This window comes from Pseudomonas sp. GM74, assembly GCF_000282455.1.
Taxonomy (GTDB): Bacteria; Pseudomonadota; Gammaproteobacteria; order Pseudomonadales; family Pseudomonadaceae; genus Aquipseudomonas.
Map to the genome: position 1 here is coordinate 1 of NZ_AKJG01000056.1, position 41,023 is coordinate 41,023.

At 61.1% G+C, this 41,023-nt stretch carries 36 protein-coding genes; 16 read left to right on the top strand and 20 right to left on the bottom strand.

Annotation, left to right across the window (positions count from 1 at the left end; genetic code table 11):
- Nucleotides 1-38 precede the first annotated feature (38 nt).
- The 4 genes from PMI34_RS14385 to PMI34_RS14370 form a co-directional block, all read right to left on the bottom strand.
- Nucleotides 39-1,256 carry a mandelate racemase/muconate lactonizing enzyme family protein gene (locus tag PMI34_RS14385; RefSeq protein WP_007995183.1) on the bottom strand — a complete coding sequence of 406 codons (1,218 nt, stop codon included), beginning with the start codon at nt 1,254-1,256 and terminating at the stop codon, nt 39-41.
- A gap of 1 nt (nt 1,257) precedes the next feature.
- Entirely contained in the window at nt 1,258-2,592 is a 1,335-nt protein-coding gene (locus PMI34_RS14380) for an MFS transporter (protein WP_008049947.1), read from the bottom strand.
- A 192-nt stretch (nt 2,593-2,784) separates the two neighbouring features.
- Complete coding sequence (aldA, locus tag PMI34_RS14375) at nt 2,785-4,209, bottom strand: aldehyde dehydrogenase (RefSeq protein WP_008049948.1); 1,425 nt, start codon at nt 4,207-4,209, stop codon at nt 2,785-2,787.
- A 232-nt stretch (nt 4,210-4,441) separates the two neighbouring features.
- Nucleotides 4,442-5,374: a LysR substrate-binding domain-containing protein gene (locus PMI34_RS14370; RefSeq protein ID WP_008049949.1), complete on the bottom strand. Its 933-nt coding sequence runs from the start codon at nt 5,372-5,374 to the stop codon at nt 4,442-4,444.
- 371 nt (nt 5,375-5,745) lie between these two features.
- Between PMI34_RS14370 and PMI34_RS14365 the strand changes: the two genes are divergently transcribed.
- The 6 genes from PMI34_RS14365 (at nt 5,746) to PMI34_RS14340 (ending at nt 13,272) form a co-directional block, all read left to right on the top strand.
- On the top strand, nt 5,746-7,389 hold the full coding sequence (locus PMI34_RS14365) for an ABC transporter substrate-binding protein (RefSeq protein WP_008049950.1): 1,644 nt from the start codon (nt 5,746-5,748) through the stop codon (nt 7,387-7,389).
- A 76-nt stretch (nt 7,390-7,465) separates the two neighbouring features.
- A complete protein-coding gene (locus PMI34_RS14360; protein ID WP_008049951.1) occupies nt 7,466-8,419 on the top strand; it encodes an ABC transporter permease in 954 nt (317 codons plus the stop codon).
- Nucleotides 8,416-9,252, top strand: coding sequence for an ABC transporter permease (locus tag PMI34_RS14355; RefSeq protein ID WP_008049953.1), 837 nt, complete (start codon nt 8,416-8,418; stop codon nt 9,250-9,252). The genes PMI34_RS14360 and PMI34_RS14355 overlap by 4 nt, the downstream gene beginning before the upstream one ends.
- A gap of 2 nt (nt 9,253-9,254) precedes the next feature.
- On the top strand, nt 9,255-10,904 hold the full coding sequence (locus tag PMI34_RS14350; RefSeq protein ID WP_008049955.1) for a dipeptide ABC transporter ATP-binding protein: 1,650 nt from the start codon (nt 9,255-9,257) through the stop codon (nt 10,902-10,904).
- A 128-nt stretch (nt 10,905-11,032) separates the two neighbouring features.
- Nucleotides 11,033-12,181, top strand: a complete 1,149-nt coding sequence (locus PMI34_RS14345) for a hypothetical protein (RefSeq protein ID WP_032829656.1) — start codon at nt 11,033-11,035, stop codon at nt 12,179-12,181.
- 215 nt (nt 12,182-12,396) lie between these two features.
- Entirely contained in the window at nt 12,397-13,272 is an 876-nt protein-coding gene (locus tag PMI34_RS14340; protein WP_008049958.1) for a LysR substrate-binding domain-containing protein, read from the top strand.
- Between the two features lie 122 nt (nt 13,273-13,394).
- Here PMI34_RS14340 and PMI34_RS14335 read toward each other — a convergent pair whose 3' ends face one another.
- The 6 genes from PMI34_RS14335 to PMI34_RS14310 all read right to left on the bottom strand — a co-directional run bounded on the left by PMI34_RS14335 (nt 13,395) and on the right by PMI34_RS14310 (nt 18,527).
- A complete protein-coding gene (locus PMI34_RS14335) occupies nt 13,395-14,843 on the bottom strand; it encodes an NAD-dependent succinate-semialdehyde dehydrogenase (protein WP_008049960.1) in 1,449 nt (482 codons plus the stop codon).
- On the bottom strand, nt 14,840-15,874 hold the full coding sequence (locus PMI34_RS14330) for an aldo/keto reductase (RefSeq protein ID WP_008049962.1): 1,035 nt from the start codon (nt 15,872-15,874) through the stop codon (nt 14,840-14,842). The genes PMI34_RS14335 and PMI34_RS14330 overlap by 4 nt, the downstream gene beginning before the upstream one ends.
- A 10-nt stretch (nt 15,875-15,884) precedes the next feature.
- A complete protein-coding gene (gene fae / locus PMI34_RS14325; RefSeq protein ID WP_007984954.1) occupies nt 15,885-16,397 on the bottom strand; it encodes a formaldehyde-activating enzyme in 513 nt (170 codons plus the stop codon).
- 386 nt (nt 16,398-16,783) lie between these two features.
- Complete coding sequence (locus PMI34_RS14320) at nt 16,784-17,074, bottom strand: pentapeptide MXKDX repeat protein (RefSeq protein ID WP_008049964.1); 291 nt, start codon at nt 17,072-17,074, stop codon at nt 16,784-16,786.
- Nucleotides 17,075-17,127: 53 nt separating this feature from the next.
- Nucleotides 17,128-17,913, bottom strand: a complete 786-nt coding sequence (locus tag PMI34_RS14315) for a molybdopterin-dependent oxidoreductase (RefSeq protein WP_008049967.1) — start codon at nt 17,911-17,913, stop codon at nt 17,128-17,130.
- Nucleotides 17,910-18,527 carry a cytochrome b/b6 domain-containing protein gene (locus PMI34_RS14310; protein WP_008049968.1) on the bottom strand — a complete coding sequence of 206 codons (618 nt, stop codon included), beginning with the start codon at nt 18,525-18,527 and terminating at the stop codon, nt 17,910-17,912. Before PMI34_RS14310 ends, PMI34_RS14315 begins: the two co-directional genes overlap by 4 nt.
- A gap of 192 nt (nt 18,528-18,719) precedes the next feature.
- On the opposite strand from PMI34_RS14310, the gene PMI34_RS14305 reads away from it, so the two are divergent.
- Complete coding sequence (locus tag PMI34_RS14305; protein ID WP_032829657.1) at nt 18,720-19,655, top strand: class I SAM-dependent methyltransferase; 936 nt, start codon at nt 18,720-18,722, stop codon at nt 19,653-19,655.
- Nucleotides 19,656-19,776: 121 nt separating this feature from the next.
- On the opposite strand, the gene PMI34_RS14300 is transcribed toward PMI34_RS14305, so the two are convergent.
- Nucleotides 19,777-20,550: a helix-turn-helix transcriptional regulator gene (locus PMI34_RS14300; protein ID WP_008049972.1), complete on the bottom strand. Its 774-nt coding sequence runs from the start codon at nt 20,548-20,550 to the stop codon at nt 19,777-19,779.
- Between the two features lie 110 nt (nt 20,551-20,660).
- Between PMI34_RS14300 and PMI34_RS14295 the strand changes: the two genes are divergently transcribed.
- Both PMI34_RS14295 and PMI34_RS14290 read left to right on the top strand, forming a co-directional pair.
- Nucleotides 20,661-21,764 (top strand): extracellular solute-binding protein, encoded by a 1,104-nt coding sequence (locus PMI34_RS14295; protein WP_008049973.1) that lies wholly within the window; start codon nt 20,661-20,663, stop codon nt 21,762-21,764.
- A 183-nt stretch (nt 21,765-21,947) separates the two neighbouring features.
- Nucleotides 21,948-23,069 (top strand): DmpA family aminopeptidase, encoded by a 1,122-nt coding sequence (locus tag PMI34_RS14290; protein WP_008049974.1) that lies wholly within the window; start codon nt 21,948-21,950, stop codon nt 23,067-23,069.
- Nucleotides 23,070-23,091: 22 nt separating this feature from the next.
- On the opposite strand, the gene PMI34_RS14285 is transcribed toward PMI34_RS14290, so the two are convergent.
- A complete protein-coding gene (locus PMI34_RS14285; protein WP_008049976.1) occupies nt 23,092-23,700 on the bottom strand; it encodes an NAD(P)H-dependent oxidoreductase in 609 nt (202 codons plus the stop codon).
- 85 nt (nt 23,701-23,785) lie between these two features.
- Between PMI34_RS14285 and PMI34_RS14280 the strand changes: the two genes are divergently transcribed.
- Nucleotides 23,786-24,412: a TetR/AcrR family transcriptional regulator gene (locus tag PMI34_RS14280; protein ID WP_032829659.1), complete on the top strand. Its 627-nt coding sequence runs from the start codon at nt 23,786-23,788 to the stop codon at nt 24,410-24,412.
- A 241-nt stretch (nt 24,413-24,653) separates the two neighbouring features.
- Here PMI34_RS14280 and PMI34_RS14275 read toward each other — a convergent pair whose 3' ends face one another.
- Nucleotides 24,654-25,271: a TetR/AcrR family transcriptional regulator gene (locus PMI34_RS14275; protein ID WP_008049980.1), complete on the bottom strand. Its 618-nt coding sequence runs from the start codon at nt 25,269-25,271 to the stop codon at nt 24,654-24,656.
- Between the two features lie 166 nt (nt 25,272-25,437).
- Between PMI34_RS14275 and PMI34_RS14270 the strand changes: the two genes are divergently transcribed.
- On the top strand, nt 25,438-25,878 hold the full coding sequence (locus PMI34_RS14270; protein ID WP_008049982.1) for a hotdog fold domain-containing protein: 441 nt from the start codon (nt 25,438-25,440) through the stop codon (nt 25,876-25,878).
- Between the two features lie 154 nt (nt 25,879-26,032).
- On the opposite strand, the gene PMI34_RS14265 is transcribed toward PMI34_RS14270, so the two are convergent.
- On the bottom strand, nt 26,033-26,755 hold the full coding sequence (locus tag PMI34_RS14265) for a GNAT family N-acetyltransferase (protein ID WP_008049984.1): 723 nt from the start codon (nt 26,753-26,755) through the stop codon (nt 26,033-26,035).
- 486 nt (nt 26,756-27,241) lie between these two features.
- On the opposite strand from PMI34_RS14265, the gene PMI34_RS14260 reads away from it, so the two are divergent.
- Nucleotides 27,242-30,631, top strand: a complete 3,390-nt coding sequence (locus PMI34_RS14260; RefSeq protein WP_008049986.1) for an Ig-like domain-containing protein — start codon at nt 27,242-27,244, stop codon at nt 30,629-30,631.
- A 121-nt stretch (nt 30,632-30,752) separates the two neighbouring features.
- Here the strand turns inward: PMI34_RS14260 and PMI34_RS14255 are convergent, their stop codons facing one another.
- From PMI34_RS14255 to PMI34_RS14245, 3 genes are all read right to left on the bottom strand, one after another.
- Entirely contained in the window at nt 30,753-31,322 is a 570-nt protein-coding gene (locus tag PMI34_RS14255; RefSeq protein WP_008049989.1) for a YceI family protein, read from the bottom strand.
- A 135-nt stretch (nt 31,323-31,457) separates the two neighbouring features.
- Nucleotides 31,458-32,129, bottom strand: coding sequence for a phosphoribosyltransferase (locus PMI34_RS14250; protein WP_008049990.1), 672 nt, complete (start codon nt 32,127-32,129; stop codon nt 31,458-31,460).
- Nucleotides 32,130-32,324: 195 nt separating this feature from the next.
- A complete protein-coding gene (locus tag PMI34_RS14245) occupies nt 32,325-33,683 on the bottom strand; it encodes an MATE family efflux transporter (protein WP_008049991.1) in 1,359 nt (452 codons plus the stop codon).
- A gap of 185 nt (nt 33,684-33,868) precedes the next feature.
- Between PMI34_RS14245 and PMI34_RS28785 the strand changes: the two genes are divergently transcribed.
- Entirely contained in the window at nt 33,869-34,045 is a 177-nt protein-coding gene (locus PMI34_RS28785) for a hypothetical protein (RefSeq protein WP_008049992.1), read from the top strand.
- A 272-nt stretch (nt 34,046-34,317) separates the two neighbouring features.
- Here PMI34_RS28785 and PMI34_RS28790 read toward each other — a convergent pair whose 3' ends face one another.
- Nucleotides 34,318-34,647 carry a hypothetical protein gene (locus PMI34_RS28790; RefSeq protein ID WP_157222725.1) on the bottom strand — a complete coding sequence of 110 codons (330 nt, stop codon included), beginning with the start codon at nt 34,645-34,647 and terminating at the stop codon, nt 34,318-34,320.
- A gap of 97 nt (nt 34,648-34,744) precedes the next feature.
- On the opposite strand from PMI34_RS28790, the gene msrA reads away from it, so the two are divergent.
- Complete coding sequence (gene msrA / locus PMI34_RS14240; protein ID WP_008049994.1) at nt 34,745-35,251, top strand: peptide-methionine (S)-S-oxide reductase MsrA; 507 nt, start codon at nt 34,745-34,747, stop codon at nt 35,249-35,251.
- Nucleotides 35,252-35,286: 35 nt separating this feature from the next.
- Here msrA and PMI34_RS14235 read toward each other — a convergent pair whose 3' ends face one another.
- Nucleotides 35,287-35,523 carry a DUF1059 domain-containing protein gene (locus PMI34_RS14235; RefSeq protein ID WP_008049996.1) on the bottom strand — a complete coding sequence of 79 codons (237 nt, stop codon included), beginning with the start codon at nt 35,521-35,523 and terminating at the stop codon, nt 35,287-35,289.
- A 466-nt stretch (nt 35,524-35,989) separates the two neighbouring features.
- Between PMI34_RS14235 and PMI34_RS14230 the strand changes: the two genes are divergently transcribed.
- Nucleotides 35,990-36,532, top strand: a complete 543-nt coding sequence (locus PMI34_RS14230) for a hypothetical protein (protein ID WP_008049997.1) — start codon at nt 35,990-35,992, stop codon at nt 36,530-36,532.
- Between the two features lie 267 nt (nt 36,533-36,799).
- Here the strand turns inward: PMI34_RS14230 and PMI34_RS14225 are convergent, their stop codons facing one another.
- Nucleotides 36,800-37,435, bottom strand: coding sequence for a hypothetical protein (locus PMI34_RS14225; protein WP_032829664.1), 636 nt, complete (start codon nt 37,433-37,435; stop codon nt 36,800-36,802).
- Nucleotides 37,436-37,992: 557 nt separating this feature from the next.
- On the opposite strand from PMI34_RS14225, the gene PMI34_RS14220 reads away from it, so the two are divergent.
- Nucleotides 37,993-41,023 (top strand): Ig-like domain-containing protein (locus PMI34_RS14220; protein ID WP_238538784.1); only part of this gene is annotated, 3,031 nt, incomplete at its 3' end.

Consider the following 41,023-nt stretch of genomic DNA (forward strand, 5'->3'; position numbering starts at 1 on the left):
CTGCGGCAGCTCCTACAGGGGGATTGCGCCCTCTCCCGTCAGCCCCTGGCCGGCGATGTGTCTTTGACGTCAGCCGGGGTCGGCGCCATTTGCAGGTGCAGGCGTGAACCGGTGTACGGCGAATGCTTGCGCACCACATCCATGTTCAGCTCCACGCCAAGGCCCGGCTCGGTGGACGGGATGATGTAGCCGTCCTCCCACTGCAAGGGTTTGGTCAGGACTTCGGCATGGAAACCGCCCCAGGTCATGATGCTTTCCTGGATCAGGAAGTTCGGTGTGCACGTCGCCAGCTGGAAACTCGCCGCCGCGCCAATCGGACCGTTGTAGAGGTGCGGGGCGATCTGCGCGTAATACGCCTCGGCCATGCTCGCGATCTTCTTCGCTTCCAGCAGGCCACCGCAGCGGGCGACGTTCATTTGCAGGATCGACGCGCCGCCGGCCTGCAACAACTTGAAGAATTCGTACTTGGTGGTCAGGCGTTCACCGGTGGCAATCGGGATGCTGGTCTTGGCCGCGACTTGCGCCATCGCGTCTTCCTGGCCTGGCGGCACCGGCTCTTCGAACCACAGCGGGTCGTACTTCTCCAGGCGCTTGGCCAGGCGGATCGCCGAGGACGGCACCATTTGCCCGTGGGTGCCGAACAGCAAATCGCACTTGTCACCCACCGCTTCGCGGATCTTGCGACAGAAGGTCTCGCAGCGCTCCAGCACTTCCAGGGAAATCTGGTGACCGGAATACGCGGTGTACGGGCCTGCCGGGTCGAACTTCACGGCGGTGAAGCCTTTGTTCATGTTCTCGATGGCGCACTCGGCGGCCAGGTCCGGGTCGTCGTAGTCGTACTCACCCTTGCTGTTGACCGGGTACAGGTAGGTGTAGGAACGCAGCTTTTCGTGGACCTTGCCGCCGAGCAACTCGTACACCGGTTTGTTCGCTGCCTTGCCAATGATGTCCCAGCAGGCCATCTCCAGGCCGCTGACCACGCCCATCATGGTCAGGTCCGGACGCTGGGTGAAGCCACTCGAATAAGCCTGGCGGAAAAAACGTTCGATGTGGTGCGGGTCCTGGTTCAGCAGGTAGCGTTCGAACACGTCTTCGATGATCGGCACCATGGCCTTGGGGCCAAAGGTCGCGGCGTAGATTTCACCGACGCCTTCGATGCCGCAGTCGGTCTTGAGCTTGACAAAAAGCCAGTACATCCCGCCGATGTGCGGTGGTGGAACGGCAACGATATGGGTTTCAAGGGCGACGATTTTCATCTCAGGCACCTGTCTTGTTCAAAGTTGGCTTGTTCAAAGAGTGACGATTGATCCGTGCGCGCAGTGTCAGGGCTGCCAGGGTCCCGAGCAGGCCGACGAACGCGATGTAGCCGAAATACAGCTTGTAGCCAAAGGCACCGGGGAAATGCTCGGTGAGGTAGCCATTGATCAAGGGAATGAAGGCATCCGGCAGGTAACCCACCACCGAGACGATGCCGATGGCCAGGCCGGTGATGCGCAGCGGGATGTTGCAGGTATCGAGAATCGCCCAGTACAGCCCGCGAATGGCGTAGGTCATCAGGCCAATGAAAATCACCGTACCGATCAGCAGGCCCAGGTTGTTGAGGGCCGGGAACACGATCAGGCCGATCATCGCCAGGGACGCGAGGAACAACGCGACGACCAGTACCGAAATGTTGGAGAACTTGTCACCCAACCAACCGCCACCGATACCGCCGATGGGGCGCATCCACAACTTGATGGTAGTGATGGTGCCGGCCATGACCGCGGTCATGCCGCCACCTTGCAAGTAATCGGAGAAACTGTAGGTGGCCCAGAAGATGTGGTAACCGCAGAACACAATGGCGGTAACCAGCCACAGTTCAGGGATTTTCACCAGGGTGGCCAGGTCGCTGAGCAGATTGAACTTGCCCTTCTCCACCGCCGCCGTGTCTTCCATCGACTTCGGATCCTTGATCAGCACCAGCACACAACCGATGGCGATACAGGTGAAGGCATAGAGGTAAACCACGTGCTTGAAGCCTTCGGCCGCCGACTCGCCACGGGTTTCGGTGGCGAAGGCGAACAGGCCCAGGGCAACCGTCGCCAGCAAGGCTTCCACCAGACCGCGACCGCCGTCGAGGATGCCGAAGAAGCGGCCTTGCTCGGAGTGATGGGCAATCATCTTCACCCGCTTGAGCACCGAGGCCCAGAAGGTCAAACCGGTGGTCAGGCCCCAGCAACCGAAGATGATCATCAGGCCGGTCATCGACGGCGCGGTGGAGTACCACAGGCCCAGGGCGCCGGTAGCCACCAGCGAGAAGAAAATCAGAAAGCGTGGGGCGATGCGATCCGCCAGCCAGCCGCTGGGCAGATACGACAACAGGAAGATCGTGCCCAGCATCGAGTACAGATATCCCAGTTCACTGTGGTTGATCTGGAACACTTCGAGCATGGTGGTCTGGTAGACCTGGCGCAGGTACAGGATCGGGTAGATCGCACCGGCGGCGAGCACCAACAGCATCAGTTGGAAATAACGACTTCCCTTGTCACTTTGACTTTTTGAACCCGCGTTCGAACCCTGAACAGCGGCAGCAGTGGATGCTTGCTTGGACATCGAGTAGACCTCTGGCGCCCGGTGGTCCGGGCGCTCGAATAATTGTTTTTATATATCTCGGGTGTACTCAGGCCAATGTGGGAGCGGGCTTGCTCGCGAAAGCGGTGGATCAGTCGGCATTGATGGAGGCTGACACTCTGCATTCGCGAGCAAGCCCGCTCCCACATAAGCGAGAGGGGTGCTCCGGGTAAATCAATACTTCATCACCACCAGACGGGTCTGGGTGAATTCAAGCATGCCGTGCTTGCCGTCATCACCGCCCAGGCCCGAGCGTTTCCAACCGGCATGGAAGCCCTGGTACGGGTCGGCCGGGGTGCGATTGACGTACAACTCACCGGCCTCGATGGCGTTGGCGACTTTCTGTGCGGTGCGGTAGTTCTCGGTGTAGAGCACCGACGACAGGCCGAACTGGTGGTCGTTGGCCATGGCCAGCGCTTCGTCGATGTCGCGGTACTTGAGCACCGGCAGCACCGGGCCGAAGATTTCTTCCTGGATGATTTCCATGTCCTGACGGCAGCCGCTGAGCAGGGTCGGCGGATAGAAATGGCCCTTGCCTTCAGGCAGCACGCCGCCGGTTTCCAGCACCGCACCGTCGGCAATGGCGCGCTCGACCATGGCGTGGATGTTCTGCTGCGAACTGGCGTTGACCAGTGGCCCCATCAGGCTGACATCGGTGGCGCGGTCGCCGAATTTCACCGCACTGATTTTCTCTTTCAGCAGGCCGAGGAATTTGTCGTAGACGCTTTCCTGCACATAGACCCGCTCCACCGCCGTACACAACTGGCCGCAGTGGGTGGTCTTGGAAGCGACGATGGCACTGGCGGCGGCTTCGAGGTCGGCATCGGCCTCGATGATCGCCGGGGTCTTGCCGCCCAGTTCCAGGGACGGCTTGGCGATATTGGCCTTGCAGTAATCGAGCACGATGCGCCCGGCATTGACGCTGCCGGTCAGGGTGATCAGGCCCACGGCTTTATGGGTGCAGACCACGGCGGCGGTGCCGTGGTCCATGGTCAGAATGTTCACCACGCCCGCCGGCAGACCGGATTGCTGCACAGCCTTGGCGATTTCGAAGGCCGAGGTCGGCGTGTTGTTGCTCGGGCGCACCACCACTGTGTTGCCGGCGATCAGCGCCGGGGCGATCTTGCGCAGCAGGGTGTAGACCGGGTAGTTGAACGGAATCAGGCACGCGACCACGCCAATCGGCTCGCGGTGCAGGAACAGGTTTTCGTTCGGGGAGTCGCTGGGAATGATCTCGCCTTCGATACGACGCGCCCATTCAGCGTGATAGCGGGTGATCTGCGCCGCGTAACGGGCTTCGTTGCTGGCGTCGGCCACGCTCTTGCCGGATTCGGCGGCGAGGGCCTCACCGATGTTGACCGCGCGGGCCTCGAGAGCATCAGCAAAGGCACGCAGGTAATCGGCGCGTTCAATGCTGGTGAGCTTGCCCCATACTTTTTGTGCCGCCTGGGCCGCTTCGACCGCCGCCGTGGCTTCATCGGCCGTGGCCGCCGAGACGTGGCCTACCAGCGCTTCGGTCGCGGGGTTGTAGACCGCGATCAGCGCATCGCTGACCGGTTCAATGAAGTGGCCGTTAACAAAATTTCGCTCGAGTCGCATGTGAATCGCCCATCGTTGTTTTTTTCAATACCGCCAGTCTTGTCATGCAGACCGGGTAGAACAAACGATTTATTGAGCGGTGAAACATTCGAAAAATGCAGGTTACCCCGAAAACGATGCAACCCCCTGTGGGAGCGGGCTTGCTCGCGAAAGCGGTGGATCAGTGACAGCGTTGGTGTCTGACACTACGCCTTCGCGAGCAAGCCCGCTCCCACAAGGGGTTCAGCGGTGACTAGACAGCAGCGGTAGAGGGCTCCAACTGCCTTTGCGCCAACCAGACTTCCTCTTGCAGCCACTGGCTGAAGACCTGCAATTGCGGCATCTCGGTCTGCTCCGGCCGGGTCACCAGCCAGTAGGATTGATGCCCGTCGACGTGCACATTCAGCACCTGGGTCAACTGCCCGCTGGCCAGTTCCGAGGCAACCATGTGCCAGTCGGCAATGGTGATCCCCAGGCCATCGGTGGCGGCCTGGATCGCTAGGTCCAGCAGGTCGAATTCATAACCGCCCTGGGTGTCGACACCACTGATGCGCGCCGCGTCCAGCCAGTGTTTCCAGGTCAGGTAGCGCTGGTCTTCCCGGGCCAGCACATGCAGCAGCGTCAGCCGATTGAGGTCCAGGCCCTGCTCGCTCCACTCCCGCGCATACAGGGACGGCGCGCACACCGCGATATGCCGCTCCTGTATCAACAGCGAACTGTCCAGCCCGTCCCATTCGCCATCGCCGAAACGGATCGCACAATCCAGTGTGCTGGTCTCCGCCAAGCTGTCCTGCAAGCGCGTGGTGATGCTCAATTCCAGCTCCGGATGCTGCTCACGCAAGCGCCCCAGTCGCGGCATCAACCAGCGGCTGGTGAAGGTCGGTGGCGCGTTGATGTGCAGACGGTTGGAATGAGTTTTCTGCTGGATGCTGCGCACCGTCAGCTCGATCTTGTCGAACGACTGGTGCAGCGCCCGCAACAGCACCCGGCCGGCGCTGGTCAGGTCGAGGTGATGATGCCGCCGCTCCAGCAGGCTCTCGCCCAGTTGCTCTTCGAGCTGACGCACCTGGCGGCTGACCGCGCTCTGGGTGACATTGAGCAATTCGGCGGCCCGGGTGAAGCTGCCGGTGCTGCCGGCCACTTCGAAGGCTTTGAGGGCATTCAGGCCGGGCATTTTACGTTTCATGAAAAGGCACTCGTGGAAAGCTGACCAGGTAATAAGCATCCCACGCCACGTAGGAAATTTCCTGAGTAACATGCGATTTTGTGTTGTGCAGGACAATTCAGACATCACCGCGCACTGCTTTTCTGTGGGAGCGGGCTTGCTCGCGAAAGCGGTGTGTCAGTCAACATTGATGTATCTGGCACACCGCTTTCGCGAGCAAGCCCGCTCCCACAGGAGTCGCGTCCAGCCTGTCTATATCAGGCGCTGGCACCGCCCTGCGCCAGTAACATGCATTTATCGAACGTTTAACCGATGAAATTATCGTTTGTCGTTCTTTGCCCCCCTGACAAAACTGCGGCCATCTCGAATAAAAACAACATGAGAGCTGCCCCATGCCCCATCTCGACGAGTTAAAGACTCTGGACGGCGCCCTGCCGCATCCAGCGGTAAACGACCTTTGCACCCAGGTCAAAAGCGGCGAGATCAATCGCCGGCAATTCCTGCGCACCGCCGCCCTGCTGGGCGTCACCGTGGCCAGCGCCAGCACCTTTATCGGTTCGGCGCTGCTCAGTGATTCGGCATTCGCCGCCGAGGACCAGCCACCGCGCCAGGGCGGCAGCCTGCGTTTTGCCTGCGCCATCCAGGAAATCCAGGACCCGATGCTGATCACCTGGATCGAAGCGTCGAACCTGCTGCGCAATTCCCTGGAGTTCCTGACCTGGGTCGATGCCGAGAACATCACTCACCCGTACCTGGCCGAGAGTTGGAGCCCGTCCGCAGACCTCAAGGTCTGGACCTTCAACCTGCGCCAGGGTGTCAAGTGGAGCAACGGCGACGAGTTCACCTCGGATGACGTCGAGCACAACATCAATCGCTGGATCGCCGCCGATTCCAAGTCGGTCAACCGAACCGCGTTCCAGGACATCGCAGCTTTCGAAAAAACCGGCCCGTACCAATTCCGCCTGGTGCTCAAGCGCCCGATCCTGGCCGTCCCGGAAATGCTCAGCGCCTTCACCTGCACCCTCGTTCACCGCAGCTTCAAGGCCGGCGACGACTGGACCAAAAACCCGATCGGCACCGGCCCGTTCAAGCTGGTTTCATTCGCGGTCAACAAGCAAGCCACCTTCGCCAAACGCGCGGACTACTGGCGCAAACCGGCCAACCTCGACGAACTGCGCTACGTCGACATGGGCACCGACATTTCCACCCATCTGGCAGCGTTGCAGGCCGGTCAAGTGGACGTGCTGTACCGCGTCACCGTCGCCGAACTGGACCTGGCCAAACGCTTGCCGGGTGCCCAATTGCTCAGCTGCAAGTCGGCGCAAACCGTGGTCATGCGCATGGCCTGCGACCAGAAACCGTTTACCGATGTGCGCATCCGCAAAGCCGTGGTGCTGTGTGCCGATAACGCGCAAATGCTGAAGATCGCCTATCGCGGCATGGGCACCCTCGGTGAAGACCACCACGTCGCCCCCTCCCACCCGGAATACTCGCCGCTGCCCAAGCGCGAGCGGGATGTCGCCGGGGCGAAAAAGCTGTTGGCCGAAGCCGGTTACCCCAACGGCATCGACATCGACCTGATCGTCGGCAACACCCAAGGCCGCTACGAACAGGACTGCGCGCAAATCCTGCAACAGAACTGCCTGGAAGCCGGTATCCGCATCAACCTCAAAGTCATCCCGGCCACCCAGTACTGGCCGATCTGGGACAAAGCAGCGTTCAGCCTGACCTATTGGGCGCACCGCCCGCTGGGCGTGATGTCCCTGGAGCTGGCCTATCGCAGCGGCGCCGCCTGGAACGAAAGCCACTACAGCGACCCGGCGTTCGACGCCGCGCTGGACAAGGCCATGGGCATCATCGATCCGAAACAACGCGCCCTGGCGATGCAGGACGTCGAGCGCATCCTGCAGGACGCCGCCGTGATGGTGCAGCCGTTCTGGGGTGACAAGTTCACCGCCACCAGCAAGAAGGTCCAGGGCTTCAAGGTTCACCCTTCGGACTTCTACCCAATGGATGAAATCTGGTTGAGCGCCTGACGCGCAGCCCCACATGTGCCCGCCCACCGACCGGTGCGGCGGGCCGGCATCCCTTGATTAGCCGGAGCCTGCAAGCATGGCTGAATTTCTGTTACGCAAATTGATGGCGTTGATCGCAACCCTGTTGTCGGTGTCGCTGATCGTGTTCGTCGCCCTGGAACTGAACATCGAGGACGTGGCGATCAACGTCCTCGGCCCCTACTCCGCCGCCGACCAGCGCGCCGCGTGGCTGGTGGAACATGGCTACAACCAGCCGTTCCTGTGGCGCTACCTGGTGTGGCTGAAGGATTTCGTCAGCGGCGACTGGGGCACTTCGGTGCACTTTCGTGAGCCTGTGATCAATCTGTTGCTGCCCAACCTCGGGCAAACCCTGATCCTTGCCGGGCTGGCTTTGCTGGTGATGGTGCCGGTGGCCCTGACCCTGGGCATTCTGGCGGGCATTCGCCAGGGCTCACTCGTCGACCGCCTGGTGTCGTTCCTGTCGATCGTCACCACCTCGATTCCGGACTTCGCCAGCGCGGTGTTCGTCTCGGCGATCTTCGTCTTCTGGCTCAACTGGCTGCCGGGCGTGAGCAGCATGAGCGAAGGTTTCAACGCCGCCGAACTGGGCCTGCCGCTGATGGTCCTGTGCCTGTTCGGCATCGGCTATCTGGCGCGCATCACCCGCGCCTCGATGGTCGAAGTGATGCAGGCGCCGTACATCCGCACCGCTCGCCTCAAGGGTGCGTCGACTTCGCGCATCGTCCTGCGCCATGCCCTGCGCAATGTGCTGATCGCACCGATCACGGTGATCATGCTGTACATCCCGTGGCTGCTGTCGAACGTGATCGTGGTCGAGGTGTTCTTCGCCTACAAAGGCTTCGGCTCGCTGCTGTACACCGCCTCGCTGAACCACGACGTGTACCTGATCGAAGCCTGCGCCATGATCAGTGGTGCAGTGGTTGGCGCGACCAAAATCTTTTCCGACCTGGCCTACACCTGGCTCAACCCGCGCATCACCTTGCGCAGTCTTGGCGGAGGTGGCCAATGAGCTTCCTGCAATCGTTCAAACATCCTTTAGCCCTGCTCGGCCTGCTGTTGGTGGGTGGCTGGGTGCTGATAGCCGCGTTTGCGCCGTGGCTGGCACCCCATGATCCGCTGGCAAGCTTTTCCCCGCTGCTCACGCCGATGACCGCTGACCCCGGCGGCCAGAGCTTCCTGCTGGGCACCGACATGATTGGCCGGGACATTCTTTCGCGGCTGGTCTGGGGCACCCGTACCGTGCTGTTCTGGTCGATCCTCGCCACCCTGACCGCGTTTGCCGTGGGCATCGCCATGGGCCTGTGTGCCGGCTACTTCAATGGCAAGGTCGACGCTTTCCTGTCTTATGTCGCCGACACCGTGCTGTCGTTCCCTGTGCTGGTGCTGTACATCGTGATCATCATCGCCCTCGGTGCTTCGGCGCTGAACATTCTGATAGCAGTGACCTTCACCAGCGCCCCGGCGATCTTTCGCATCATGCGCGCCCTGACCATCGACATCCGTTCCCGGGACTACGTGCTCAGCGCCATCACCCAGGGCGAAGGCTCGTTGCGCATCATGCTGGTGGAAATCCTGCCCAACTGCGGCGGGCCGCTGATCGTCGATTTCTGCCTGCGCATCGGCTACACCGCGATCATGATCGGCGCCCTCGGTTTCCTCGGCCTCGGCCTGCCACCGCCGACTCCGGATTGGGGCGGCATGATCAACGAAGGCCGCAGCATGGCCATCGCCTTCCCGCACCTGGTGATCTTCCCGTGCATTGCCATCTCCACCCTGATGCTGGGCCTGAGCCTGTTGGCGGACGGTCTGGACGAACACGCCCAGAAAGGCGCAAGGAGCTGAGCATGAGCAACCCACAGAACCTGCAACAAGTGCTGCGCGTGGAGAACCTCTCCATTGAACTGCCGGCCGGCGCCGACCGCAGCCACGCCGTACACGGCATCAGCCTGGATGTGCGCAAGGGTGAAATCCTCTGCGTGATCGGCGAGTCCGGCTCGGGTAAATCCGTGCTCTCGGCGGCGATCATGGGCGACTACGCCAAAGGCCTGCGCCACAGCGCAGGGGTGATCGATTTTCTCGGCGACGACATCTGCCGCATGCCGGACGATGCCTTGCGTCAGCTGCGCGGCAATCGCATCGCCATGATCTTCCAGGAACCCATGGCGGCATTGAACCCGGCGATCCGCATCGGCCAGCAAGTCGAAGAAATCTTCGACATTCATGCACCGCAAATGCCTGCCGCCGAGCGCCGCGAACGCATGCTCGCTCTGCTCGACTCGACCCATTTGCCCGACCCGCCACGGATCGCCAACAGCTTTCCCCACCAGCTCTCCGGTGGCCAATGCCAGCGTGTGGTAATTGCCATGGCGTTGGCGATGAACCCGGACCTGCTGATCGCCGACGAACCGACCACGGCGCTGGACGTCACCACCCAGGCGCAAGTGCTGAAACTGGTGCGCGAACTGCGCGGGCGCGGCCAGCACGGGATTCTGTTCATCACCCACGACTTCGGAGTGGTCGCGGAGATCGCCGACCGTATCGCAGTGATGGAAGGTGGACGACTGGTGGAAATCGGTGAGCGCGACCAGGTGCTCAATGCCCCTACGCACCCGTACACCCGCAAATTGATCGCGGCGGTGCCGGCGTTGCACCCGGAATTGCACGTACCCAGCGCCGACGGCGAACTGGCGTTGCGCATCGAGCATTTGAACAAGACCTACAACGTCGGTGGTCGCTCGGTGGCGGCGCTGCGGGATGTCTCGCTGCAATTGCCACGGGGCAAGACCCTGGCCATCGTCGGCGAGTCCGGCTCGGGCAAGAGCACGCTGGTCAAGGCGGCGATTCGTCTGGTGGACAGCGACAGCGGTCACGTCTGGGTCGGTGACACCGATTTCCTGGCCTTGCGCGGCGCGGAGCTGGCGGCCAATCGGCGGCGCATCCAGATGATTTTCCAGGACCCTTATGGCTCGCTCAATCCACGCCACCGGGTCGGCGACATCATTGCTCGCGCGGCGCAGTTGCGTGGTTTGTCGGCCAAGGATGCCTGGGCTGAGGCCGGTGATTTGCTTGAGCAGGTCGGGCTCAAGCGCGACGCGCTCAAGCGCAAGCCCCGGCAGTTTTCCGGAGGCCAGCGCCAGCGTATCGGTATCGCCCGTGCATTGGCGATGCGCCCGCAAGTGCTGATCGCCGACGAAAGCGTTTCGGCCCTCGATGTCTCGGTGCAAAAGCAGGTGCTGGAGTTGCTCGCCGAACTGCAACAACGATTGAACCTGAGCATCCTGTTCATCACCCACGACCTGCGGGTGGCGGCGCAGATCAGCGACTACATCGCGGTGATGCGTCAGGGCGAAGTCGTCGAGTACGGCACTGCCGAACAGGTGCTGTTGCGACCGCACAACAGCTACACCCAGACGCTGCTGGCGGCGGCCCCCGGCGCTTCGGCGATACCGGCCAGCCCTGTCGACGGCCCTGCGTTGAGACTGATCCGCCCCTAGGCCATCGGCCCGGAAAACCCTTTCCCCCACGCTGCAGCATTCGCTGCGGCCGGGGTTGCTGTTGCCAACAAAAATCAAAAAACGGGAGTAAGACTTTGCGCACACCTACCCTTCGCGCTATCCATTACATGGCCTTGATACCGGTGCTTGGCGCCCTGGCAGCACCGGCCATGGCGGTCCAGGTCACCGACAACCTCGACCTCGGCGGCGCCGTCCGTGCCCGCTGGGACTACGACCCGGATCGCGACATTCAGAAGTTCGGCCTCGACACCGTGTTTCTCAGCGCCAAGTACAACTCCGACACCTGGATCGGTGAAGCCCAGTACCGTTTCTACGGTCGCTCCTACCCCTACCAGTACACCAAAAACTACGGCGACATCCAGTTCGCCAAGTACGCGTGGGCCGGCTACAAGTTCAACCCCGACCAGCAGGTGCAAGTGGGCCTGAACTCGGTGCCGTTCGGTTTGCAGCCGTACTTCGGCAGCACCTTCTACGAAACCCTGGGCAACGTCATCGGCCTGGAAGATTTGCAACAGGTCGGCGCCAAGTACATCCAGCAAAGCGGTGACTGGAACGTCCAGGCCGGTTACTACCTGCGTCCGGCGTGGCAAGGCAAGGGCACCAGCAACGGCGTCACCTACTCCAGCGTGGTGTCGCAAGCCGATAGCTATGTGGCCGACGGCAGCGACAACCAGGAACGCAACACCGTGGTGTTGCGGGTGGCCAAGGCGCTGGACCTGGGGCCGTGGAAATCCGAGGTCGGCCTGTCCGGCCTGACGTCGAGCATTCAGAACAGGGACACCGATAATGACGGCCGGCGCAATGCCGTGGCCGTGCACTACCTGGGCAAGAACGGCCCTTGGGGCGTGCAGTTGCAGGCGGCGCGGCAGCAGATGTCACCGCGCAACCCCGGCACCGATGAGCTGGTGACCCTCGGTGGTTACGACGGCACCTACAACGTCGCCAGCCGCGGCAACCTGTACGTGGCGGACGTCAGCTATGACGTGGCCGGCAAGTACCTGTTCGACCAGGTCAGCGGGGTCAAGCTCTACGCCAACTACAGCGCCTTCGACAAATCCGCCGATGATTTCAAGACCTCCCAACGGATGATCCTCGGCACCTCGTTCGCGGTCAGCAAATTGTGGGTCTACACCGAATGGCTGTTCGGCAAGAACGATCCGTACATTGGCGGCAGCAGCTATACCCAGAGCCTTGGGGCGGGTGGGACTGATCAGTGGGAGAATCAGTTGTACGTGAACATCGGGTATTACTTCTGATCCGGGATTTGTAGCGTCTGCAAGGACGCTTTCGCGAGCAAGCCCGCTCCCACAGGTTCAGTGGTGATCCCTGTGGGAGCGGGCTTGCTCGCGAAGAGGCCAGCCGAAACAACACTTGCTTCAGCGCCTTGCTGATAGTCATATAGGCTCCACCGAACGACTGAAAACAAACCTGCCCCACGCAACACCGGCAGCCGGTGCGGAGCCCTTCTTACATGCGTCAACTGCCCTCGCTCAATATGCTGCGCGTCTTCGAAGAGGTCGCGCGGCATCGCAGTTTCAGCCAGGCAGCCCTGGAGCTGAACGTCACCCAGGGCGCCGTCAGCCGGCAGATCAAACAGCTTGAAGACTACCTCGGCGTCGCGCTGTTCGTCCGCACGCCCCAGGGCCTGACCCTGACCGAAACCGGCACCGCCCTCTCGCCGCATCTGGCGCAAGCCTTCGACCATATCGAACGCGCCCTGCAAGCAGTACGCGTGCCCAATCTGCGCCAGCGCCTGCGCATTGTCGCGCCGCCCACCTGGGCGACACGCTGGCTGTCGGCGCACCTGCGAGCGTTCGTTCAGCGCTATCCCGACATCAGCCTCAGCGTGACCAACCAGATGGGCCACGAGGGTCTTGCGGAAATCGACTGCCACATCCGCTTCGGCCTCGAGGCCGCCAGCCATTGCAACAGCCGCTTGCTGGTGATGGAGCGGCACATTGCCGTGGCCAGCCCGGAACTGTTCAGCGACGGCGAGCCGCCGGACCTGCGGCGATTTCCATTGCTGCACATCCTGCACGACGGCAAACGCCTGAAGGTCTGGGAGAACTGGCTGGCAGCCATGGGCCGGGACGACATCGATGCCGGGCAAGGGCTGGAGTTCAGCACCCTGGACCAGGTGATCCACACCGCACTGGCGGGCGGTGGGCTGGCAGTGATCGACCGGCAGATGATCGAAAAGGAACTGGCCAATGGCAGCCTGCTGCCGATCACCCCGGTGGAAGTGGTCGGGCCCTATGGCTATTGGCTGGATGTGGCGAATGACAAGCAGGGCTTGTCGAAGGTGCGGTTGTTTACCGAGTGGTTGGGACTGGTCAGCAATCCCTGATACACCAACATCCCCCTTGTGGGAGCGGACTTGCTCGCGAAAGCGGTGTGTCAGACAGCACAAATGTCGACTGACACTCCCTCTTCGCGAGCAAGCCCGCTCCCACAGGGTTTGGGGTGGGGTTAGAGACCACCCATCAACAGGTATTTGATTTCCAGGTAGTCATCCAGACCGTACTTCGAACCCTCGCGACCCAGGCCCGATTCCTTGATGCCGCCGAACGGCGCCACTTCCGTGGAAATGATTCCTTCGTTGATCCCGACCATGCCGGCTTCCAGGCCTTCGGCCATGCGCCAGACGCGGCCGATGTCGCGGCTGTAGAAGTAGGCGGACAAACCGAATGGTGTGTCGTTGGCCTTTTGCAGCACCTCGGCTTCATCCTTGAAACGGAAGCAGGCAGCCACCGGTCCGAAGGTTTCATCCTGGGCGATCAGCATGTCGCTGCTGGCTTCGGCAAGAATCGTCGGCTCGTAGAACGTACCGCCCAGGGCATGACGACGACCGCCGCACAGGACCTTGGCGCCCTTCTCCACCGCATCGCTCACGTGCAGCTCGACCTTGGCCAGTGCGGCGCCGTTGATCAGCGGGCCCTGTTCGGTTTCACCGTCCAACGCACTGCCGACGCGCATCGCTGCAACCGCTTCGGCGAGTTTGCCGGTGAAGGCCTCGTACACGCCGTCCTGAATGAAGAAGCGGTTCACACAGACACAGGTTTGCCCGGTATTGCGGAACTTCGAGGCCATCGCGCCTTTGACCGCTGCATCCAGATCGGCGTCGTCGAACACAATGAACGGCGCGTTGCCGCCCAGTTCCAGCGAGACCTTTTTCAAGGTGTCGGCGGCCTGGCGCATCAGCAATTTGCCGGTGCGGGTCGAGCCGGTGAACGACAGCTTGCGCACAACGCTGGACGCTTGCAGCGCACCGCCAATCGCCACGGCATCCCCGGAGACGATGTTGAACACACCGGCCGGAATCCCGGCCTGCTCGGCCAGCACCGCCAGCGCGAAGGCCGACAGCGGGGTTTCTTCCGACGGTTTGAGGATCATCGTGCAACCGGCGGCCAGCGCCGGGCCGACCTTGCGAGTGACCATGGCCAGCGGGAAGTTCCACGGCGTGATCGCCGCGACCACACCGATGGCCTCCTTGGTGACGATGATCCGTGCATCGGCCTTGTGACTCGGGATCACATCGCCATAGGCACGCTTGGCTTCTTCGGCGAACCACTCCAGGAAGCTCGCGGCATACACCACTTCGCCCATGGCCTCAGCCAACGGCTTGCCTTGTTCGCGACTCAGCAGCGTGGCCAGATCCTTCTGGTTGCTCAACATCAGTTCGCTCCAGCGCTTGAGGCGTTGGCTGCGTTCCTTGGCAGTCAGCTTGCGCCACGCCGGCAATGCACGGTTGGCGGCTTCGATGGCCAAATCAGTCTCTTCAGCACCGGCCTTTTGCACCTCGGCGATCAGCTCGCCGTTGGCCGGGTTCAGCACCGGATAAGTCGCACCGCCGCCGGCCCCCCCACCGCTTAACCATTGCCCGTCGATGAAATTGCCGTGGCGGATCAAAGTACTCATGCCACGGCCTCGGTCAGGTTGAAGCGATCCAGGCCCGGACGCGCAGTGCGCAGGATACGTTTGCCGGCGGTGTAATCGTTGATCACGTCGCACGGCGTGTAGTTGCGTTCCAGCTCGTGCAGCTCTTCGGCGTCGAGTCTGGTTTCCAGGGCCGCCAGGGCACTGTCGAACTGTTCGGTGGTGTCGGCGCCGACCAGCATGCAATCCACGCCCGGATGGTTGGCCACCCACGCCTGGGCAATCTGCGCGTTGGACACGCCACGGGCACGGGCGACACGTTGCACCGAATGGGCGATTTCGAACGAGGCTTCGTCGCTGTACATCTGCTGGGTGAAGAAGTCGGTCTGGTTGCGGGTCGACTGCGCGTCACCGGTCAGCAGGCCGCGAGCCAACGGGCTGAACACCGAGACACCGAGTCCCTGATCACGACAGAACGGGATCATCTCGCGCTCTTCTTCACGGTAGGCGCAGTTCAGTTGCAGCTGCATGTTGATCGGCTTGACCCAGCCATTGCGCTCGCAAGCCATGAGGATTTTTGCCAGTTGCCCGGTGAGCATGGTCGACACGCCGATGTAGCGAGCCTTGCCGGAACGCACGATGTCGTTCATCGCGCTCATGGTTTCTTCGACCGGGGTGTTGACGTCGAAGTAGTGCAACATGAAGACGTCGACGTAATCCATGTCCAGGCGTTTGAGCGAGGCGTCGATGCTGTCCATGATGTGCTTGCGCGAGTGACCGCTGGCGTTGATGCCGCTGCGGGTGCCGTAGCCGACCTTGGTGGTGATCACCAGGTCTTCACGACGGGCCAAGCGCTTGACGATACGCCCCACCACTTCCTCGCCTGTGCCTGCGGAATAGAAGTCCGCCAGGTCGATGAAGTTCACGCCGTTGTCCAGGGCGTGCCTGACGATCGGCTCGCTTTTCTTCTCATCGAAGATCCACGGTTTCCAGTCCGGGGTGCCCATGTTCATGGTGCCCAGGCACAGGCGGGAGACTTCGAGGCCGGAGTTGCCCAAACGAATGTATTGCATGGCGAGGACCTCAGGCTTTTGGCGTGTAGAAAGGGTTGCTGATGTGATCGACCACATCCTTGAGCTGCGCGGTTTCCGGTTTGCCGGTCAGGGCGGCGCGGATCGCGGTGCGGCAGGCGTTGTAGTTGTTCAGGTACACGGCGTCGAGGTCGTCGCAGGCCGGGTTGACCCAGTTGGCCGTCACGATGGCCCACTCGTCCTCGGCTTCCGGCGGCAGGGTGCCGTCGAGCAGCGCTTCCAGAACCGCCTTGGCGATACCGGCCTGGGACGCGCCCCAGGTGGCATTGCCGTGCAGGTCGCTACCGATCGCGGCCTTGTTCACATACAGGGTCATCGGCTTGACCGGGATGTTCGGCTGGGCGATCACCATGAACGGGCAATGACCCTGGCTTGGCGACGCCAGGCTGTTGGCGAACGCTTGCCCTGCCGGGCCGTTGCGCGGGCCGATCAGGATGTTGATGTGCGCGGCGTTCACGCCCGGGCCTTCGAAACCTTCACCGATGTACAGGTCGAGTTCTTTCATGATCATTACTCTAGGGGACGCAGAGGGATGTGTTTGGGTGTTCAGCAGCGCACGCAAGCACGGGGCCTGGCGTGGCAGATGTTCGGGTTCGAAGAGCGCAGCAGGACGCTGGCGAAGACGCGGCAGTGATGATGAGTCATGGTTGCAAACGCTCTTTTTTGTTGTTGATGAGCTGGTTTGCGATTTTTTAACACTGGGGGTTGGCGGGGCTGTAACCATTAAAAGTCATGAGGGTATGACCTCAAGTCATACCCCCTGAAGACCTGCACGAAAACCTGTGGGAGCGGGCTTGCCCGCGAAGGCGGCAGCCCAGTCAACATTGATAGCGACTGACACTACGTCTTCGCGGGCAAGCCCGCTCCCACAGGGTCCGAGGTTGCTTGGGATTACTGCGACATGGCGTCCTTTTTCATCGCATCTTTGCTCATGGCGTCCTTGGACATGGAGTCGCCTTTTTTCATCGCGTCCTTGGACATCGCATCGCCTTTTTTCATGGCGTCCCTGGACATCGAATCGGTCTTCTTCATCGCATCTTTCTTCATCGCATCCTTGGACATGGCGTCCTTGGACATCGAATCCTTGCTCATGCTGTCATTACTCATCGTGTCGGCTGCGAACACAGAGGCCGCACCAACGGCCAGGCACATGGACAGAACAACAGTGGTCAACTTTTTCATGATGAATCTCCTTGGAGCACGGGTTTGTGGACGGTGAATGTTTGGGACGTTCATCAGCTGCCACCGAACCAGTTGTAGCCCTGGTCTTCCCAGTAGCCGCCGCTGTAGGTGTTGCTGACGAAAATCGCCTGAATGTGTTTGGGGTTCTTGTAGCCAAGCTTGGTGGGCATGCGCAGCTTCATCGGGAAGCCGTATTCGCGCGGCAGCACCGCGCCGTCATAAGTCAGCGCCAGCAGGGTTTGCGCATGCAGTGCGGTGGCCATGTCGATGCTGGTGTAGTAGTCATCGACGCATTTGAAGCCGACGTATTTGGCATCGGTGTCGGCGCCGATGCGTTTGAGGAAATCGCTGAACCGCACGCCGCCCCAACGGCCGATGGCGCTCCAGCCTTCGACGCAAATGTGCCGGGTGATCTGCTCGGTCTGGGCCATGGCGCGCAGCTCTTCGAGGCGCCAGCTGTGCTTGTCGGCGACCAGGCCGGTGATTTCCAGGCGATAGCCCTCCTCCTCCACCGTCGGCGCTTCGTCGATGCCATAGAAGGCATTGAAGGGAAACGGCCGGGTGATCATCGATTCGGGATAGGTCGGTGCCATCGCGTTGGGGTTGAACAGCCAGCCCTGCACCCGATCGTTGAAGCGCGACATGGACGACAGCGCGGTCTCGACGCTTTCGTTGTCGGTGATGTTGCAACCGGACAACATCGCCACGCCGCCAAGGGTCAGGCCGCGCAACAGGAAGGAGCGGCGCGAGCGGTCTTCGATCTGCGGGGCGAGGATCTTGCGGGCCTCGGTGAGGATCGACGCCTCGTCCAGCCCGGGTACCTGAATGCGCTTTTTCATACCTGCTCCTTGCGGCCGACGATCATGGCCAACAGCGTTTTTGGAACCAGTGCGACCATCACCAGATGCACCGCCACGAAGGCCACCAGCAATGCCATGGCGAAGAAGTGCACGCGGCGTGCGCCCTCATAGCCGAACAACAATTCACGCAACAGCGGGAACTGCACCGACTTCCACAACACCAGCCCGGAGAGTACCAGCAGGAGGATGTCGACCATCACGAACAGGTATGCAAAACGCTGCACCTGGTTGTAATGACTGAGGTCGGCGTGCCCGAGTTTTCCGCGCAAGGCGGCCCACAGGTCATGCAGCACGCCTTTGGGCGACACCGGGAAGAAACGCCGCTTCAGGCGCCCGCTGAACAGGTTGAAGGCCAGGTAGATCAGGCCGTTGATCGCCAGGAACCACATCGCCGCGAAATGCCATTGCAGCGCGCCGCCCAGCCAGCCGCCGAGGGTGATCGACTTGGGAAAACTGAACTCATAGATCGGCGAGGCGTTGTAGATGCGCCAGCCGCTGGTGACCATCACCAGCACCGCCAGGGCGTTGAGCCAATGGGTCAGGCGTAGCCAGCGTGGATGACTGGGCTTGGGTGAAGCAGTGCTCTGCGACATGTCCGGCTCCCGTTTGTTGTTGTTCGTTGGAGCCGAGTATGGGAGCCGGAAGATCGCCAAATCCTCACGTAAAGTTAAATTAAACGTGATAACTCGCACTCGATAACCGGTGGGAGCGGGCTTGCCCGCTCCCACAGGATTTGCGCAATTATGGTTAAATGCCGCCCCTTTCCATGCCACCGACCCGACCCGATGAACCCTGAAGCCCTCGCCACCCTCAACCAGCACCTGCTGACCGCCCTGGCAACCGCCCCCGCCGAAACCCGCCGCCTGTTCCACGGCCGTGGACGCTGCTGGCCTGGGCTGGAGCAAGTGACCGTGGACTGGCTGCAGGGCGTAGTGCTGGTGGCGCTGTTCAAGGAGCCGGAAGCGGCGCAACTGGAAGACCTGAAGCAGTTGCTGATGGCGATCACCCGGTCTGAGCAGTGGGCAAAATCCGGTGCCCACACGCTGCTGCTGCAACATCGCTACCTGCTGCAAAGCACCACCGAGTGGCTGCTGGGGGACGTCATCGAAGAAATGACCATCACCGAAGGCGGGTTGAAGTACCGGGTGGACCTGGGTCGCAAACAGAACACCGGCCTGTTCCTCGACATGCGCTACGGTCGCGATTGGGTCCGCGCCAATGCCGAGGGCAAGCGGGTGCTGAACCTGTTCGCCTATACCTGCGGTTTCTCGGTGGCGGCCATCGAAGGCGGCGCGAGCCACGTGGTCAACCTCGACATGTCGAGCCCCGCCTTGAACCGTGGTCGAGACAACCACCGGCTCAACGGCCACGACATGAGCAAGGTCAGTTTCCTCGGCCACGATCTGTTCAAATCCTGGGGCAAGGTGATCGGCAAGGGACCGTACGACCTGGTGATCATCGACCCGCCATCGTTCCAGAAAGGCAGCTTTCTGCTGACCAAGGACTACCAGCGCGTGCTGCGCCGGTTGCCGGAGTTGCTCAGCCCCCAAGGTACCGTGCTGGCATGCATGAACGACCCGGCGTTTGGTGCTGATTTCCTGATCGATGGCGTGACTCGCGAAGCACCGAGCCTGCGGTTCGAGCAGCGGCTGGAGAACCCGCCGGAGTTTCCGGATGCCGATGTCGAGTGTGGGTTGAAGGCGTTGGTGTTTCGGCAGTAACACCGAGTCGTGCCCTTCGCGAGCAAGCCCGCTCCCACATAGGCGTTGTGACGAGCCGAGATCCAGTGTGGGAGCGGGCTTGCTCGCGAAGGGGCCAATGCATTCACCAAACCACCAAGGTTCAACGCGGCTGCAACACCAACGCAAACAACTCGCCATGCCCGTTCACATTGAGCTTGTGATAGAGGTTGCGCCGGTGCACTTTCACCGTCTCCGGGGATATGCCCATTTGCTGGGCGATAGCCTTGCTGGAGAAGCCCTGGAGAATCAGGCGCGCGGTTTCGATTTCCCGCAGGGTCAGGCGTGCGTCGAAGCGATCGAGCAAGGTCGCCAGATCGCCCGCCGGTGGTTCGGCGACCGACCCCTCCAGCGGCAGTAAATCCAGATGTCGGCGCATCGCCGCCAGCACCCAGTCTCGCACGCACAGCAGGCGGCCCTGCTCCTCGAGGCTGAAGCGTGTCGCACGCCCCAGGGACAGGCCGAGCACGGCGCCATCGACATTGACCATGAACTGCAACTCGTCCCCACCGACCACGGTGCTGAAGTAACTCAGGTAGTACTCGCTGTGCTGGAACTGGTCGGGGGCCACCGATTCGAGGCTGTGCAAGCCGTCGGCGATGCCCGCGCAGGCGGCCTGGTAGAACGGGTCGAGCAGGTACATGCCGGCGCGGTAGTCCGCCAGTTCTTCATGGTCGTCGATGCGGCCCGTGGCATCGAAGTCAATCAGCAGCCGCGGCACATGACCCGGGCGCATCAGCGCCACCAGCGCGTTATCCAGCGGCACCAGCAAGCGCAGGGTATCGACCAGAGCACGCCAGAAACCGTCCTGCCCCACCGCCGTGAAGACCCGCGCCAGCCCCTGATGCACCGGCAACTCTTTCAACAACGCGTCCACGCACTACCCCTTTTGAGTAACCCATGATGGGAATGGGTGAAAGCCACCCCGGTCGATACGCTGCAAACTCCTGATTACCACCGGCCGCAACAGGCCAGGAGTGCCGCATCATGAGTCGTCACCGCTTGTATTTCAATCTGGGGTTTGGCGCCTGTCTGGCGGTTTCACTGCCAGCGTTTGCGGTCGAAGCCCCGACGGTGCACGTGTACAACTGGTACGACTACATCGGCCCGACTACCTTGCAGGACTTCAAGCGTGACACCGGGATTGTGCCGGTCTACGACACCTTCGACAGCGCCGAAGTGCTGGAAGGCAAGTTGCTCACCAGCCGCAGCGGCTACGACGTGGTGGTGGCCAGCAACTTCAGTCTGCCCACGCTGATCAAGGCCGGTGCCCTCGCCCCCCTGCCCCGTGCGCAGATGCCGGACTTCAAGAACATGGACACCGATCTGCTGGCGAAACTGGCCAACAACGATCCGGGCAACCAGTACGCCGTGCCCTACCTGTGGGGCACCAACGGCATCGGCTACAACGTCGACAAAGTGCGCGCCGTGCTGGGCGACAAGGCGCCGGTGGATTCCTGGGACCTGGTGTTCAAGGAAGAGAACCTGGCCAAACTCGGCGAATGCGGCGTGGCCATGCTCGACTCGCCGGCGGAGATGCTGCCGGTGGCGCTGCACTACCTCGGCCTGCCGCCCAACAGCACCAACCCCGAGGACTACAAGAAGGCCGAAGCGCTGCTGCTGAAACTGCGCCCGCACATCGCCTACTTCAACTCGTCGAAGTTCATCAGCGACCTGTCCAACGGCAACATTTGCGTGGCGGTGGGCTGGTCCGGCGCGATGCTCGAAGCCAGGAACACCGCCGAGCAGGCCGGCAACGGCGTGAAGATCGCCTACAGCTTGCCCAAGGAAGGCGCGCCGGTGTGGTTCGACACCCTGGTGCTGCTCAAGGACGCCCCACACCCGGAACAAGGCATGGCCTTCATCGACTACCTGATGCGCCCTGACGTCATCGCCCCCGTCAGCGACCACCTCAACTACCCCAACGGCAACCGCAGCGCCACCACGCTGGTGGCCGAAGCGACCCGCAACAACCCGGCGGTTTATCCGCCTGCCGAAGCGATGGCCACCTTGTTCACCCTCCAGCCACTGCCGCCAGCTACCGAGCGCGTGCGCACGCGGATCTGGAGCAAGGTCAAAAACGGTCAATGACGAGGACACCACAAAACCCTGTGGGAGCGGCGGTGCGGCGATCCGACTTGCTCGCGAAGGCGGTGGCTCAGCCAACGTTGATAGCGACTGACACTACGCCTTCGCGAGCAAGCCCGCTCCCACAGTGTCCGTGGTGCCCAACAAATATTCTTTTTCTGCCACGAATCAAAGATGAGAAAACCCATGAAACCACGCGCCCGCGACCTCAACATCCAGTTCGGCCAACTGCAACCCGGCCCGCTCAACGCCATCACCGACGTTCCCGGCGTACGGGTCGGCCACAGCGATGTACGAGGCCGCACTGCCAATGGCCGCGACATCCTCACCGGCGTCACCGTCATCGAACCCCGCACCGGCTCCACCAGCCAGCAACCCTGCTTTGCCGGTGTGCATGTGCTCAACGGCAACGGCGATGCCACGGGGCTGGAGTGGATTCGCGAGGCCGGCTTGCTGACCAGCCCCATCGCTTTTACCAACACCCACAGCCTGGGCGTGGTGCGCGATGCGCTGATCGTGCTCGACCGCGAGCAGCAACCGGATGACGGGCGCCTCTACTGGAACATGCCAGTGGTGCTGGAAACCTTCGACGGCCTGCTCAACGACATCAACGGTTTTCATGTCAAGCCTGAGCACGTGGCCCAGGCCGTTCGTTCGGCGGTGGGCGGCCCGGTGGCCGAAGGCAATGTCGGCGGTGGCAGCGGCATGATCTGCCATGAATTCAAGGGCGGCATCGGCACTGCGTCACGCCGTTTGAACAGCGCCCAGGGCGGCTGGACGGTGGGGGCGATTGTCCAGGCCAACCACGGTATTCGCAATGAATTGCGCGTCGATGGCTACCCGGTCGGGCGCTACATGGAACAGGTCGATTCGCCGTTCCTCAAGGCCTCGCTGCCCCATCCGGGCATGGGTTCGATCGTGGTCTGCCTGGCCACCGATGCGCCGTTGCTGCCGCACCAGTGCACCCGCCTGGCCCAGCGTGCCAGCCTCGGCCTGGCCCGTACCGGCGGCGGCAATGAAGACCACAGCGGCGACATCTTCATCGCCTTTTCCACCGGTAACGATCACGTGCCACCGGCTGCCTACGAGAGCAAGAAAGCGCCGACCACCCACAACCTGAGCATGGTCAACAACGACCACATCAGCGAGCTGTTCCTGGCCGCCACCGAGGCCGTGGAAGAAGCCATCATCAATGCCCTGCTCGCCGCCGAAACGGCCGAAGGCAACGGGCATGGGGTGCAGGGGCTGGATGTCGAGACACTGCTCAAGGCGTTGCGCAGGGCCGGCTGGCCGGGCGAGCAGATCTAGTGGTGCCGGGGCGGTATGTGGCTCATACCGCCTCGACTTCTTGTTGCTTATACAGGCCACGACCCAAGGTGTGTGCGGCCTGCAGGTGCATAGCCGGATCCTGAATTTCCGACTCCAGCAGCAGTTGCGACGTCACGACCTGCGCACCGCAGTAATCGAAAATGCCATGGTCAATCTGAGTCTTCATGGCGGTTGCATATCCGTGTCGGGCATAGGTGGCCGCGTCGGCTCCACCGACTCCGATCAGGTGTACTCGCAGACGATCCAGCTTTTTCACCAGCTTGGCATCCGTCCCGAAATCGAAAGCCCAGCCATTGGCGAACACTCGGTCGATCCAGCCCTTGAGCAGCGCCGGCATCGACCACCAGAACACCGGGTAGACCAATATCAGCGCATCGGCTCGATCTATCCGCGCCTGCTCGGCGATCACATCGGCCGGTGGTGATGCCTCCCGGTGATGCACCGCCCAATCCGCCGGCCCGAACCTGGGGTCGAAACCTTCGGTCCAGAGATCGGCGATTTCCACCGTGTTATCGGAATCGGCCAGGGCCAGGCCGTCAGCAATCCGCGTAACCACGCCACGGGTAAGCGAAAGAGGATCGTGATGAGCGACAACGATAAGTGTGTGCATGCTGGAACTCCTGATTGAGAGCACAGGGCGGACCTTATATACTCTTGGTAAGTTACGAACAGTAAGTTACTTTTGGTACATAGGCATGTCAACCATCGAAACAAAAGAGCAGCCACGTCGCCGGATGTCGCGGGAAGATCGACTGCGCCAGTTGCTGGACGTCGCCTGGCAACTGGTGCGCAAAGAAGGCACGCAAGCCCTGACTCTGGGCCGTCTCGCCGAGTTGGCCGGGATCACCAAACCGGTGGTTTATGATCACTTCACCACTCGATCCGGATTGCTGGCCGCGCTCTACCAGGATTTCGACACGCGCCAGACTACGTTGATGGATGCCGCGCTGGAGCATTGCGATCCGACCCTGGCCAGCACCGCACGCGTGATTGCCACATCCTACGTCGCTTGCGTGCTGCTGCAGGGCAAAGAGATACCAGGCGTGATCGCCGCTCTGGCGGGTTCGCCGGAACTGGAAAAGATCAAGCGCGAGTACGAAGCGATCTTCCTCGAAAAGTGCCGCAACGTCCTCTCCCCGTTCGCTGAGACGGGAAACATCACGCCAGCCGGATTACGCGCGATGCTCGGCGCCGCCGAAGCCTTGTCCCACGCTGCTGCGAATGACGAGATCAGCGCAGAGCAAGCACAGGACGAACTGTTTGAAATCATCGTGGCGATGGTCGAAAGAAGCACACGTAGCAGTACGACTAGCGGTACTTGAGTGAAACACTCGGTCTTTCTAGGATGGAGTTACGCAGCCGCTTGGTTGCTCAACAAGCCGCTGCGTAGGTGGTGAGTGAACTGAACCCCTATCAAGCTCACCGCTTGTTTCACGCGCATCTTGAGCCTCACGGCTCCACTTCCTCCCCATCAAGAGCTTTGAGGCTCTTTTTTAACCTCCGAAAACCAACACTATTCATTGTGGGAGCGGCGGTGCGGCGGTCCCACAGGGGGGATTTTCATTATGTTTCGGTGGCGCACAACGACCGCCACGCCGCTTCCGCCAGCATGTCCCGGTAAGCCTTCGGGCTGCCCTTGACCCGGCCCGACAACCAGGCGCGGCAGTAGCTGTCTGCCTGGCCGACGATCAGCGACGGGATCAGCTCCGCCGGAAAACTCCCCAGCTCGTTACCCTGCGCCCCCAGCCACTCCAGCAACTGCTTGTTGCGCGTCTTGTTGCGGGAGGCGAGTTCGTCCTTGAACGGCCCCTTGGTGACGGCAAACCTTGCGTGGTACTGGAACCGCGCCCACTCCGGCTGGCTATCGACCCAATCCACATAACTGTGCACCAGCGCGTACACCCCGGCTTGAGCGGTGCGTGCCTCAGCCAGGTAGCTGTCGCGCAAGCGGGCCTGATCGTCGAGGGCGGTAAAAAACAGCGCCGCCACCAGGCCTTCCTTGTTGCCGAAATGGTGATAGATCGCGCCGACACTGGTATCGCATTCGGCACGGATCATTTCTATGGTGGTGGCCTCGATCCCCTGTTCGTTGAACAGGCCCAGGGCCTTTCTGAAGATGTCGCGCTTGAGTTCGGCGCGTCGTCCGGGGTAGCAGCGTTCGAGCAGATCGGCGGTTTCCATACGCAAAGACAGTCCGGAAAAGTCATCGGTGGGGGCTGGCGGTTGCCAGCAGACAGGTGGCGCTAGGTTGACAGATTTCCCTTCGACAGAATACTGTTCCGTCACAGAATATTATTCTGTAAAAGAATATTGTTCTGTAACCCATCATCCGCAAGAGGCAAAATAAATGAGTCAGTTCCTCAGCATGTTCAACAGCGCAGGCCCGCAAGCGTTCAGCAAAATGGCCTGCCAGGTGGCGCCCTACTTCTCCAGCATCAACCCGTTGGTCAAGGATTTGCGCAAAGACAGCGCAACCGTGCACGTGCCGTTTGCCCGGGAGATCACCAATCATTTGGGGACGGTGCATGCCATTGCCATGTGCAACGCCGCCGAACTGGCTGCCGGGATGATGACCGACGTATCCATTCCCGCCGGGGCACGCTGGATTCCCAAAGGCATGACCGTGGAATACCTGGCCAAGGCCAAGAGCGATGTGACGGCGGTGGCCGAGGGGGATGCGGTGGACTGGACCACCGAAGGCGACAAGATCGTGCCCGTGGACATTCACGATGCCGAGGGCAAGAAGGTGTTCACGGCGCGGATTACCATGAATGTGAAGCTGACTTAAGCGCTGACGGGGGCTCTCGCGGACAACTCAATCCCTGTGGGAGCGGGCTTGCCCGCGATGAGGCCATCACATCCAACACTAATGTTGGCTGACAGGCCGCCATCGCGGGCAAGCCCGCTCCCACAGGAGATTTGTGGGGTTGAGCAGAGTGCGACTAGACCAACCGAAGTCGAGGACCAATCGCCGGCACCGCATCGTCACCCAACCGCCCCCGCACAAACTCCTGAGTCTTGCGCGTCAACTGGTCCAGATGCCGGTCGCGCTGTTTTTCCGCGTCGGTCATGGCCCGCTTGCCATGCTTTTGCAGCAGGTAGGTATGGATCTGCCGCACTTCCAGCGAGCTGTAGATCGACGCCACATCCAGCAGCGCCATCAAGCCATCGGTGGCGTGGTCGCGGGTGTTCATCAACACCTGGGTCGCACGCACGCCCACCACCTCAAAGCCCATCGCTTCGAAATACGGCACCTTGGCCACCGCGCAGGTCAGCTCGGCATGGGGATAGCGGCCGACCATTTCCCGCAGCATCCGCCGGGCCACGCCCTGGCGCCGATACTCGGCCTGCACCGCCATGTACGCCACGCCGCAGGCCTCGGGGTCGTCCTGTACCGGCAGGTACAGCACAAAGCCAGTCACCTTTTGCGGGTCGTCTTCGTCCGTGGCGACGATCAACTCCACGGCAATGCCTTTTTCACCGTTCAGCGCCTCCAGATACAGGTGCACCTCATAGCCGATCGCGTATTGATAAAGGTTGTACAGCAGGTTGCTGGGCGGGATCGCGACCATGCTGATGTCGGTCAGGTTGTCGACCACCATCTGCAGGATCTGGCTATTGATGTGCTCGGGGCACGGGGTCTTGAAGTGGCTGATCAGGGGCATTGCGGTGACAGGCTCCGGAAGGCAAGGGCCGCCTATCATAGCGCGCCTGGCACGTCCGGTCCGAAGGTGATGGACAGACATCCATCTTCCTTGAGCCATGCGCATCGCCGGTGGACGCCTGGTAGTGTTTTCAAGGCTGACAGCCGTGAGTCAGGCACACTTTGTGCTGGATGAACTGGACGCTTTCGCGAGCAGGCCCGTTCCCATGGGGGTCTGCGGTTTTGCCCACTCCTCGATCTTCCGTGGGAGCTCGCCTGCTCGCGAAAGCGTTCACCCCCACACCGGTCTGTGCTGTGGGTGGGGGGGATTGATCGGGTCATAGCCCCCAACTTTGAGGATTCCCACCCACTGTGCCACTACGACTAAAGTCTGACCCGCCAGCCTATTGATATCAAACAGGTTTTCGTCCCCTCCTCGATTGGCGCACCTATTGCACCAAGCGAATGACGAACGTCAGCCACGCCGGCGCGCCCCGAGGGGAAAAACATGAAAAAAATGCCAGACCTCAAATCGCTCGGTTTTTTCAGCAAACCGGGCATCGCCGCTGTGATGCTGATCAACGTCAGCTTCGGCACCGTCAATGCAGCACCGCTTGACGATGTCAGCCCGCCGCCGCCGACGGATCCTTCGGCGTATAGCAACCCGCCGACCGACTTCAAGGCCGCGCTGGATGCCATAGAGGCCATGCCACCCGCCAACACGGGCGCCTTCGCCCTGCCCAATGGCGTTTTTGGCACCCGCACCACGCCAACGATCGACAACGTGCTACCGCCAGCCCTGCAGACCTCCTTCAAAATCCCCACCAACGGCAAACCCAGCCCGTTGTTCGGGGCGCAACCGTACACTCAGCAATTGCTGCTGTTCGAAGAATTCGGTACGGAAAAACTCGACCCGACACTGCCGCCGCCCACCCTGACCTTCCCGGTGCCGATCGTCGGCCCGGCGCCCACCCAGGACCCGAACAACATCGCCCGCAGCGGCCCTTCGGCCGCGGCGCTGGAAGCCTTCATGCGCCAGCCGGGGCTGTTCCCGTTTCCGTCGCAGTTTTCCAACGTGCTGGACCGCAACCCGTGGAAAGCGCAGATCGAAGCCTTCCTCAATCGCCATCCGGTCGGCTCGCCGGCCGAAGGTCGTCCGCCAGGAAAAGGCTGGTCGCATCAGCGCTGGAACGAGTTCTACCCACAGGTCGCCTTCAAGACCGCTCAAGCGGGCGCCAAACTCAACGGCGGCATGCGCGACCGCCGCCAGTTGCACAACTACGCCGTTGGTGAGTTCGGACCGGGCGGGCTGTACAACCAGACCTCGGACGCGCCGATCATTGCGGGCACCACCAAAGGCATCGACACCCGCTTTCACCCCAACATGCCGATTCAGAACCACAAGGCGCTCTGGACCTTCGACGGCACCTTTCCGCCAAAACTGTTGATGGTGCGCTACGGCCAGGGCGTGCTGATGCGGCACTACAACGCCTTGCCCATCGATCCATCGGCCAACATGGGTTTTGGCCTGCACACCCTCAGCACCCATGAACACAACGGCCACTCCCCGGCCGAAAGCGACGGCTTCGCCAATGCGTTTTTCTTTCCGGGGCAGTACTACGACTATCGCTGGCCGATCCAGCTGGCCGGTTACGACAGCATCAACACCAGCGCCCAGGATCCGCGCGCGGCGTTCCCCTGCGCCCCGGGTGAAACCCTGTATGTCAACGATGCCACGCCGGGCCTGAAGACCTGCAACAACGGCAGCATCAAGATTCGTGGCGACTGGCGCGAAACCATGAGCACCCACTGGTTCCATGACCACATGCTCGATTTCACCGCGCAGAACGTCTACAAGGGCAGTGCGTCGATGATGAACTACTACAGCGCCATGGACCGCGGTAATGAAGCGCTGCAAGACGGCGTCAACCTGCGCCTGCCCAGCGGTTCGGCATTGTCCTGGGGCAACCGCGACTACGACGTCAACCTGATGGTGGCCGACAAGGCCTGGGATGCCAATGGCCAGTTGTGGTTCAACCCGTTCAACACCGATGGCTTTCTCGGCGATCAGATCCTGGTCAACTGGCAGTACCAGCCGCGCCTGAACGTGCGCGCGCGCAGCTATCGCTTCCGCATCCTCAATGGCTCGGTGTCGCGTTTCTTCAGGATCGCGCTGGTGCGTGAAGTCGTCGGCACCGGGGGTGAATTCCCCGGCCCGGCAGGTTCCGGCCTGTCCTATACCCGCGTGCCCTTCCACATGATCGCCAACGACGGCAACCTCATGGAACATGCCGTGCCGTTCGACGGCAGCATGGACCTGGACGCCGACGGCGATGTGCAGGACCACAACGCCATCCTGCCCACCCAGGGCATTGCCGAGCGCTTCGACATCATCGTCAACTTCTCGAAATACGGGATCAGCACCGGCGACAAGCTGTACTTCGTCAACCTGATGGAGCACCACGACGGCAAGGGTCCTGAGAGTATTCCGCTGAGCCTGGCCGATGTGCTGTCCGGCAAGTACAAAGCGGTGCTCAAACTGGGCAGCAAGGGGCTGGAATGGGATTTGGGTGACCCGGCGGTGGGCAAGTTCATGCAGATGGTGGTTCAGCCTTATGCCGGCCAGGACGTGAGCATGAACCCCGTCGACTACGAACCCGCCAAACCGGGTAAACCGGTCGGCAAGGTCATGATCCCGCTGACGGTCAACCGCGACGATCCAACGATGCAGGCCAAGCTCAAGACAGTGCGGCATCGCGAGTTCATCTTCGGCCGCTCCGACGGTACCGACGAAGAACCCTGGACGATCAAGACCGACGGCGGTTTAGGTTTCCAGATGGACCCTCGAATCATCAGCGCCGCACCGCAACTGGCCACCGGTCCGACCCCTGCCGGGTTCTCCGGTGACGGCACCCTGGAAGTGTGGAAAATCAAGAACGGCGGCAACGGCTGGAGCCATCCTGTTCACGTGCATTTCGAAGAAGGCGTCGTCCTCAGCCGCGACGGCAAGGCACCGCCGGAATGGGAAAAATGGGCACGCAAGGACGTCTATCTCATCGGCCAGGGCATCGACAGTACGGTGGACGTGGACATCGCCATCCGCTTCCGTGAGTTCGCCGGGACCTACCTGGAGCATTGCCACAACACTCAGCACGAGGACACCTCCATGCTGCTGCGTTGGGATGTCGAGCATCCCGGTCAGTTCCAGTTGATGCCAACGCCCCTGCCCGGCTGGGACGGCGTCACCTACGTCAACTCCGCCGCGCTGCCGACCTTCCGCACTGGCGATAAACGTGAAGAGGACCTTGATAACCAAAAACCGGTCGCCAACGCCGACAGCGCCATCAGTAACACTGGCCAACCGGTGATCATCAACGTGCTGGCCAACGACACCGACCCTGACGGTAACGTGCCACTCAAAGTGGTGGGCCTGGAGCAACCGGACTCCGGCAAGGGCGTGGTCAGCACCGACGGTCTGCGCGTGACCTACACACCACCGGCCACGGTCCCCGCGCCGTTCACCGCGACCTTTAGCTATAGGGCCAGCGATGCCAAGGATGCCGAGTCGGCACCGGCGACAGTGTCCGTGGCGGTCTCGGCTGCGATCAACGAGAGCCTGATCGTCACCAGCGCTACCGTCACCGCCCGCAGCAACAGTCGCTGGTATTGGGTCCTGTCCGGCACCACCTCCCGTGGCACGGGCAACACCATCACGGCGACTGCCACGACCACCACCGGTACGGTGAACCTTGGCGCCGCCGTCCTGACGCCTACGGCGACAGGCGCGCGCTGGAACATAGCGGTGACGACCGCCGGCAGTGGCCCGTCGCCTGGCGCGACGGCAACCATCAAATCGGCCTTCGGCAAAACCGTGACGGTGCCGATAAAGGCGAACTAGAGCCGATCGATCGACGCCCGGTCCATGCAATGTGGATCGGGCGTTTTTCTTTTGTGCGGCGGGCGGTGGGACCGAGGTGGGGTTTGTTGACTGTCGGCTCTATCGGCGAAGTGCCTGGTAGCTACCGCTGCGGCGCCACCATCCGGAAGCGGATATTGATTTCGTTGGACACCACACTGTCCGCCCACTCGCCCTCGCCGATCTTGAAGTCGTCACGCTTGAGCACCAGTTCGCCCTCGAAGATGCCGATGGCGCTCTCCGATTTGAGCAGCACCGGCACACTCACTTCCCGAGTGAGCCCCCGTAGGGAAAGCTTGCCGGTGATGGTGTAGCGGTTATCGCCCTGGGCCTTGATGGACGTCGACTGGAAGGTCGCTACCGGATAAGTCGCGGTGTCGAACCACGCCGGTTTTTGCAGCTCGGTATTGGCGTCGCTGCTGCCGGCGTCGATGCTGTTCAGCTCGATGGTCAGCGCGGCATGGCCGGCGCCTGGGTTATCGGTGTCGAAGTCGAGTTTGGCCTTGAACTTGCCAAAGGTGCCGTAGGCTCTCGACCCCATCTGCTCATAGGTGAAACTCAAGGTGCTGGCCCTGGCGTTCACATCCTTGTATTCCACGGCTTTCGCAAACGGCACCAGGCCGAACACCAGCGTGCCGGCCAGAGCGACGCAACGCGCGGATCGAAGGTTCATGGCACTCTCCGGGAGGGCTCCCGTCTTGAGTTGACGTGCCGCACGGATCGGGTGGCATCAGATGGACTTAAGCAAACAACCGGCGTTAATTCCACCTCACCCGTTGATTTGCGACCACCTGCCGATGGCCGTGCGCTACCCGCACTCCCCGCGTTGCCACCCCCGCTGCAACAGTTCGATCACTTCGGTATCCGAGGTCTGGGAAAAATCCATGTACCAATGGCCAATCGAGGTGAACCACTCGGGCATCAGCGGACAGATCAACTCATCCACCTCGCTGCGCAGCGCCTCCACTGTTTCGATCGGTGCCACCGGCACTGCCACCACGATGCGCGATGGCGCCTGCGCCCGCAGCGCCTGGATCGCCGCCCTCATCGAAGCACCGGTGGCCAGGCCGTCGTCGATCAGGATCACTACCTGATCCTTGAGCTGCACCGCAGGCCGCGTACCACGGTAGACCTGTTCGCGGCGCAACAGCTCGCGACTTTCCCGTTCGACCACGGCGTCGAATGCAGCCTTGGCAATCGGATGCACCCGCAGCGCCTCTTCATTACGGATCTGGATACCGCCGCTGGCAATCGCGCCCATGGCGTACTCCGGGTGGGACGGCACGCCGAGCTTGCGCACCAGCATCAGGTCCAGGCGAACCTTCAGCGCCGTGGCCACCTCATACGCCACCGGCACGCCGCCACGGGGCAAGGCCAGAACGATGACGTCGGAGCGATTGGCGTAAGGCAGCAACGGCTCAACCAAACGCCGCCCGGCTGCCGGCCTGTCTTGCAGGATGGAATGGGACAAGGGGTTCATATGAAAACCTCCCCAGGCGATCGCGCCTGTCGGTGAGTCCTGCTCCCACTGATGAAATGCCTGATTCTCAGTGTGCACAAGACTACAAACACCACCGTCCCTGTGGGAGCGGGCTTGCCCGCGAAGACGTCAGTACAGTCAACCTCTACATCAACTGAACCACCACAATCGCGAACAGGCAATCAAAAAAACCAACTACACCAACCGCTCAATCTTCTGATGCTGCCACACCAGTTTGTAATACAGCGTCTGCAACACCAGCATCCCCAGATACGCCACCGGAAACGCCATCCACACCCCTTGCAATCCAAACTTCGCATCCAGCAGATACGCCGCCGGCAACTGCACACCCACCACGCAAACAATGGAAATCGCCACCGGCACCATCACCGTGCCGCTGGCGCGCATGATGCCGCCGATGATCGCCTGGAAACCAAACACCAACAGGCTCCAGAGCATGATGTGCAACAGGTGCTCAGCCATGTTGAGCGTCGCCTTTTCGGTGAGGAACGACGCCAGCAACCAGCTCGACAACAAGTACCCGAGCACCACCAGACCACCGGTCAAACATATGTTGATCATCAGCCCGGTCTTCAAAATCGGCCCGATGCGCTCGATGCGCCCCGCCCCGATCGCCTGCGCCCCGAGTATCGACGCGGTGATCGCAATCGACAGCGCGGGGAACTGCACGTAATTGACGATCTGCGTCACCGCGCCATATGCCGCCGTCGCCTGGGAACCATGCTGGTTCACCAGCGCCAGAATCACCAACTCCGACAGCGACAACACCACCATCTGCAACCCGGTGGGCAAACCGATGCGCAGCACCTTGCCGATGATCGCCATGTCCAGCTTCATCGCCGCAAAGAACTCGCGATCCGGCGCCAGCGCATGGCCCTTGCCAATCAAGCGCCACGCCAGCAGCCCCATCGCCACCAGGTTACCCACCAACCCGGCAATCGCCGCACTCTGAATCCCCATTGGCGCAAAACCCAACCACCCGCGAATCAACGCCGGCGTCAGCGCCAACCCCACACAGGTCGACACCACCAGCGCCAATAACGGCGACAAGGTATCGCTCACCCCGCGCAGCAACTGCGTGAACAACACAAACACCAACAGCGACGGCATGATCCACAACATCACATGGGCATACGCCACCGCATCGTCCAGCACATCCGCCGGTGTCCCCAACCCCACCAACGCCGAACGCGCAAACACACTCCCCACCACCGCCGCCACCAACCCGATCAACACCCCCAACAACAACGTCGCCCCGGCAATCGCCTTCACCAGATGCGTCTCCCGCGCCCCCCACGCCTGCCCGATCAACACCCCTGCGCCAGCGCCAAGGCCGATCACCAGGGCGATGAAGAAAAACACGATGGGGAACATCCCCGACACCGCCGCCAGCGCCTGGGTGCCGAGCATCTGGCCGATGTAGATGCTGTTGACCGTGCCGGACATGGATTGCAGGAAGTTCGACAGGACCATCGGGGCGAGGAAAAACAGGTAGGTTTTCCAGAGGGGGCGCTGGGGGTTCGGGGTTTGCATTCGGGAAGGTCCATCTCGACGGCGTGAGCGATGATCAAGGATAGCGTGGGTGGCTCAATCCAAGGGGGCCGTGAACATCTCAGGTCTGTGTTTATATTTCCAGCGACGTTATGTGAAAGGTCTGAAGTTTCATCAATACGGATCTTACGTAAGCCTCGGAATTCCTCACCTTGCCCACGATCTTGATGGAGCTTTTAGTCCGCCCCGTCGCCCAAATGGCGACCAGGTTTGGCGACCTGTTCGTCGGTTGCGACACCGTGGTGTTGGAGGACTTTTCCAAGTTGCTGGTCATTCCGTTGCGCGATGGCTGCGATTTGATGGATGTGATCGGCCGACGCTTGCGAGCACAAGCAGCGGAATAAACAAAAACGGGTGCCTGATCAGGCGCACGCTTTGTTTGCGCTGCATGCAGCGGGTTTAGTCACTCACAACACATTCCCGGCGACGCGTCCCTCAACCCCCCTCAGGCCCAATGATAGAATCCTGTTTTGAAAAAGGAGTTTCATCTGTGGAGGCTGGAAAAAAGAGTTGCCCCTATTGCGCGGAAGTCATCATGGCTGAAGCCATCTTATGCAAACACTGCCAATCTGATCTCAGGCAAAAAAAACCAATCCCACCTGGGTGGCCACTACCGTCAGAAAAGAGAATGGGCCTGGACAGCAAGATCGTCGTCGGAATCATTATCGCCATCACCTTGTACCTGGCTTTCGGCTTTTATGTCAGCAGCACATCGGAAGACAAGGAAGGAACGCAGGCCCGAGAGGCCGTCGAACGATGCCGCGAGGACGTAAACAGCTACTCCGGCCCGGCAGTCGGGAAAAACGTTGTCGCAGAAGTTTGTCGAAAGCTGGAGGTCGAATTCCGCAGGAGTTTGGGCCACCTGCCATAGGAAAAGCCGAATACGAAGCCCGCCATTGAGCGGGCTTTTTTTGCCCTTGGCATCAGGCAGCAAGCGGCCCGACAACGGTCATTCCAGTTCTATTTGCGCGAAACCTTGGAATTGGCCAACACGCCCTCATAACAGTGGCTATACACAACGCTCCCGAGAGGAAGGACAGACCATGACCAGACAAACCGAATCTGCCATTCTCGCCGGCGGCTGCTTCTGGGGCATGCAGGATCTGCTGCGGCGCTATCCCGGTGTGCTGCACACGCGGGTCGGTTATACCGGCGGCGATGTGCCGAATGCCACCTATCGCAACCATGGCAACCACGCCGAAGCCATCGAGATCGTCTTCGACCCTGCCGTGATCAGCTACCGGCAGATCCTTGAGTTCTTCTTCCAGATACACGACCCCAGCACGCCCAACCGTCAGGGTAATGACCTGGGCCCCAGCTATCGTTCGGCGATCTACTACCTCAACGAACAGCAACGCGACATTGCCGAGGACACCGCTGCCGATGTCGATGCTTCACACCTGTGGCCAGGCCGAGTAGTCACCGAAATCGAACCAGCGGGGCCTTTTTGGGAGGCGGAACCAGAACACCAGGATTACCTCGAACGTATACCGAACGGCTACACATGCCACTTCATCCGCCCGAACTGGAAGCTCCCCAAGCGCGCCTGAAAGTCGAGTTTGTGAGGCGCAGAGGTGGATGACAATCACTCCTCTGAAACCCCTGGGTGCCAAGCAGGACGCGGAGCTTCAACGGGCGGGGTTCCGTCGTGAAACATCGTCTTCAGTTGAGCACGCAGTTCTGGTGTGTCGGTGTGCTTGTGAACACTGACCGCATGCTGCGCGGCGGCCTCAAGCAGTTCGTTTTCAGAGTCTGCGGACAGTGCGATTGAGCAGTGGGAGTCGCTCGGAAACTCGCGGCAGTCGATGTATTTACGCGCCATGAATGTTTTCTCCCTACGACGAAGGCAGGCCGTGGCCTGCGTGAACGATCGCTCGACGCGTCCCCCATGCATCAAACACGACTACATGCCACATCGAGTGTGCCGATCGTTAAAGTATAGGCCCACCGATGTCAGGGTAGTTGTGCCAGACATGGAAAAACGGCCGCGCGGAAACAGGGAACAGATCACGACGGCTCGGTATTTACCTGAAATCGTGGTCTGTCCCTTTTTTATGCTGGGTGGTGCGTGCCGGCAAGGACAGCAAAGTCCAAGTGGCGATGTTGCCGCAACCGCTTGATGGTGATTGCGACCCTTCACGACAGGCACGTATCGGCCAGAAACGCCCACCCTGCCTCATGAAAGCAAAAAAATCCGCACCTTTTCTCAGCCAAAAGTTGAAACTTGATTAATGGCCATATGCCATCTTACGGTAAGCTCCCCCCCTACACTCATGCAAGGAAATGCCGTGAAAAAGTCCTTCCTGATCGTCCCACTGCTCGCGCTGCTGCAAGGTTGTGGTGTAACCATGACGCGTTATGAGCCGAGTTACGAGAACGTCCAACAGCTCAAGCAGACTCCACCACTGCAATCAATCAGCAATGCTCAGGTGAAGGCGGACTCTGGCCAGGGCTCGCTGACTGTTCGGGCTAATCCGATCAGCTCGCCGAGTGGCAGCATCCCTCTGCATATTCAGGAGGCCATCAACGAAGAACTGCGCCGAGCAGGCCTGCTGAATCCGCAAGCACAGCGGCACCTGGATGTATTGCTGGTCAAGAATGAGCTGACGGCAGGAGTGGGTACCGGTACTGGCCAGCTCGCTGCCCGCTTTACATTGCTCAAGGGCAATGAGGTGGTTTACGACGCGACCAAGAACGTGAGCCGCCAGTGGGACAGCAGTTTTTTCGGAGCCATTGCGATCCCGAACGCCGCCAATGCCTACAACCCGATGGTTCGTGATTTGCTGAAGACCTTGTACAGCGACCCGCAGTTCATACAGGCCCTTAAATGAGGGTAAAGAAAAGAGCCGCAATTGCGTAATGCCAGTCAGTTAAGCGCTTATGCGATCTGTAGCAGCTGCCGAGCCCGCGAGGCTGCGTTCGGCTGCGAAGCAGTCGTAAAATCAGTCATTGCGGTACGTCAGGCAGACCGCGTCAGCTGGACTCACGACTGCTTCGCAGCCGAACGCAGCCTCGCGGGCTCGGCAGCTGCTACAAAGGTGTCGCGGCTGAAATTGCTTAACTGACTGGCATTAGCCGCAATTGCGGCTCTTTTTTTATCATATCCGTGACACGCCGGAATCGAGTGCCGAATATTTCAGGCTCTTACTCTCTACCATTTGTTTGAGCAACGCATTGACCTGGCGGCTGAAGGTATCGCTAATCGCCGCTTTCGGGGTATTACCCATCAAAGGCACAAACCAGATACCCATCCAGGTATTGATCGAGTCATGGTTACTGGTATTGCTGATTGCCAGCCCTTGTTGGTCAAGCGCCTCGAGACTCATGGTGTATTGATCAGTGACCATCGTAGGGATGATGGTCATAGTGAGCCCACTGATAAAGGACATGACAAGCTGACCACCACCAGGCGGGTGGTTGTAAACCTTGAGGCGCAGGTTGTAATCGCCAGGCTGCTTCTGAAATTCGTCCAGCGTGACGCGACCGAAGAGCCCGGAATCGCTCAGCACTTTTTGAAGTTCAGGCTTGAGCATGTCGCGCGCTTGTGGAATTTCAACGGCTGAAGCGCTTTTTGGCGCACCTTGGTAGAAATCGAAATCCACATACACATTCGGCTTGTTCGAATAGCTCGACATAGACGGCAGATTCACCGGAGCCACTTCATCCTTGGTGAAGCTGGCGCAACCGCTCAGCCCTAGTACCAAGGCTAACCCCAGAATTTTTCCAATTTGCATGATGGCTTCCTTAATTGATGGCATAGCGCCTCCATGGCCGGAGTGCTAGACGGATTCTAGAGAGCACGCAATGATTGCAAAAGGCCATACATGAGAAAATTGGTTGAAAAACAGAAAAAAGGGCAGATTTACTTTCCATAGCCTGATCGGCCAGAAGCGCCCCTTCTCGATCAGTCAAATCCATGTCGCCTTAAGGCAAGCAACCCCTACCAAATACGGCCGGTGAAACAGGGCCGCTACTAACCCCACAAATGGGGTACTACACCCACCCAACCGGGGGTTTACCACCTAACTTGAGGAACGTTCCCCACTCCGCCCCGACCTCAAATTGAAATATTCAGAAACAATTAGTTAATTAATTTGAACTTTTTCTTCGACCCATGGTAGTGGCTCATTAGTTGCACAACCCCAAGTACCCGCAACAGCTGTCGTCCCGGACATCATGGCGACGGCGGGGCTTGCCAGATTCGGCATGACGCGAGGGGTGAAAAATGAAACGCGCGACTCCATCATGCAACTCCATCGCCTTGCTGCGCAGGTCATGCCTGCCCTGTGCGATGCTCCTTACCCTGACTACCGCCAACGCCGTGCCACTGGATGATTTCGGCCCGCCACCACCGACGGACCCCTCGGCATTCAGCAATCCCCCGGCCGACCTCGATGCCGCGGCGGCTGCCTTACGGGCCATGCCACCCGTCAACCAGGGCTCCATCGCCTTGCCCAATGGCGTGTTTGGCACCCGCACCACGCCGACGACCGACAACGTGCTGCCGCCGGCCCTGCAGACCTCCTTCAAAATCCCCACCAATGGCAAGCCCAGCCCATTGTTCGGGGCCCAGCCGTACACCCAGCAGCTGCTGCTGTTCGAAGAATTCGGCACGGAAAAACTCGACCCGACACTGCCTGCACCGCCCCTGACCTTCCCGGTTCCGATCGTCGGCCCGGCGCCCACCCAGGACCCGAACAACATCGCCCGCAGCGGCCCTTCGCCCTCGGCGCTGGAAGCCTTCATGCGCCAGCCGGGGCTGTTCCCGTTTCCGTCGCAGTTTTCCAACGTGCTGGACCGCAACCCATGGAAAACGCAGGTCGAAGCCTTCCTCAACCGCCATCCGGTCGGCTCGCCGGCCGAAGGTCGTCCACCTGGAAAAGGCTGGTCGCACCAGCGCTGGAACGAGTTTTTCCCACAGGTCGCCTTCAAGACCGTGCAAGCGGGCGCCCAGCTCAACAGCGGCATGCGCGACCGCCGGCAAATGCACAACTACGCCGTCGGTGAGTTCGGGCCTGGCGGGCTCTACAACCAGACCTCGGACACACCGACCATAGCGGGCACCACCAAAGGCATAAATACCCGTTTTCACCCCAACATGCCGATTCAGAACCACAAGGCACTCTGGACCTTCGACGGCACCTTTCCGCCCAAACTGTTGATGGTGCGGTACGGTCAACCGGTGCTGATGCGCCACTACAACGCCCTGCCGATCGATCCGTCGGCCAACATGGGGTTTGGTCTGCACACACTCACCACCCACGAACACAACGGCCACTCCCCGGCCGAAAGCGACGGCTTTTCCGGTGCGTTTTTCTTTCCGGGGCAGTACTACGACTATCGCTGGCCGATCCAGCTGGCCGGTTACGACACCATCAACACCAGCGCTCAGGATCCGCGCGCGGCGTTCCCCTGCGCTGCGGGCGAAACCCTGTTCGTCAACGATGCCACGCCGGGCCTCAAGGCCTGCAACAACGGCAGCATCAAGATCCGTGGCGACTGGCGCGAAACCATGAGCACCCACTGGTTCCATGACCACATGGTCGATTTCACCGCGCAGAACGTCTACAAGGGCAACGCGGTGATGATGAATTACTACAGCGCCCTGGATCGCGGTAACGAAGCTTTCGAAGACGGCGTCAACCTGCGCCTGCCCAGCGGTTCGGCGCTGCCTTGGGGCAACCGCGACTATGATGTGAATCTGCTGGTGGCCGACAAGGCCTGGGACGCAAACGGCCAACTGTGGTTCAACCCGTTCAACACCGACGGTTTCCTCGGCGATCAGGTCCTGGTCAACTGGCAGTATCAGCCGCGCCTGAATGTGCGGGCGCGCAGCTATCGCTTCCGCATCCTCAACGGCTCGGTGTCGCGCTACTTCAGGATCGCGCTGGTGCGTGAAATCGCCGGCACCGGCGGCGAATTCCCCGGCCCGGCAGGTTCCGGCCTGTCTTATAGCCGCGTGCCGTTCCACTTGATTGCCAACGACGGCAACCTTATGGAACACGCCGTGCCGTTCGACGGCAGCATGGACCTGGAAGGTGACGGCGACCCGCAGAACCACAACGCCATCCTGCCCACCATGGGCATCGCCGAGCGTTATGACATCATCGTCAACTTCGCGAAAAACGGGATCAACACCGGCGACAAGCTGTACTTCGTCAACCTGATGGAGCACCACGACGGCAAGGGGCCGGAGGCTACACTGCTGAGCCTGGCCGATGTCCTGTCCGGCAAGTACAAGGCGGTGCTCAAGCTGGGCAGCAAAGGGCTGGAATGGGACGGCGGCGACCCGGCGGTGGGCAAGTTCCTGCAGTTGGTGGTCAAGCCGTATGCCGGCCAGGACGTGAGCATGAACCCTGCCGACTACGAACCCGCCAAGCCGGGCAAACCGGCCGGCAAGAGCTTGATCCCGCTGACCCTCAACCGCGATGATCCGGCGGTGCAGGCCAAGCTCAATGTGGCGCGGCATCGCGAGTTCATCTTCGGCCGCTCCGATGGCACCGACGAGGCCCCCTGGACGATCAAGACCGACGGTGGTGAATTCGGCTTCCCCATGGACCCTCGAATCATCAGCGCCGCTCCGCAACTGGCCAACGGCCCGACCCCTGCCGGATTCTCCGGCGACGGCACCCTGGAAGTGTGGAAAATCAAGAGCGGCGGCAACGGCTGGAACCACCCGGTGCACGTGCACTTCGAAGAAGGCATCGTCCTCAACCGCGACGGCAAGGCCCCACCAGAGTGGGAAAAATGGGCGCGCAAGGACGTCTATCGCATCGGCGACGGCATCGACAGTTCAGTGGATGTGGAAATGGCGATCCACTTCCGCGAATTCGCCGGGACCTACATGGAGCACTGCCACAACACCCAGCACGAGGACACGTCCATGTTGCTGCGCTGGGATGTCGAGCACCCCGGCCAGTTCCAGTTGATGCCTGCGCCCCTGCCCGGTTGGGACGGCGTCACCTACGTCAACTCCTCCGCGCTGCCGACCTTCCGCACTGGCGATACCCGTACCAATAACGACGGCGATAACCAAAAACCGATCGCCAACCCCGACAGCGCCATCAGCAACACCGGTCAACCGGTGATCATCAACGTCCTGGCCAACGACAGCGACCCTGACGGTAATGTGCCATTGAAAGTGGTGGGGCTGGAGCAACCGGACTCCGGCAAGGGCGTGGTCAGCACCGATGGTACGCGCGTGACCTACACACCACCGGCCACGGTCCCCGCACCGTTCACCGCGACCTTTACCTATAAGGCCGCCGATGCCAAGGGCGCGGAATCGGCATCGGCGACGGTGTCCGTGGCGGTCTCGGCTG

What these genes read in the sequence shown, in the direction of transcription:
- PMI34_RS14385 (WP_007995183.1), bottom strand. Translation starts at nt 1,256, where the DNA reads ATGAAAATCGTCGCCCTTGAAACCCATATCGTTGCCGTTCCACCACCG.
- PMI34_RS14380 (WP_008049947.1), bottom strand. Translation starts at nt 2,592, where the DNA reads ATGTCCAAGCAAGCATCCACTGCTGCCGCTGTTCAGGGTTCGAACGCG.
- aldA (WP_008049948.1), bottom strand. Translation starts at nt 4,209, where the DNA reads ATGCGACTCGAGCGAAATTTTGTTAACGGCCACTTCATTGAACCGGTC.
- PMI34_RS14370 (WP_008049949.1), bottom strand. Translation starts at nt 5,374, where the DNA reads ATGAAACGTAAAATGCCCGGCCTGAATGCCCTCAAAGCCTTCGAAGTG.
- PMI34_RS14365 (WP_008049950.1), top strand. Translation starts at nt 5,746, where the DNA reads ATGCCCCATCTCGACGAGTTAAAGACTCTGGACGGCGCCCTGCCGCAT.
- PMI34_RS14360 (WP_008049951.1), top strand. Translation starts at nt 7,466, where the DNA reads ATGGCTGAATTTCTGTTACGCAAATTGATGGCGTTGATCGCAACCCTG.
- PMI34_RS14355 (WP_008049953.1), top strand. Translation starts at nt 8,416, where the DNA reads ATGAGCTTCCTGCAATCGTTCAAACATCCTTTAGCCCTGCTCGGCCTG.
- PMI34_RS14350 (WP_008049955.1), top strand. Translation starts at nt 9,255, where the DNA reads ATGAGCAACCCACAGAACCTGCAACAAGTGCTGCGCGTGGAGAACCTC.
- PMI34_RS14345 (WP_032829656.1), top strand. Translation starts at nt 11,033, where the DNA reads ATGGCCTTGATACCGGTGCTTGGCGCCCTGGCAGCACCGGCCATGGCG.
- PMI34_RS14340 (WP_008049958.1), top strand. Translation starts at nt 12,397, where the DNA reads ATGCGTCAACTGCCCTCGCTCAATATGCTGCGCGTCTTCGAAGAGGTC.
- PMI34_RS14335 (WP_008049960.1), bottom strand. Translation starts at nt 14,843, where the DNA reads ATGAGTACTTTGATCCGCCACGGCAATTTCATCGACGGGCAATGGTTA.
- PMI34_RS14330 (WP_008049962.1), bottom strand. Translation starts at nt 15,874, where the DNA reads ATGCAATACATTCGTTTGGGCAACTCCGGCCTCGAAGTCTCCCGCCTG.
- fae (WP_007984954.1), bottom strand. Translation starts at nt 16,397, where the DNA reads ATGAAAGAACTCGACCTGTACATCGGTGAAGGTTTCGAAGGCCCGGGC.
- PMI34_RS14320 (WP_008049964.1), bottom strand. Translation starts at nt 17,074, where the DNA reads ATGAAAAAGTTGACCACTGTTGTTCTGTCCATGTGCCTGGCCGTTGGT.
- PMI34_RS14315 (WP_008049967.1), bottom strand. Translation starts at nt 17,913, where the DNA reads ATGAAAAAGCGCATTCAGGTACCCGGGCTGGACGAGGCGTCGATCCTC.
- PMI34_RS14310 (WP_008049968.1), bottom strand. Translation starts at nt 18,527, where the DNA reads ATGTCGCAGAGCACTGCTTCACCCAAGCCCAGTCATCCACGCTGGCTA.
- PMI34_RS14305 (WP_032829657.1), top strand. Translation starts at nt 18,720, where the DNA reads ATGAACCCTGAAGCCCTCGCCACCCTCAACCAGCACCTGCTGACCGCC.
- PMI34_RS14295 (WP_008049973.1), top strand. Translation starts at nt 20,661, where the DNA reads ATGAGTCGTCACCGCTTGTATTTCAATCTGGGGTTTGGCGCCTGTCTG.
- PMI34_RS14290 (WP_008049974.1), top strand. Translation starts at nt 21,948, where the DNA reads ATGAAACCACGCGCCCGCGACCTCAACATCCAGTTCGGCCAACTGCAA.
- PMI34_RS14285 (WP_008049976.1), bottom strand. Translation starts at nt 23,700, where the DNA reads ATGCACACACTTATCGTTGTCGCTCATCACGATCCTCTTTCGCTTACC.
- PMI34_RS14280 (WP_032829659.1), top strand. Translation starts at nt 23,786, where the DNA reads ATGTCAACCATCGAAACAAAAGAGCAGCCACGTCGCCGGATGTCGCGG.
- PMI34_RS14275 (WP_008049980.1), bottom strand. Translation starts at nt 25,271, where the DNA reads ATGGAAACCGCCGATCTGCTCGAACGCTGCTACCCCGGACGACGCGCC.
- PMI34_RS14270 (WP_008049982.1), top strand. Translation starts at nt 25,438, where the DNA reads ATGAGTCAGTTCCTCAGCATGTTCAACAGCGCAGGCCCGCAAGCGTTC.
- PMI34_RS14265 (WP_008049984.1), bottom strand. Translation starts at nt 26,755, where the DNA reads ATGCCCCTGATCAGCCACTTCAAGACCCCGTGCCCCGAGCACATCAAT.
- PMI34_RS14260 (WP_008049986.1), top strand. Translation starts at nt 27,242, where the DNA reads ATGAAAAAAATGCCAGACCTCAAATCGCTCGGTTTTTTCAGCAAACCG.
- PMI34_RS14255 (WP_008049989.1), bottom strand. Translation starts at nt 31,322, where the DNA reads ATGAACCTTCGATCCGCGCGTTGCGTCGCTCTGGCCGGCACGCTGGTG.
- PMI34_RS14250 (WP_008049990.1), bottom strand. Translation starts at nt 32,129, where the DNA reads ATGAACCCCTTGTCCCATTCCATCCTGCAAGACAGGCCGGCAGCCGGG.
- PMI34_RS14245 (WP_008049991.1), bottom strand. Translation starts at nt 33,683, where the DNA reads ATGCAAACCCCGAACCCCCAGCGCCCCCTCTGGAAAACCTACCTGTTT.
- PMI34_RS28785 (WP_008049992.1), top strand. Translation starts at nt 33,869, where the DNA reads ATGGAGCTTTTAGTCCGCCCCGTCGCCCAAATGGCGACCAGGTTTGGC.
- msrA (WP_008049994.1), top strand. Translation starts at nt 34,745, where the DNA reads ATGACCAGACAAACCGAATCTGCCATTCTCGCCGGCGGCTGCTTCTGG.
- PMI34_RS14235 (WP_008049996.1), bottom strand. Translation starts at nt 35,523, where the DNA reads ATGGCGCGTAAATACATCGACTGCCGCGAGTTTCCGAGCGACTCCCAC.
- PMI34_RS14225 (WP_032829664.1), bottom strand. Translation starts at nt 37,435, where the DNA reads ATGCAAATTGGAAAAATTCTGGGGTTAGCCTTGGTACTAGGGCTGAGC.